51 protein-coding genes and 1 pseudogene (1 of these 52 running past the window's edge) are annotated in these 57068 nt (G+C 66.3%); 24 read left to right on the top strand and 28 right to left on the bottom strand.

The annotated features are described in order from the left end of the window. The 8 genes from Q0982_RS08855 to Q0982_RS08820 all read right to left on the bottom strand — a co-directional run. A protein-coding gene (locus tag Q0982_RS08855; RefSeq protein WP_299394320.1) for an MFS transporter crosses the window boundary here: on the bottom strand, positions 1–752 show its 5' portion. Its footprint begins 619 nt before the window's first position; 752 of the gene's 1371 nt are visible here — the first part of the coding sequence; the start codon lies at positions 750–752; its stop codon lies off the left edge, out of view. Between the two features lie 88 nt (positions 753–840). Next, positions 841–2178 (bottom strand): histidinol dehydrogenase, encoded by a 1338-nt coding sequence (hisD, locus tag Q0982_RS08850; RefSeq protein WP_299394319.1) that lies wholly within the window; start codon positions 2176–2178, stop codon positions 841–843. Between the two features lie 17 nt (positions 2179–2195). Continuing rightward, positions 2196–2996 carry an ABC transporter permease gene (locus tag Q0982_RS08845; RefSeq protein WP_299394316.1) on the bottom strand — a complete coding sequence of 267 codons (801 nt, stop codon included), beginning with the start codon at positions 2994–2996 and terminating at the stop codon, positions 2196–2198. Beyond that, on the bottom strand, positions 2993–3940 hold the full coding sequence (locus tag Q0982_RS08840) for an ABC transporter permease (RefSeq protein WP_299394315.1): 948 nt from the start codon (positions 3938–3940) through the stop codon (positions 2993–2995). Before Q0982_RS08840 ends, Q0982_RS08845 begins: the two co-directional genes overlap by 4 nt. 73 nt (positions 3941–4013) lie before the next feature. Then, positions 4014–5117 (bottom strand): PotD/PotF family extracellular solute-binding protein, encoded by a 1104-nt coding sequence (locus Q0982_RS08835; RefSeq protein WP_299394312.1) that lies wholly within the window; start codon positions 5115–5117, stop codon positions 4014–4016. Positions 5118–5161: 44 nt separating this feature from the next. Beyond that, the gene (locus tag Q0982_RS08830; protein ID WP_322096982.1) at positions 5162–6274 is read right to left on the bottom strand and encodes an ABC transporter ATP-binding protein; all 1113 of its coding nucleotides are present in this window, start codon (positions 6272–6274) and stop codon (positions 5162–5164) included. 215 nt (positions 6275–6489) lie between these two features. Next, positions 6490–7254: an SDR family NAD(P)-dependent oxidoreductase gene (locus Q0982_RS08825; protein WP_299394310.1), complete on the bottom strand. Its 765-nt coding sequence runs from the start codon at positions 7252–7254 to the stop codon at positions 6490–6492. Positions 7255–7339: 85 nt separating this feature from the next. Then, positions 7340–8362 (bottom strand): substrate-binding domain-containing protein, encoded by a 1023-nt coding sequence (locus tag Q0982_RS08820; protein ID WP_299394309.1) that lies wholly within the window; start codon positions 8360–8362, stop codon positions 7340–7342. A gap of 199 nt (positions 8363–8561) precedes the next feature. On the opposite strand from Q0982_RS08820, the gene Q0982_RS08815 reads away from it, so the two are divergent. The 9 genes from Q0982_RS08815 (at position 8562) to Q0982_RS08775 (ending at position 17889) form a co-directional block, all read left to right on the top strand. Then, positions 8562–9278 (top strand): SDR family NAD(P)-dependent oxidoreductase, encoded by a 717-nt coding sequence (locus tag Q0982_RS08815; RefSeq protein WP_299394306.1) that lies wholly within the window; start codon positions 8562–8564, stop codon positions 9276–9278. A 57-nt stretch (positions 9279–9335) separates the two neighbouring features. Further along, on the top strand, positions 9336–9959 hold the full coding sequence (locus tag Q0982_RS08810; RefSeq protein ID WP_299394305.1) for a TRAP transporter small permease: 624 nt from the start codon (positions 9336–9338) through the stop codon (positions 9957–9959). Positions 9960–9963: 4 nt separating this feature from the next. Then, positions 9964–11268, top strand: coding sequence for a TRAP transporter large permease (locus Q0982_RS08805; protein WP_299394303.1), 1305 nt, complete (start codon positions 9964–9966; stop codon positions 11266–11268). Between the two features lie 41 nt (positions 11269–11309). Further along, positions 11310–12359, top strand: a complete 1050-nt coding sequence (dctP, locus tag Q0982_RS08800; protein WP_299394301.1) for a TRAP transporter substrate-binding protein DctP — start codon at positions 11310–11312, stop codon at positions 12357–12359. 179 nt (positions 12360–12538) lie between these two features. After that, positions 12539–13459 (top strand): hydroxyacid dehydrogenase, encoded by a 921-nt coding sequence (locus Q0982_RS08795; protein WP_299394298.1) that lies wholly within the window; start codon positions 12539–12541, stop codon positions 13457–13459. Then, entirely contained in the window at positions 13456–14349 is an 894-nt protein-coding gene (locus tag Q0982_RS08790) for a PfkB family carbohydrate kinase (protein ID WP_299394295.1), read from the top strand. Before Q0982_RS08795 ends, Q0982_RS08790 begins: the two co-directional genes overlap by 4 nt. After that, positions 14346–15443, top strand: a complete 1098-nt coding sequence (locus tag Q0982_RS08785) for a tagatose 1,6-diphosphate aldolase (protein WP_299394293.1) — start codon at positions 14346–14348, stop codon at positions 15441–15443. Before Q0982_RS08790 ends, Q0982_RS08785 begins: the two co-directional genes overlap by 4 nt. Continuing rightward, positions 15443–16801, top strand: coding sequence for a hypothetical protein (locus Q0982_RS08780; protein ID WP_299394291.1), 1359 nt, complete (start codon positions 15443–15445; stop codon positions 16799–16801). Before Q0982_RS08785 ends, Q0982_RS08780 begins: the two co-directional genes overlap by 1 nt. Beyond that, entirely contained in the window at positions 16798–17889 is a 1092-nt protein-coding gene (locus tag Q0982_RS08775) for a Gfo/Idh/MocA family protein (protein WP_299394289.1), read from the top strand. Before Q0982_RS08780 ends, Q0982_RS08775 begins: the two co-directional genes overlap by 4 nt. A 30-nt stretch (positions 17890–17919) precedes the next feature. On the opposite strand, the gene Q0982_RS08770 is transcribed toward Q0982_RS08775, so the two are convergent. Both Q0982_RS08770 and Q0982_RS08765 read right to left on the bottom strand, forming a co-directional pair. Beyond that, a complete protein-coding gene (locus tag Q0982_RS08770) occupies positions 17920–18813 on the bottom strand; it encodes an AraC family transcriptional regulator (RefSeq protein ID WP_299394286.1) in 894 nt (297 codons plus the stop codon). A gap of 427 nt (positions 18814–19240) precedes the next feature. After that, on the bottom strand, positions 19241–20164 hold the full coding sequence (locus Q0982_RS08765; RefSeq protein ID WP_299394284.1) for a hydrogen peroxide-inducible genes activator: 924 nt from the start codon (positions 20162–20164) through the stop codon (positions 19241–19243). Between the two features lie 237 nt (positions 20165–20401). Between Q0982_RS08765 and Q0982_RS08760 the strand changes: the two genes are divergently transcribed. Both Q0982_RS08760 and Q0982_RS08755 read left to right on the top strand, forming a co-directional pair. After that, the gene (locus Q0982_RS08760) at positions 20402–21202 is read left to right on the top strand and encodes a hypothetical protein (RefSeq protein WP_299394281.1); all 801 of its coding nucleotides are present in this window, start codon (positions 20402–20404) and stop codon (positions 21200–21202) included. Between the two features lie 166 nt (positions 21203–21368). After that, entirely contained in the window at positions 21369–21635 is a 267-nt protein-coding gene (locus Q0982_RS08755; RefSeq protein ID WP_299394279.1) for a YdcH family protein, read from the top strand. 9 nt (positions 21636–21644) lie between these two features. Here the strand turns inward: Q0982_RS08755 and Q0982_RS08750 are convergent, their stop codons facing one another. Beyond that, positions 21645–23492 carry a sugar phosphorylase gene (locus Q0982_RS08750; RefSeq protein ID WP_299394276.1) on the bottom strand — a complete coding sequence of 616 codons (1848 nt, stop codon included), beginning with the start codon at positions 23490–23492 and terminating at the stop codon, positions 21645–21647. A gap of 228 nt (positions 23493–23720) precedes the next feature. Between Q0982_RS08750 and Q0982_RS08745 the strand changes: the two genes are divergently transcribed. From Q0982_RS08745 to Q0982_RS08720, 6 genes are all read left to right on the top strand, one after another. Beyond that, positions 23721–24806 carry a substrate-binding domain-containing protein gene (locus Q0982_RS08745; RefSeq protein ID WP_299394274.1) on the top strand — a complete coding sequence of 362 codons (1086 nt, stop codon included), beginning with the start codon at positions 23721–23723 and terminating at the stop codon, positions 24804–24806. 61 nt (positions 24807–24867) lie between these two features. Further along, positions 24868–26211, top strand: coding sequence for an ABC transporter substrate-binding protein (locus Q0982_RS08740; protein ID WP_299394268.1), 1344 nt, complete (start codon positions 24868–24870; stop codon positions 26209–26211). Between the two features lie 80 nt (positions 26212–26291). Then, complete coding sequence (locus tag Q0982_RS08735; RefSeq protein WP_299394266.1) at positions 26292–27611, top strand: carbohydrate ABC transporter permease; 1320 nt, start codon at positions 26292–26294, stop codon at positions 27609–27611. Between the two features lies 1 nt (position 27612). Next, a complete protein-coding gene (locus Q0982_RS08730; protein WP_299394264.1) occupies positions 27613–28863 on the top strand; it encodes a carbohydrate ABC transporter permease in 1251 nt (416 codons plus the stop codon). A gap of 5 nt (positions 28864–28868) precedes the next feature. Continuing rightward, positions 28869–30155, top strand: a complete 1287-nt coding sequence (locus Q0982_RS08725) for a hypothetical protein (protein WP_299394262.1) — start codon at positions 28869–28871, stop codon at positions 30153–30155. After that, the gene (locus Q0982_RS08720; RefSeq protein ID WP_299394259.1) at positions 30155–31213 is read left to right on the top strand and encodes an ABC transporter ATP-binding protein; all 1059 of its coding nucleotides are present in this window, start codon (positions 30155–30157) and stop codon (positions 31211–31213) included. Before Q0982_RS08725 ends, Q0982_RS08720 begins: the two co-directional genes overlap by 1 nt. Positions 31214–31225: 12 nt before the next feature. On the opposite strand, the gene Q0982_RS08715 is transcribed toward Q0982_RS08720, so the two are convergent. From Q0982_RS08715 to Q0982_RS08680, 8 genes are all read right to left on the bottom strand, one after another. Continuing rightward, positions 31226–31987 (bottom strand): ABC transporter permease, encoded by a 762-nt coding sequence (locus Q0982_RS08715; protein ID WP_299394258.1) that lies wholly within the window; start codon positions 31985–31987, stop codon positions 31226–31228. Next, on the bottom strand, positions 31984–32772 hold the full coding sequence (locus Q0982_RS08710) for an ABC transporter ATP-binding protein (RefSeq protein ID WP_299394255.1): 789 nt from the start codon (positions 32770–32772) through the stop codon (positions 31984–31986). Before Q0982_RS08710 ends, Q0982_RS08715 begins: the two co-directional genes overlap by 4 nt. Before the next feature lie 41 nt (positions 32773–32813). After that, positions 32814–33848 (bottom strand): ABC transporter substrate-binding protein, encoded by a 1035-nt coding sequence (locus Q0982_RS08705; protein ID WP_299394254.1) that lies wholly within the window; start codon positions 33846–33848, stop codon positions 32814–32816. A gap of 299 nt (positions 33849–34147) precedes the next feature. Beyond that, positions 34148–35137: a sugar-binding transcriptional regulator gene (locus Q0982_RS08700; protein WP_322096981.1), complete on the bottom strand. Its 990-nt coding sequence runs from the start codon at positions 35135–35137 to the stop codon at positions 34148–34150. An 80-nt stretch (positions 35138–35217) separates the two neighbouring features. Next, the gene (locus Q0982_RS08695) at positions 35218–36555 is read right to left on the bottom strand and encodes an acetoin dehydrogenase dihydrolipoyllysine-residue acetyltransferase subunit (RefSeq protein WP_299394251.1); all 1338 of its coding nucleotides are present in this window, start codon (positions 36553–36555) and stop codon (positions 35218–35220) included. A gap of 1 nt (position 36556) precedes the next feature. Next, a complete protein-coding gene (locus tag Q0982_RS08690) occupies positions 36557–37576 on the bottom strand; it encodes an alpha-ketoacid dehydrogenase subunit beta (RefSeq protein WP_322096980.1) in 1020 nt (339 codons plus the stop codon). Then, the gene (locus Q0982_RS08685) at positions 37573–38688 is read right to left on the bottom strand and encodes a thiamine pyrophosphate-dependent dehydrogenase E1 component subunit alpha (RefSeq protein WP_299394250.1); all 1116 of its coding nucleotides are present in this window, start codon (positions 38686–38688) and stop codon (positions 37573–37575) included. Before Q0982_RS08685 ends, Q0982_RS08690 begins: the two co-directional genes overlap by 4 nt. Beyond that, complete coding sequence (locus tag Q0982_RS08680; protein WP_299394248.1) at positions 38666–40009, bottom strand: NAD(P)H-dependent oxidoreductase; 1344 nt, start codon at positions 40007–40009, stop codon at positions 38666–38668. Before Q0982_RS08680 ends, Q0982_RS08685 begins: the two co-directional genes overlap by 23 nt. A gap of 360 nt (positions 40010–40369) precedes the next feature. Here Q0982_RS08680 and Q0982_RS08675 point away from each other — a divergent pair, with 360 nt between their 5' ends. The 7 genes from Q0982_RS08675 (at position 40370) to Q0982_RS08645 (ending at position 47177) form a co-directional block, all read left to right on the top strand. Next, the gene (locus tag Q0982_RS08675) at positions 40370–41935 is read left to right on the top strand and encodes a substrate-binding domain-containing protein (protein WP_299394246.1); all 1566 of its coding nucleotides are present in this window, start codon (positions 40370–40372) and stop codon (positions 41933–41935) included. Between the two features lie 31 nt (positions 41936–41966). Next, positions 41967–42896 carry a carbohydrate ABC transporter permease gene (locus Q0982_RS08670; RefSeq protein ID WP_299394243.1) on the top strand — a complete coding sequence of 310 codons (930 nt, stop codon included), beginning with the start codon at positions 41967–41969 and terminating at the stop codon, positions 42894–42896. After that, complete coding sequence (locus Q0982_RS08665) at positions 42896–43735, top strand: carbohydrate ABC transporter permease (RefSeq protein ID WP_299394242.1); 840 nt, start codon at positions 42896–42898, stop codon at positions 43733–43735. Before Q0982_RS08670 ends, Q0982_RS08665 begins: the two co-directional genes overlap by 1 nt. 3 nt (positions 43736–43738) lie before the next feature. Continuing rightward, positions 43739–44788: an ABC transporter ATP-binding protein gene (locus Q0982_RS08660; protein ID WP_299394239.1), complete on the top strand. Its 1050-nt coding sequence runs from the start codon at positions 43739–43741 to the stop codon at positions 44786–44788. Between the two features lie 13 nt (positions 44789–44801). After that, the gene (locus tag Q0982_RS08655; RefSeq protein ID WP_299394237.1) at positions 44802–45761 is read left to right on the top strand and encodes a carbohydrate kinase family protein; all 960 of its coding nucleotides are present in this window, start codon (positions 44802–44804) and stop codon (positions 45759–45761) included. A gap of 62 nt (positions 45762–45823) precedes the next feature. Continuing rightward, positions 45824–46561: a hypothetical protein gene (locus Q0982_RS08650; RefSeq protein ID WP_299394234.1), complete on the top strand. Its 738-nt coding sequence runs from the start codon at positions 45824–45826 to the stop codon at positions 46559–46561. A 7-nt stretch (positions 46562–46568) separates the two neighbouring features. Further along, complete coding sequence (locus Q0982_RS08645) at positions 46569–47177, top strand: hypothetical protein (protein ID WP_299394231.1); 609 nt, start codon at positions 46569–46571, stop codon at positions 47175–47177. Here Q0982_RS08645 and Q0982_RS08640 read toward each other — a convergent pair. The 9 genes and pseudogenes from Q0982_RS08640 to Q0982_RS08600 all read right to left on the bottom strand — a co-directional run. Continuing rightward, entirely contained in the window at positions 47174–48238 is a 1065-nt protein-coding gene (locus Q0982_RS08640; RefSeq protein WP_299394229.1) for a class II aldolase/adducin family protein, read from the bottom strand. The two genes, Q0982_RS08645 and Q0982_RS08640, sit on opposite strands and share 4 nt — an antisense overlap. Beyond that, on the bottom strand, positions 48235–49755 hold the full coding sequence (locus tag Q0982_RS08635) for a glycerol-3-phosphate dehydrogenase (RefSeq protein WP_299394227.1): 1521 nt from the start codon (positions 49753–49755) through the stop codon (positions 48235–48237). The genes Q0982_RS08640 and Q0982_RS08635 overlap by 4 nt, the downstream gene beginning before the upstream one ends. 7 nt (positions 49756–49762) lie before the next feature. Beyond that, positions 49763–50830 carry a 2-hydroxyacid dehydrogenase gene (locus Q0982_RS08630; RefSeq protein WP_299394225.1) on the bottom strand — a complete coding sequence of 356 codons (1068 nt, stop codon included), beginning with the start codon at positions 50828–50830 and terminating at the stop codon, positions 49763–49765. After that, positions 50827–52386 carry an FGGY-family carbohydrate kinase gene (locus Q0982_RS08625; RefSeq protein ID WP_299394223.1) on the bottom strand — a complete coding sequence of 520 codons (1560 nt, stop codon included), beginning with the start codon at positions 52384–52386 and terminating at the stop codon, positions 50827–50829. Before Q0982_RS08625 ends, Q0982_RS08630 begins: the two co-directional genes overlap by 4 nt. Further along, positions 52383–53510: an ABC transporter ATP-binding protein gene (locus Q0982_RS08620; protein WP_299394221.1), complete on the bottom strand. Its 1128-nt coding sequence runs from the start codon at positions 53508–53510 to the stop codon at positions 52383–52385. The genes Q0982_RS08625 and Q0982_RS08620 overlap by 4 nt, the downstream gene beginning before the upstream one ends. Beyond that, positions 53507–54619 carry an ABC transporter ATP-binding protein gene (locus Q0982_RS08615; protein ID WP_299394219.1) on the bottom strand — a complete coding sequence of 371 codons (1113 nt, stop codon included), beginning with the start codon at positions 54617–54619 and terminating at the stop codon, positions 53507–53509. Before Q0982_RS08615 ends, Q0982_RS08620 begins: the two co-directional genes overlap by 4 nt. Positions 54620–54623: 4 nt before the next feature. Then, positions 54624–55481 (bottom strand): carbohydrate ABC transporter permease, encoded by an 858-nt coding sequence (locus Q0982_RS08610; protein ID WP_299394218.1) that lies wholly within the window; start codon positions 55479–55481, stop codon positions 54624–54626. A gap of 3 nt (positions 55482–55484) precedes the next feature. Next, positions 55485–56408, bottom strand: a complete 924-nt coding sequence (locus tag Q0982_RS08605; RefSeq protein ID WP_299394216.1) for a carbohydrate ABC transporter permease — start codon at positions 56406–56408, stop codon at positions 55485–55487. A 119-nt stretch (positions 56409–56527) separates the two neighbouring features. Further along, a pseudogene (locus Q0982_RS08600) lies at positions 56528–57068 on the bottom strand (ABC transporter substrate-binding protein); the annotation flags it as partial.

Here is a 57068-nt window from a genome sequence, read left to right as displayed (position 1 = left end):
GTGCGGTCGCTGCCACCCAGGGTCTCGTGGGCGTAGACCACCGAGTTCACCAGCACCCAGGCGCCACTGCAGGCGACGGTAAGGCTGAGCGCGAAGAGCGCCCGCAGGCGCGGCGTGCGGCCATAGATGGCAAAGCCCTTGGTCAGCCGCTGCCGGAACGACTCCCGGGTCAGCGGGCGCGAGCGCTCGGGCAGCTGCGCCAACACCACGAGGGCGGCGGAGCCGGCGAGCCCCATCGCGGTGCCGAAGAACAGCAGGCCGGGTTCCATCACGGTCAGAAGCAGGCCGACCAGGAGCGGGCTCAGCAGCGTCTCGACATCATAGGCAAAGCGCGAGAGAGAAAGCGCCGCGGTATAGTCCTCTTCCTCCGGCAGAACCTCGGGGATCAGGCTCTGGAAGGCCGGCGTGAAAGCCGCAGAGCAGAGCTGGATCACGAAGACGACAAGGTAGATCTGCCAGACCTGGTCGATGAACGGCAGAGCCAAAACAAAAGCCACGCGCAGCAGGTCGAGCGCGACCAGCAGCGGCTTGATAGGCAGGCGCTGAACCAGTGCGCTGGCCAGGGGCGCAAAGCCCACATAGGCGATCATCTTCAGCGCCAGGATGGTCCCGACCACAATCCCGGCACTGGCGCCGGAAAGATCGTAGGCGAGGATCGCCAGGGCCAGGGTCATGAGGCCCGTGCCGATCAGGGAAAGGACCTGGGCGGAGAACAACCGCCGATAGGTCTTGTGGCGCAGAATTGCTAGCATTCTCTTCCGTTCTTCTCGGATGCCATTATGAGCATCTCCGCAAGCCGGAGTCGAATGCCAAGCGTGTCTCTTGCTTCAGGCGACATTATTACGTGGACCGACCCGCGGCGAAGGCCTGACTGCGCATCTCCGACAGCGCATTGCCGTGCGCATCGAAGCCTTCGTAGCGGGCGAACTTCAGTGCATAGGGTGCAAGCTGGTCGTAGCCCTTCTTTGTGACGTGGCCGACGGAGATCCGCTTTGTGAAGTCGAAGACGCTGAGCGGCGAGCAGGTGCGCGCGGCGGCGTTGGTCGGCAGTACGGCGTTGGGGCCGAGCACGAAGTTGCCGATGGAAACCGGCGTGTGTTCGCCCATCAGGATCTCGCCAGCGTTGCGAATCATGCCGAGGTATTGGTGCGGGTCCTTGGCCTGGATCTCCAGGTGCTCCGGCGCGTAGTCGTTCACGAAAGCAATCGCCTCGTCCATGGTCTCGGCCAGGACGATGCCGCCGCGCGGTCCGCAGAGCACGTCGGAGGAGAAACCGACCCGCTGCTCCCCCATTTCCTGCCAGAAGTCCGGAATGGCCGCCCGCGCCGCCTCCGCCACCGCCGCGGAGTCCGTCACCAGGTAGGCGGAACTGTCGGAGCCGTGTTCCGCCTCGATCAGCAGATCGAGCGCACAGACCCGGCCGTTGGCGGTGTCGTCGGCCAGGATGATGGCCTCGCTGGGGCCGGCGGGAACGCCGGGGTCGATGCGCCCGGCGAGCAGCCGCTTGGCGGCCACCACCCAGGGGCTGCCGGGGCCGACGATCTTCAGGCAGCGCGGCACGGTTTCGGTGCCGTAGGCCACCGCCGCCACCCCCTGGGCGCCGCCGCATTTGTAGACCCGCTCGATCCCCGCCAGGCGCGCGGTGACGAGGGTAGCGGCGTCGACCTTGCCGTCGGGGCCGGGCGGCGTGATGATCACCGCCTCCGGCACGCCGGCCACCACCGCCGGAATGGCGGTCATCATCACCACGCTGGGAAAGGCGCCCTTGCCGCGGGGCACGTAGCAGGCAACGCTGTCGATAGGCACGATGCGGTCGCCGGCGAAGACACCCGGGTGCATCTCCTTCATCCACATCTCTTCGGGCATCTGTGCCTCGTGAAAGCGGCGTACGTTATCGCAGGCGAAGGTGAGGACTTCGATCATGTCCGGGTCGAGCGCGTCGAAGGCCTCGTCGAAATCGCTTGAGCTGGCAGCGATGGCATCGGGGGCGACCGGGCTGTTGTCGAACTCCCGCGCGAAGCGGGCGAGGGCGGCATCGCCTTCGGCCTCGACCGCGGCGATGATCGGCCCGACCTTTTCGAGATAGGGATCGAGGTTACCTTCCGTGCGCTGCAGCAGCGCGGCGCGCGCCTCGGCGGTGAGGTCGGAGAGCTTGTGAAAGCTGATATCTTTGGACAAGGGGTCTTACTCCGGGTTCATTTCGAGCGCAGGAAAATCTCCAGCCCGACGAGGCGGTCCAGCAGCCAGACCGCCAGCACGGCGATCAGGATATAGACGACAGAGACCGCTGCGAGGTCGGGGGTGATGACGCTGCGGATGGAATTGTAGATCTGCACCGGCAGGGTGACGATCCGCGAGTCGACGAGGAAAAGGCTGACCAGGAACTCGTTGAAGGCGAGGATGAACATCAGCAGGGCACCGGTGATCACGCCGGGCATCACGGCCGGCAGCGTGACGGTGAAGAAGACCACCACCGGCGGCGCGCCGCAGTTTGCTGCCGCGTTCTCCAATTCGGAATCCAGAGCGTTGGCCGAGGCGCTGACCGCCCAGATCATGAAGGGCAGGTTGATGACGCAGAGCGCCACGCCCACCGGCCAGAGCGAGCCCAGGATGCGAAGCTCGCCGAAGAAGATCAGCATGCCAAGGCCGGAGACCACCAGCGGGATGGTGAACGGCAGCAGCAGATAGACCTGCAGGCTGCGGCGGAAGCGAATGCGGTAGCGCAGAATGCCGAGCGCCGCCAGGGTGCCGGCGGGGATCGACACCAGGGTGCAGACGACGGAGACGTAGACGGTGCGCAGGAGCGCGTCCTTGAAACTGTCGAGCTGCCAGAGCCGCTCGTACCAGCGCAGGGAAAAGCCTTCCGGCGGAAAGCGGATGATGTCGCCTGATGTGAAGGAAGCGCCGATGATGATCAGGGTCGGAAAGCTCAAGAGAACCAGACTGAAGACCGTCAGCCCCCAGAGCACCACCGCCTTGGAGCGCCCTCCGCTCATGACTTCCGTTCCGCGAAGCCCAGCGTGCCGGTGCCGGCGATCATCAGCATCAGGGCGACCAGCGCGCTGCCCACCAGGGTCAGCACGATGGAGAGTGCCGAGCCGAGGCCGATGTTGGAGATCTGGAAGTAGCTGTCGTAGATCGCGTTGGCGATGAAGTCGGAGGTGCCGCCGCCGAGGATTTCCGGCATCGCGAAATCCGTCAGTGTCAGGGTGAAAACAACGATGCCGGCGCCAATGATCCCGGGCTTGGCCATGGGAATGACCACATGGCGGAAGGTGCCGATCCAGGTGGCACCCAGGCTTTCGGAGGCCAGCTCGATGTCTTCGCCGATCGCGGCGACGGCGGGCGTGAGCAGCAGCACGGCGAAGGGCAGCATGTATTGCACCAGGCCCAGGATCACCGCCGGGTAGTTGTAGATCAGGTCCAAGGGCGGCAGGCCGATACCGGTGACGATGCTGTTCAGCAGCCCTTCCTTGCCGAGGATGATCAGCCAGCCGTAGGCGCGCACCACCTGGCCGATGAAGAACGGCAGGAAGAGCGCCACGAGGAGAAACTTGCGCGTCGCGGCCGAGGTGGTGCGGACCATCAGATAGGCGTAGGGGAACGCCAGAACGAGGGTGATCAGGGTGACGATGGCGGCAGCCAGCAGGCTGCGCCAGAGCACGCGGATGTAAACGGGCCGCTCGAAGAAGGTCTGGTAGTTGGTGAGGCTGTAAGCCTCCTTCAGGCGATAGGTCGCGAGGTCCAGTTCATGCAGGCTGAACTCGACCATGTAGCCGAGGCCGATCACCAGAATGAAGACCAGTGCGACCGCGGGGAGCAGGAAGAGATAGCCGTTCATGCCATGCAGGCCGCGCGGCCAGGCGGCGGCGACCAGGCGGTCGACACCGTCGATCAGGCGCCATGACAGCGGTTTGCCACCCGCGGCGGTCTCGGCCATTTCTCGCTCTGCTCTCCCCGGAGGTTTGCGCGACCGGCGCGGGACGGAATCCCGGCCGATCGCGCCATAGGCGTCAGCCCTGCATGATTTCACTGAACTTGGAGAACCAGATGGGCTGGTTCTCCACGAGGACCGGCGAGGGCACGCTGACAAGCTTCTCGAAATCGGCGGGGGCCGTCGGATAGGCCGGATCGCCGGCCAAATCGGCCGGCGGCTCCAGGCCCGGATAGACCGGCGGCAGGCCGAGCAGCGAACACCACTTCTCCTGCGCTTCGCGGGTGATCGCAAACTCGATGAAGCGCTTGGACCAGTACTCCTCGTTGGCCGGCAGGCCTTTCGGAATCCACAGCCCGTCGGTGTCGACCTTGCAGCCCTCCTTGGGCACGGTCCACTCGACGTTGATGCCTTTCTGCTTGGCGGCGCGGGCGTTCACCGAGATGGTGCAGGCGATGTCGATCTCACCGTTCTGGAACCAGGTGGTGAAGTCAGCATCCTCGCCCAGCAGCGGCTCGTTCTCTTTGAGATCGCGGTAGAACTGATAGCCGGGCTCCATGTTGTCGGGGATGTCCGACATGCTGCCGCCGCCGGCGATGACGGCGATGGGGTTGAAGCCGATACCGTCGTCGTAGAGAGCCACGCGCCCCTTGAACTTCGGGTCCAGCATGACGCGCCAGGACTCCGGCGGGCCGTCCGGAAAGGCCTCCGGCCGATAGGCGCAGACATAGACGTAGGAGTAGGTGTTGACCAGCGGCCAGCCGTCGATGCCGGTCGGCTTGGCGATGGACAGCAGGCCGTCCAGGCCCTTGAGATCGCCGAGATCGACGGTGACGCCGCGCAGCGCTGAGATGGTGGCGTTGGTCGTCGTGTCCCAATTGACGTGGATCGGCGGCACGCGACCCTGATCGACGGCAGCCCAGATCTTGGGCTTGATCTCGTTGTCCTCGGTGAAGTCGAGCCTGACCGGAATGCCGGTCGCCTCGGTGAAGGGGTCGGCAACGCCGGCCTGCAGGGACTCGCCCCAGGCGCCGCCCCAGGCGCGAACGATCAGTTCGCTGGGTTTTTTCGTGTGGCCGTCCGCGAATGCGAACTGCGGCAGTGCCAAGGCGCCGGTTGCAAGAGCCGAGCCCTTGAGAAAGCGCCGACGGTTCAGCCTGAATGGGTCACGGTTATCCGACATGAGAGCCTCCTTCTTCTCGTTCACTCCGATTTTTGATCAGACGATCAGGTTCGATCGCTGGGAAAGGCAAAGAAATCGCGGGCGTTCCAGCCGAGTTTCACTTGGCTCTGCGGCCGGTGCTCGGCATGGTGCAGAGGGTCGTGGTCGAAGGCGAAGAGGACCGCATCGGCCAGGGCCGGCACGGAGATCTCGTAGACCATGCGGTCGCCTTCGAAGATCCGCTGGCGCACCTCCCCGGTCACCACGTTCTCGAAGGCCGTCGCATCGCCGTTCGCAGGATCGTCCAGGATGCGCACCTGTTCGGCCCTGAGAGCGCAGTCGACGGCGGTTCCGTTGCCGAGTTCCCCTTGTGCGCGGGCCTTCAGCGCCGTATCGCCCACGCGCACCAGGATGCCGCCGTCGCCGCTGACCTCCACCGCCCCTTTGAACATGGCGGTGAGGCCGATGAAGTTGGCGACGAAGCGGTTGGAGGGCGCGCGGTAGACCGCCTCCGGGCTGTCGGACTGCTGAATGCGGCCCTCGCTCATCACCACGATCTGGTCCGACATCACAAGCGCTTCGCGCTGGTCGTGGGTGACGTTGATTGTGGTGACGCCGAGCTCCTGCTGGATGCGTCGGAACTCCAACTGCATCTCCTCGCGCAGCTTCTTGTCGAGCGCCGAAAGCGGCTCGTCGAGCAGCAGCAGGTCGGGGCTGAAGGACAGCGCCCGGGCGATGGCAACGCGTTGCTGTTGCCCGCCGCTGAGTTCCTGCGGCCGGCGCTTCTCGAAGCCGTCCAGCCGCACCAGCCGCAGGTACTCGGACACGCGGTCGGGAATCGTTACCGGATCGAAGCCGCGCATCTTCAGCGGATAGGCGACGTTCTGTGCTGCCGTCATATGGGGAAAGAGCGCGAGGCGCTGAAACACCATGCCGATGGAACGGCGGTAGGGCGGCACGTTGTCGACGGCGGCGCCGTTGATCAGAATCTCGCCCGCGTTCGGTCGGATGAATCCGGCGATCATGCGCAGCAATGTGGTCTTGCCGCAGCCGCTCGGCCCGAGGATGGTGAGGAACTCGCCTTTGGGCAGCGCCAGGGATGCGTCGTCGACGGCAAGGACGTCACCGAAGGCTTTCGAGACGTCACGGATCTCGACCATGCAGGCTTGTGCGGCCACTTCCCTGCCTTCCAGAAGCTCACTTTTTCGCGAGAGGCAAAACCGTTGCAGCCACCCCTTCGGCTGTCAAGTGTTGTATATACAACTTGCGGCCTCTTGCGCGCCGGTTGTTTCCAGGCGAACGAGCTGCGGCGGGAAATCACTGCGTAAAGTTGTGCGGCTGCTGTCGCCATCGCCTCAGGGAAGCGCCAGCCGTCATTCCGCAAGTGGTGCGGTCAGATCGAAGCCAAATAGCCGCCGTCGACGAAGACAAGCTGCCCGGTGACGTAGGCCGAGGCCGGCGCGGTCAGAAAAACGCAGGCGCCCACCAGGTCGTCCAACGCGCCGAAGCGTCCCATGGGGATCTTCGCCAGCATGGCGGCGCGCCAGACCTCGTCCTGATAGAAGACTTCCGTCAGTTCGGTGCGGAAGTAGCCGGGGCCGATGCCATTGACGCGGATACCCTTGGGCGACCACTCGCTGCTGAGGGCCCGGGTCATGCCGAGCAGCCCGGTCTTGGAAGCAGTGTAGGGCACGGCTGTCGGCACGCCGACGGCCGAGGTGAGCGAACAGGTGTTGACGATGGCGCCCGGAAGGCCGGCCGTCAGCAGGCGCTCCGCGAAGTGCCGCGCGACAAAGAAGGCGCCCTTCAGATTGGTGTCGAGGATGCGGTCCCAGAGCGCTTCGTCGACATCGACGGAGGCGCGCACCTCTTCCATGCCGGCGTTGTTGACCAGGACATCGGCCTGCAGGCCTGCCTCATCCATCTGCCGGAAGAGCCCGTCGATGCTTTCGGGGTCGGAGACATCCGCTATGAAGACATGCGCCTGCCGGCCGCTTGCGCGCACCGCGGCGGCTGTGTCCTGCAAGGCGTCTTTCGAGCGGGCAGCAAGGATCAGGTCGGCCCCGGCGTCTGCCAAGCCCGTGGCAAGGGCCCGGCCGATCCCCCGGCTGGCCCCGGTGACCAGCGCTGTGCGGCCCTCAAGGCTGAACAAAGACATCGCGCATCTGCTCCCTGGTTCCCCGTCCATGCACTTCAGGCCGCGATCATAGCGGCTGGCATGGTGCGGGGTAGCCTTTCTCTGTTCAGAGGCCGGCGGCGGCCAGCGATGCCGGTGCCGGGCCGGTGGACTCGCGGACGATCAGGGAGGTCTCGATCTCCACTGCCCGCGGTGTGTCCTCGCCGCCGAGACGCGCAAGGAGCATATCGGCGGCACGGCACCACATCTCCTGCGTCGGGACGCGGATGGTGGTGAGCGAGGGCTTGAGGTGGCGGGAGAGCACAAGGTCGTCGAAGCCGACCACGGAGACCTGCTCGGGGATACGAACGCCGCTATGCTGGGCTTCCAGGATCGCGCCGAAGCCCTGCACGTCGTTGCCGCAGATGATTGCCGTCGGCGGCTCCGGCAGCGCCATCAGATCGCGGAAGGCGGCGCGGCTTTCGGCAATGTCGTAACGGCGCTCCAGCACCCGGTCGTCCGGCAGTATCAGGCCTGCACTGGCCAGCTCCGCGCGCACGCCGCGGACGCGCCCGATGGCGCGGTCGTTGTCGGCAGTGATGCCGGCGATCATGGCGAAGTGCCGGTGGCCGAGCTGCAGCAGATAGCGCACCGCCTTGGTGGCAACGCCGGCATTGTCGAAGCCCACGCAGTGGTAGGGCCGTTCGGGCGAGTAGACCCCGGTGTTGACGAAGGACGTGCCGTGGCGCGCCAGCAGGTCGAGGCAGTCGCGGGTGTGGGTCTCGCCCATCATGATGATCCCGGCTGCCCGCTGCTCCAGAAAACTGCGCACCACCTGGTGCTCTTCCTCCGGATCGTAGTTGCTCGATCCGATCAGCAGATGGTAGCCGCGGTCGTTCAGGTGGGCCTGCAGGGCCTCCACGCCGGCGGCGAAGATCGAGTTGTCGATCGAGGGAATGATGGCCCCGATGATGCGGCTGGAGCGGCTCGACAGCGAACGGGCGGCGCCGTGGGGGATATAGCCCAGGGTGGCGATCGCCTCCTCCACAGCGCGGCGGGTTTCCGGCTTCACGTAGTCCGCCTTGTTCAGAACCCGCGAAACGGTAGCGGTGGAGACCTGTGCCGCCGCCGCCACCTCGGCAACGCTCACGCGTGCTCCGCGATTCTGTAATCGTTTACGCATATCGTTCCGAAATCCTGGGCGCCATCAGAAAACATACCGTGAAAGTGCAGTTTATCGGGAATTTCCTGCTTGCGGCAAGGGCGCTCTTATGTAAAGGCTTACAGAAAGGGCGCTGTGCATTCGTGTGCGAAGCGTCTTGCGACAGTCGGCAGGGGATTGTGCCTCGATGGCCGGATTGGATGGAACCATAGCGATTACAGGGGCTGCCGGGGGCATTGGCCAGGCGCTCTGCACGCTGCTGTCCGAAGCGGGCTGCCGTCTCCATCTGATCGACCGGGGGGGCAGTGCTCTGCAGGATCTGGCCGGCCGGCTCGGCGCGACTGCCGGGACTCAGACGACGGACGACGCTGCGGGCGCACGGGCTGCGCTCGCGGCCGCCGAAGGGCCGATCCACGGTTTTGTCCATCTCGCCGGTTCGATGGAAGACGATCCTGGCCTGGGCGACGACCCGGCGGTGTGGGACCGCACCATGACCAATAACCTGCGCAACGCCTACGACTTTGCCACCGCAGTCGGTGATCGGCTGCCGGAAGGAACCATGGGTCGCCTGGTCTTCACCTCCTCCCTGGCTTTTCGCCGCGGCGCGGTGGATGCGGTGGCCTACTCCGCCGCCAAGGCGGGGCTGGTGGGGATCACCCGAGCGCTGGCCCGCCGATTCAAGACGCGGGCCACGGTCAACGCCATTGCCCCCGGCATCATTCTCACCCGCATGCCGGAAAAGGTCATCGAGCGCCGCGGCGAGTTTCTCCTGAAGGAAATTCCGCTCGGCCGCTTCGGAGCACCACGGGAAGTTGCAACCGTGATACGGTTTCTGCTGAGCGAAGACGCCAGCTATATCACCGGGCAGTGCATCAACGTCGATGGCGGCCAAGTGATGAACTGAAGGGCTTTGGGCGCCGCGCCAGGAGAAGCGCGGGCCGGGAGGAAGTGAATGGTTGTCATGCTGTCTCGTGCGATCGGCCTGCTGCGCCTCATAAACCGTGGCTTCGAAGCGGTGCTGCGCCCGATCATCATCGTCACCGTGATCGCCATGCTGGCCACCGTCGTCTGGACGGTGGTGGCGCGTCTGTCCGGAATCAGCGCGCCCTGGACGGAAAAGGTGATGCTGATCCTGCTGCCGGCCCTGGCCTTTATCGTGGCGCCGATCGCCTATCGCCGCGCCTCCAACGTGGCGCTCGACATGCTGCACGACATGCTTCCGCACTTTCTCCAGCGGGTGCATTCGCTGCTGCTCCACGTGCTCATTCTGGGCCTCCTGTTGATCGCCCTCGATCTGACCCTGCGCAAGATCGGCCTGAAGTGGGACGGTCTGACGCTGGTGCTCGACGGCATCTTCGGCCTCGACCTCAACTCCATCAGGCCCTTCACGGCCAAGATGCGCATCCCCGTGCTGGGATTGGAGTGGCGCTACGTCTTCATGGTGATGCCGGCGGCCATCACCCTGATGATCATCGTCAATGTGGAGATGCTGCTGCGTTACACCCTGGGCCTCTTCGATCCCGACAATCGCCTCGTGCGCCCCGTGCGTTCCTTCGAGGATGTCGCGGCGAACGTGGAGGAGTAGGCCGATGCAGACAGCTTTTCTCTGGCTCTTCCTAGCCTCGCTTGCGCTTTCGATCCCGGTGATCTTCGGTCTGCTGGGGGCCTCCGGCATCGTCGTCGCCAACGATCTGGGCGCCGAGTTCGACCCGCGCGATCTCAACTCCCTGCTCAGCCAGGTCTTCTCCGGCATGTCGTCGGTGCCGCTGATGGCGCTGCCCATGTTCATCCTGGCCGGGGAGCTGATGAACGCCGGCGGCATCACCGAACGCCTCGTGCGCTTCAGCCAGTCGCTGATCGGCCATCTGCGCGGCGGCCTCGCGCAGGTGAACATCCTCAGCTCGATCCTCTTTGCCGGGCTCTCCGGCTCGGCGGTGGCCGACACCTCGGCGCTGGGCTCCATGCTGATCCCGGCAATGGAGAAGCAAGGCTACACCCGGCGCTTCGCGGCGGCGGTGACGGCGGCCTCCAGCGTCATTGGGCCGATCATCCCTCCGTCGGGCATCATGATCATCTACGCCTTCATCATGGGTGTGAGCCCCGCCGCCCTCTTCGCCGGAGGCATCGTTCCCGGGCTGATGATCGGCAGCGGGCTGATGTTCGTCACCTGGCGCCTGGCCAAGAAGTACGACTTCCCGGTTGCCAGCCGCCGCGCTTCGGCCCGCGAGGTGGCGGCCGCAGGGCGTGAGACCTTCTGGCCGCTGCTGACGCCGATCATCCTGCTGGGCGGCATCCTGACCGGCTTCTTCACGCCGACGGAAGCCGCGGGGGTCGCAGCCTTCTACGCGCTGATCGTTTCGGTCTTTGTGATCCGCGCCCTCAGGATCGGCGACCTGCCGGTGACCTTCTACCGCGCGGCAGTGGCCTCGGGCATCATCCTCATGCTGATCGGTGCCTCGAAATCGTTCTCCTGGGTCGCCGATCAGGTTGGCGCGGCGCAGATGCTGGCCGACTTCGTTCTGTCGCTGACCGACAACCCCTACCTGCTGCTGATCCTGCTCAACCTGATGCTCTTCGTCGTGGGCATGTTCCTCGACGCCGGCCCGGCGATCCTGATCCTGGGGCCGATCCTGTCAAAGGTCTTCGTCGGCATCATCGGCCTCGACCCCGTCCACTTCGCCATCATCATGTGCGTCAACGTCACCGTCGGCCTGGCGACGCCGCCCATGGGGCTTGTGCTTTTCGTCGCATCGTCGATTTCGCGCGAGCGCGTCGAAGCGATCACCAAAGCGATTCTGCCGTTCCTGGCCGTCGAGGCCGGCGTGATCTTCCTGATCACCTTTTTCGAGGACCTGGTGCTGTTCCTGCCCCGCGTGATGGGGCTTCATTCGTGAGACATCCAAAACCGAAGAATAATGAGAGCAAGGAGGAAAGAATGAGCTTCTGGAAAACCCTGGCGGCCGGTGCCGCCGCCGTCTCCCTGACGATGGGAGCGGGTGCCGCGCTGGCAGCCGACACCACGCTGAAGATTGCCTTCCTGGGGTCCGAGGACGACGAGGACTTCGACGGCTCGCTGGTGTTCAAGAACTACGTCGAGGCCACGTCGAACGGGGCCCTGGCGGTGGACATCTTCCCGAACGGGCGCTTCTGCTCCAATGCGGACGAGTGCTCCGAGGCGTTGCTGGACGGCCGGCTCGACATCTATATCACCACCAACGGCGGCCTTGCCGGATGGTATCCCCCGGCCCAGTTCCTCGACCTGCCCTATCTCTTCCCCAACGACCGCGTTGCCGAGTGCGTCTTCGACGGGCCGCTCACCGCGAAGATTCGCGAGGCGGTGCTGGAGGATGTCGGGGCGGCACGCCTGATGGCGATCTCCAACACCGGCGGCTGGCGCAACATCGCCACCACCAGCAAGCAGGTGAAGAGCCCCGAGGACGTAGAAGGTCTGAAGTTGCGCACCATCGGTGCCGACATTCAGATCGAGCTGGTGAAGGCCCTTGGCGGCTCGCCGACGCCGATCGCCTGGCCTGAGGTTTACACCTCGCTCGGCACCGGCGTTGTCGAGGGCACCAAGAACGGTATCACCGACATCGTCAACATGAAGTTCCAGGATCATCTGAAGTACATCTCGCTGGATGGCCACGCCTACATGGGCGCGCTCTGGTGGATGAACGAGGATGTCTTCCAGGGCCTGCCGGACGACCAGAAGCGGATCGTCTATGACGGCTTCCAGGAGCTGAAGATGACCGCCCGGGTGCTGCCCAAGCGCAAGGCCGTCGATGCTTTCCAGGCCTTCGTCGATGCCGGCGGCACGATCTACACGCCCACGGCAGAGCAGAAGGCTGCCTTCCAGGCTGCCGCCAAGCCGGTCTGGGATTGGTACGAGGAGAACTTCGGCCGCGAGTGGATCGACGCGGCCCAGGGGGCGGTGTCCGCCTGCGAGGCTTCGCTCGAGGCTGAGTTCGAAGCGGCTTCGCAATAGCCGCCTTGTAAGACCGTGTTCGGGGCCGGCCTTGTGCCGGTCCCGCAGCGACCGATCCGGGCGCCCCCAAGAACGAATGTTGAAGTGGTTCTTGGGGGCGCCCGGACTGCGCAGAGATCACTGCGCCCGGCCTACTTCGCCGGGACCGTTGAAACTTTTTGGAGTGCTGTAAGGAGCCTATGCCGCAGCCTGTTGTCGTTGTCTCCGAGTTCATGGCCGAGGCGGCCGTGGCCCGCCTGGCGCAGAGCCGCCAGACCTTTTACGACCCCACCCTGGTCGACCGCCCGGCGGACCTGCAGGCGCTGCTGGGTACCGCCGAGGCGCTGGTGGTGCGCAACCGTACCCAGGTGACCTCGGACTTGCTGGCTGCCGCGCCGGCTCTGCGGGTCGTCGGGCGCCTGGGCGTCGGCCTGGACAACATCGACCTGGCTGCCTGCGAGGCGCGCGGCGTTGCGGTGCGTCCCGCGCGCGGGGCGAACGCCGATGCGGTGGCCGAGTACGTCATCTCGGCCGCTTTGCAATTGCTGCGCGGCCGCGCTTTTTTCGCGACCGAGGACCTGCGCGCCGGCGGCTGGCCGCGCGCCGCCTGCCAGGGCCGGGAGATGGCCGGGCGCAGCCTGGGCCTTCTCGGCTTCGGCGATATCGCCCGGCGCACGGCGCGGCGCGCGCAGGCGCTCGGCATGACGGTGGTTGCGCACGATCCCCTGGTGGAGACGGCGGAGGGCGTAGACCTGGTTTCTCTGGACGCGCTGCTGGAGAGGGCTGACGTCCTCAGCCTCCATGTGCCGCTGACGGAGACGACCCAAGGGCTTTTCGACGCCGCCGCCTTGGGCCGCATGAAGCCCGATGCGGTCCTGATCAACACCGCCCGTGGCGGCATCGTCGACGAAGCAGCCCTGGCCGCGGCCCTGAAAGCCGGGCACCTGGGCGGTGCCGCGCTCGATGTTTTCGCCAAGGAGCCATTGGATGAGACCTCTGCGGCGGTGTTCCGCGACGTGCCCAACCTGATCCTGACGCCGCATATCGCCGGGGTCACCGAAGAGTCAAACGAGCGCGTCAGCGAGATGATCGCCGACAGCGTGCTGGAGGAACTGGCGTGACCCTGCGTGTCGTCTGCGCCGGCATTGCCGTGCTCGATCAGGTTTTCCAGGTCGAACGCCTGCCCGTCGATGCCACGAAGTATGCCGCGGTTTCGCGCCGCGAGGTGGCCGGGGGGATCGCCGCCAATGCCGCCATGGCGGTGGCCCGGCTCGGTGGCGCGGCGCGGCTGGTCAGCCGGGTGGGCGCGGATGCCGCCGGACAAAGTCTGCGCGCGGTGTTGGCCGCAGCAGAGGTGGACTGCTCCGGTCTGCAAACGCCGCCGGAGGGCGTCACTGCCACCTCGGCCGTCTTCGTCGACCCGCGCGGGGAACGCATGCTGATCAATCACAAGGACCCGGCATTGTTCCGAGGCGCGCCGGACAGCACTTCCTTTGCCGGGGCCGATGCGGTGATGTGCGACCTGCGCTGGCCTGAGGCGGCGCGCATGGGCCTGCAGGCGGCAGCCGTGGCCGGTGTGCCCGGCGTGCTCGACTACGACACCGCCCCGGAAGAGGCCCGCGATCTGATGGCCCGCGCAAGCCATGTCATCTTCAGTGCCGCCGGCCTCGAGAGCCTGCAGCCGGGGGACCGTCAGGCCGCGCTTGCGACCGTTGCGGAAGGCCATCCGGGTGTTGCCTTTGCCGTGACCGCGGGGGCCGAGGGCGCTTTTTGGATCGAGGCCGGGCGGAGCGGCCAGGTGCCGGCGGTGCCGGTTCAGGCCGTCGATACGCTGGGTGCCGGCGATGTCTACCACGGCGCTGCCGCGCTTGCGCTGGGGGAGGGCAAGGCCTTCCCCGAGGCGCTGCGCTTTGCCTCTGCGGCGGCGGCTTTGAAGGTCGCCCAGCCCAGCGGCCCCGGCGCGTTCCCGACGCGACAGGAAGTGACAAGCTTGTTGGAGACCAGATTATGAATGCCCCCCAATCTCAGGCCGCCCAACCCCGGGTCGCCCAGTCCACGATCTTGAGCCCCGGGAAGTTCTGGGGCCTGCGCCGCATGGCCGACGCTGGCGGCCGCTTCAAGATGCTGGCGGTCGATCAGCGCCCGCCCATCAAGAACCGGGTCGCCGAAGCGCGCGGCGAGGACCGCCCGCGCTACGGCGACGTAAGGGCGGTGAAGCGCGCCTTGATGGAGGCGCTGGCGCCGCACGCCTCAGCGGTGCTGGCCGATCCCACCTATGCGCTGAGCGATGCCATGACCGTTCTTGCGCCGCACCACGGGCTCGTCGTTACCCTGGAGGACTCGGTTTTCGGCGAGGGCGGGGACGGCCGCCTCTCCAAGGCCATCGACGACTGGTCGGTTTCCAAGATCAAGCGCGCGGGCGGTGACGCGGTCAAAGTGCTGACCTGGTATCACCCGGACCAGGATGCCGTGTCGCGCCAGGCGCAACTCGATTTCACCAAGCAGGTGGGCGAGGCCTGCGCACGTTACGACATCCCCTTTCTGCTGGAGATGCTGCTCTATCCGCTGGCGGGCGATACCGGGCAGACCAAGGACTATGTGGAACAAGCCGGCAAGCGGGCCGACCACGTGCTGAAGACGGTGGAAACCTTCGCGGCGCCGGACTATGGCGTGGATGTCTTCAAGTTGGAGAGCCCGGTTCCCGCCAAGGAGGTGCCGCCGCCGGGGGATGGAGCGACCACCGCGCTCTTCGAAGAAATGGGGCGGCTCGCCGGGCGGCCCTGGGTCATGCTCTCCGCCGGCGCCAGCCAGGATGCTTTCCGCAATGTCCTTCACTATGCCTTCGAGGCCGGCGCCAGCGGTTTTCTCGCCGGCCGCGCAATCTGGTGGGACGCCTTTCAACACTTCCCGGATATGGCGGCGATGGCGACGGCGTTGTCCGGTCCGGCGGCCGACTATATGAAGGAGCTGAACGCCCTGGCGGACGCAAAGGCGTGCCCCTGGACCCGCTGGTTCGACGATGGAGCCGAGGGCCCGCTGCGGCCGGCGGGCTGGGAGAGTGAGTGGATGCAAGGGGCTTACGACGACCTGGAAGGGAGACTCTGATGCGAATCGCGGTCTTTTGCCTGGCACGCCCGACCTTCGATGTGGACTTGGCATCGCAGACGGCCGAGACGGCCGTCGCCTCGCTGGCTGCGAGCGGCGCCGAGGTGCTGGGCGATGCGGGCCTGCTGATGGACGCCCCTGCTGTCGAAGCGCGCCTGGATGCGGTAAAGGAACAGCGGCCGGACGGTGTCCTGATCATTCAGGCTACCTTCTGCGATGCCGCCATGACGTCTGCGATCGGCGCCACGCTTGCGGCGCCGATCGCGATCTGGGCGTTTCCGGAACCGCGCGACGGCGGGCGCCTGCGGTTGAACTCCTTCTGCGGTCTCAGCTTGGCGTCCCACGCCCTGGGCAAGATCGACCGGCGCTGCGGCTGGCTGCATGCCCCGGCAACGGCCAGTCCGGACCTCGCCGCGCTCTTTGCGGAGAGCGGTGCCGGCCCCGTGCCGCGTGCGGCGCAGCCCGGGGCGGCGCCGGACCTGGCCTGCCGGGTCGGCCTGGTGGGTGAACACCCGGCGGGCTTCGACACCTGCGGCTTCGACGAGGCTGAACTGACATCCCGCTTCGGCGTCGATGTCGAGCGCATCGACCTTGAAACACTGTTCGCCGCGGCCAAGGCCGCGGACGGCGCACGGATCGGCGCGCTGAAGAGCCAGGCCGCCGAGCGCCTGGAAGGCGTCGAAACCCTCGATGGCGAACAGGTCGAGCGCTCGCTGCGCTGCTACAGCGCCCTGCGCGATATGGCCGAGGAGCGCCAGCTCGACGGCTTCGCCGTGCGCTGCTGGCCGGAAACCTTCACCGAGTACGGCTGCGCGGTCTGTGGCGCCATGGCGACCCTCAACGGCGAGCGCATACCGGCGTCCTGCGAGGCGGACATGCTGGGGACGGTGGGCTCCCGCCTGCTGCAGACCCTGGCTGACGGACCGGCCATGCTGACCGATATCGTTGACTTCGACTCCGACGACGACACCGCGGTGCTCTGGCACTGCGGTCTCGCACCGCTCGACTTCTGCGACCCCGGTTTCGCGCCGCGGGCCACGATCCACACCAACCGGCGCATGCCGCTGCTGCACGAGTTTCCCCTGAAGCCGGGCCGCGTCACCGTGGCGCGCATCAGTCAGGCGCAGTCCGAATTGAAGATGGTGGTCGGGCGCGGCGAGATCCTGCGCCGGCCGATGTCCTTCACCGGGACGTCGGGCGTCATCCGCTTCGACTGCGGCGCGGAGGCGGCGCGGCGCGCATTCATCGATGCCCAGTTGGAGCACCACGTCTCCATCACCTATGGCGACGTTAAGGCTGGGGTCGAAGCGGCCGCCGCCGCGGCCGACCTGCCGCTTCTGGATCTCGACGCCCAGTGACGGCTGCGGAGACCCTGCGCTACGGCGTCATCGGCGGCGGCATGATGGCGCGTGAGCATATCGCCAACCTGGCGCTGATCCCCGGCTCGGCGGTGACCGCCATTGCCGATCCGGACAGCGGCCAGCAGGCGCTCAATGCCGAGGCGGCCCCCGATGCCGCGCTGCTCGCCGATGCCGCGGCGCTGGTCGGGCGGGACGACGTCGATGCGGTCATTGTCGCCAGTCCAAACCACACTCACCTGGACGTCTTGGAGCAGGTCTTCGCCGGGCCGCCGCGCCCGGTGCTGGTTGAGAAACCGGTGGTCACCACCCCTTGTCTTGGGGAGCGCTTGACTGCGCTGGCGGCATCCTGGCGGGCGCCGCTCTGGGTTGCCATGGAGTACCGCTACATGCCACCCATCGCCGCCCTTCGAGAGGAACTGCGCAAGGGTGTGGCGGGGCCCCTGAAGATGCTGACCATCCGCGAGCACCGCTATCCTTTCCTGGAGAAGGTCGGCCACTGGAACCGCTTCAACGCCAACACCGGCGGCACCATGGTGGAGAAGTGCTGCCACTTCTTCGATCTCATGCGCCTGATCCTCGAGGACGAGCCAAGGCGTATCTATGCCACCGGGGGAGCCGACGTGAACCACCGGGAGGAGCGTTACGGTGGTCGCTGCCCGGATATCATCGACAATGCCTACGCGGTGGTCGACTTTGCCGGCGGCGCACGGGCGATGCTGGAGCTCTGCATGTTTGCCGAGGGCGCCTGGTTTCAGGAGGAGATCACCGCAACAGGTGCGAAGGGCCGCGTCGCCTGCTGTATTCCCGGCCCGGAACGGCGGGTCGGCGGTCATGCCCGCGAGGCGATGCTGGAAATCTCCCCCCGCGCACCGATCGAACCGCGGCGCCTGCCGGTACCGGTCGATCCTGCGGTGCTTGGGGCCGGCGAACACCACGGCTCCACCTACTACCAGCACCTGCGCTTCCGCGAGGCGGCGCTGGGGCGTGGCGCCGTGGAAGTGACCCTCGCCGACGGCCTGAAAGCCGTGGCCATGGGCGCGGCTGCCGAACGCTCCATTGCCGAGGGCGTTCCTGTCGACCTCTAGAGCATATCCGCTCTGGGTGAGGATGAGGTTCTAACCCCGTACTTCCTTGCGATAGCGCCCCGGGGTGACGCCGATCTTCTGACGGAAGACGTCGGTCATGTGGCTTTGGGAGGCGAAGCCGCAGGCATAGGCAATCTCGACGATCGGCATGTCGCCGGCGGCGAGCAGTTCCTGGGCTCGGCTGATCCGGCGGGCGAGAACGTATTGATGCGGGGTGCGCCCGGTCGCTGCCTTGAAGGCGCGGGTAAAGCGCAACTGGGGCAGGCACGCCAGACCAGAAAGGTCTGTGTTGGAGAGGTTCTTGCTCAGGTTCGCCTCTATGAAGCTGTCGATCTCCTGTAGCGTCCGCGAGGGCATCGGGCTGACGGAGCTGCTCTCCGCGATTGACTGCCGCTCAGCCAGGCTCGACAGGATGGCGATCATGCTGACGAGGACGCCTTCGACGAAGAGGTTGCCGTTCGGGTTGCCTGCCTCGCTCTCGCGCCACAGGCTCATGCAGAGTTGTTCCAGGAAGAAATCCCGGAAGGGCTGGGCGTGAAGGCGACCGAAGTCGCCGTTGAAGCCAGGACGCCGTTCATCCAGCACCTCGCGCACGGCCTCGATCGGCAGGATGAAGTCGATCAGCTCATGACTGCCTTCCGCGACGATGTGATTGGCAACCCCCGGGCCCTGCAGGTCGAAGTCGCCTTTGCGAAAGCGGTGGCGCACGCGGCCGGCGCCGAGATCGCGCACGGTATGGCCTTCGGAACGCAGGGCCTTGTAGAGAATGACGTCGGGCTGGGCGGGGTCGGAGAAGTCACCCGCCGGCTGCGCCGTGCGCAACATGCGGACCGGACGGCGCCCGACCGAGCGCTTCTCTATGACGAACTGCGCGTAGGGGCCCCGTGACAGAAAGTCAAAGTGGTCACTGTAGTCTCCGCTCACTCGCGCATCTTCTTCCGATGGCATCCAATTGCCTTCCGTTCGACCGCTGCTGCCGAGCTCTTCCACATCCTGCAGGCTCTTCAAGTGGCGATGCGCGCGTTAGACAGACGCTTCCCCGAATGCCTCCGCTGCCGTAAGGCGTGAATGAAAGGTACGGTCCGCAAGGGACCGCATAGCAGCAGAAGACCAGGCCGTTGTCGGCGTTCGCGAGCCTCCCGAAGAGCTCAAATTGTTTTGGCCTTGCAAATAGTGACAGAGTCACGCCAAGTCCAGCGTAAACGGGTGTAGTTTTACAATTATAGGAAGTGCCGATGGTTCGACAAAGGAGGCTGATGAATGCTCGGCCAATACTCTTTGCCTGCTGCGGTTGCTTGGCGCGGCGCTGGCGATATTGGTTCGTGCACTGACCAATGCGGCTTGCGGCCGGTCAACTGAGAACCGTCACTTCCGGTACGCCACTCTTGACGATACCCCGCATCACGCCGGCCAAGGCGGCGAACTCGTCGCTGCGTGCCGAATGGCGACGCCAGACGAGGCCGATGCTGCGACTCGGCGGTCGGCTGCGTAGCGGGCGGACGACCACTTCTTCGTCCTTGGGAATCTCGGAGCGCACATAGAGTGCCGGCAGGAAAGTGAGTCCCATTCCCATGCCGACCATCTGGCGCAGGGTGTCGAGGCTCGTACCTTCATAGTCCAGCGACAGTCGGGCGCCATAGAGTTCGCAAAGCTCACGCACCTGGGCATGAAGGTGGTAGCCACGCTCCAGGCCCAGAACGGTCTCCCCTTTCAGGTCCGCGCGCTCGGCGAAGTCTTTGGCGGCAAGCCCATGATCGCTCGATGCCGCGATCAGCAAAGGTTCGCGGAACAGCCGTGCTACCTTCAGGTCCGCGCCCTTCACGGGCAGCGCAAAGATCAGCAGGTCGAGGCGTCCCTCATCCAGGTCCTGCAGCAGCGCGGTGGGGGAGCCCTCGCGGATGTACAGCTTCAGCTCCGGATAGCTGAGGTGCAGCTCCGGCAGGATGTGGCGCAACAGGTAGGGGCCGAGTGTCGGCAAGACGCCCAGTCGCAGGGTGCCGCCCAGGACCCCTTTGTCCTGTTCGGCAAGCTCGACGAGGTCCTGGACATGGCGCAGCACGACGCGGGCGCGGGTCGCTATCTCCTTGCCGATGGGGGTGAGGACGACCTTGGCGCGGCTGCGCTCGACCAGTTGCACGCCGAGGCGCTGCTCTAGCTCGCGCAGCTGTCCGCTGAGGGTCGGCTGGCTGACGTGGCTCAACTCTGCAGCCCGCCGGAAATGGAGGGTATCGGCAATCGCCACAAGATAGCGCAGCTGCTTCAGCGAGGGTATCACGGGGCCGGCGTCCTTTTCGACAGGAAGGCTGATTGGAATGAACTATCAAAGATCGCGTTTATATCGTGCCTTACGATGGTCCTTTCAACCTCCGATCTGCGCCGATTTGTGGCCGGTCTTCGGGAAAGATCGGGAATTCCTATCAATGACGCCCCGAGGGTCGATTGGATCGTTTTCCTGCCCATCCCCAAATCTTCGGGTGACGGAAGCCAGTGTCCGGGACGGAGGAGACCGAGGATGGTGTGGCGCTTTCTGAAGCACTTCGGCATGAACAAGGCCACCGGTGTCTTGGAGGACTTTACGGCGGCTGTCGTGGCCTTCGACCCGGAGACTGCAAGCCGCGCCCAGATCGACATGATGCAGGCTGAATTGCACAAGCTGGGCCGCCGCCTCGCGGAAGCCGAAGCCGAAGTGCGCCGCGAGCATGAGGAAACCGCTGCGCTGCGCCGGACCTACGAAGAATACCTGAAGGCCGCCCAGATGCTTGAAGCCAAGCTGAGGGAAGAAGAGAGCGGCCAGACGAGGGCCGAGATCGAGGCCAGTCTCACCAAGGTGATCACGAAGCTCGAACACCTGAAGCCCGAGATCGAACGGGAAGAGCAGGAGGACCAGGAAGTGGAGGCCTGGCGCGCCGAACTGCGCCGCTCCTTCGAGGAGCTTGGCGAGAAGCTGCGGCAGTCGCAGAGCGAACTGACGGCGGCGAAGCGCCAGTTGGAAATGGCCCGCCTGCGCAAGGAGCGCGCCGAGGTGCAGGACCGGAGGGCGCAGGAGGCAGCGGGCGTCACCGGTTCGATCTCGGCCCTCAGTGTGGCTCTCGATGCCATGAACCAGCAGACCGCGAAGTTGCGGGCGGAATCGGAAACGCTGCAGCTGAAGACGGGGCTCTTTCAGACCGAGCAGTTGGAGAGCGATCCGCACTTCGCGGCCGCGCTCACAGCCGCGCGCGGCACAGCCGGAAAAGAGAAAAAGAGCCTCTCCGAGCGCTTGGCGGCGTTGAACGGTCGGTCGGCGCCTCACCACCTGAGCGCCGCCGAGTAGCGTTCCGGTTCCCCCGCCGGGCCTGTCGGGACCTGCAGCATCCACGGCACGTGCTGCGGGCTCGGCAGGCCCGGCCAAAGACAGGCGGGACAACCGGCGACGGTCCAAGCCGTTAATGTCCCGACCCGCAGATGCCCTGATCAGTAACCTATGGGAGACCTGCCCAATGCGCGTAGCTCAAGCCAGGAAAGCCAAGACCCGCCCCGGTTCCGGAATCGCCAGCCGCTACCGGGCGCTGCTGATGACGCACCGAAGCCTGGACGAGAAGCTTGAGGCCGAGATGAAGCGGCCCATGCCCGACACGGCGATCGTGCGGCGGATCAAGCGGCGCAAACTCAGCATCAAGGACGAGTTGGGATCCATGCAGCGGCTTTTCGAGGCGATGGGGACCAAGGTCGAGCCGCTGACGGCGAAAGCCGGCGCGCTGTCCTGACGGCCGGCTTCAGTCGGCCGCGATCCAGACCGCCTGGTAAGGGCAAAGTTCGAGGCGGACGATCTCTTCGCCTGGTTGCGCGACGGTCTGCGAGCCGATGAGGTCGAGCAGCCGGTCCGCCTGCGGAAAGCCCAGCGCTACGCGGTTGGCTTGGATCTGTTGCGGTGCGCCCGATACATTGACAACCACCCAGAGCCTGTCGCCCCCGCCGGCGCGCAGAATGCTGAAGACCGACGGAGCGACCGGCACGACGGTTTGCTCTGCGTTCGGGTGAAAGGCCGCGCGCGTCCGCCGCAGGTGAAGAAGCGCCAGGTGGCCGTCCAGGATAAGGCGCCGCAAGCTCCCTGGATCCGCAAGTTCCCCCGTCAAAGTGGCACGATCCAGCTTGGCCCGATTGATCGAACGGTTACGCCCGGTTCTGGCCACACCGTCCAGATCGTTGCGCGAACCCAGCAGGCTGTGAATGTAGATGGCTGGCACGCCGATGACGGAGAGGAGAACAGCCTCCGCCGCCAGGAACTTCGCGGCGCGTGTTGCGGCGTCATCATCGGGCGCGGAAACCGCGTCAACGAATGAGATGTTGAATTCGTAGGGGGCTGTGCCGCCGCCGGGCAGGGCTCTCATGGAGACCAGTCCGCCGGCGGCCTCGACCCTGTCCGCCATGCCTGCGATCTGATCCGGGCTCAAGAGACCTTCCGCCGGACGCACGCCGATGCCGTCGTGGGAGGCGAGGAAGTTGAAAAACGTCGTGCCGGGCGCCGGCGGTTCCAGTGCTGCAGCCCAATCCGAGAGCGGCTGCGCATCGCCGGTCTGAAAGGCGTAGAGCGTCAGCGGCGGCAGCGGAAACTGATAAACCATATGGGCTTCGTTGCTGCCGTCACCAAAGTAGCTGACGTTGTCAGCATGGGGCACGTTCGTTTCGGTGATCAGCAGACAGCCGGGCGCCGCGGCGTCGACCACCAGACGCATGATCTGGATGAGCGCATGAGTCTCCGGCAGGTGCATGCAGGTCGTGCCCAGTTTCTTCCAAAGAAACCCGATCGCATCCAGGCGGATGAAGCGCGCGCCCCTGTCCGCATAGAACAGCAGCAGGTCCAGGATCTCCAGAAGGACCCCCGGCGTTGCGTAATTCAGGTCGATCTGGTCGTCGCTGAAAGTGGTCCAGACGTGCGCGCTGCCCTCGGCGGTTTCGACTTCGGTCAGCAGCGGCCGGGCCCGGGGCCGGATGACCTGGCTGTAGTCGGCCCGCGGGTCGCAGCGGTGGAAGAAGCCCCCTCGTGCCGGATCGCCGGCGAGAAACCCCTCGAACCAGGCGCTCTGCCGGGAGACGTGGTTGATCACCGCATCGAGCATGATGTCGAAGTGTCGGGCCAGGCGGACGACATCGCCCCAGCCGCCGACCGACGGATCGACGGCACGATAGTCAATGACCGAAAAGCCGTCGTCTGAACTCGCAGGATAGAAAGGCAGCAGATGCACCGCCGAGACGGTGCCGCTGAGCTGCTCGGCGAGAAAGGCTTCGAGCGCCGCGAGCGGTGCGGTATCGCCGTCGCGGATGCTGTCGGCATAGGTGATGAGCACGACGTCGCGCTGATCGACCCAGCTTGTTCTCTGGACCCGGTGCGCCCCGGCCTTGCCGCGCCGCTGCGCGACCATGGCCGTGATCCGTTCCGCAAGCCACTCAGCGTTGTCCTGCGCATAGACGGCCAGCAGGAGGTCCTGCAGCGCCGAGTCGAAGCCCGTGCCCGCGCAGTCTGGGCCCGCGCAGTCTGGGCCCGCGCAGTCTGGACCCGCACAGTTCGGCAAGGTCTGCGGGCTGGCCCTGTCGGACGCTGATTGGCGCCGCGAATGGCTCATTCTTGTCCGTTTCTCTTTTGGCCGTTTCGTGCTGTTCCCTCATCGGCACGGGTCTTCCCACAAGCAGGGCCGACCGTGCCGCGGCAGCAGCTTTGCCGATCCAGTATGTACTGATCAATCCGGACATTTGATAGCGAATTCGGTTTCGGAAAGTTTCGTTGCAATCGGTTCCGATGTGGGACTACGGTTGTGCAAACAAGAAAAGCTCAGGGAGGAACCGCGGAGGCCATGGGCTCGCGCGGAAAAGTGACGATCGACGCGCTGGCGCGCGAACTCGATCTGGCCAAGAGCACCGTTTCACGAGCGCTGAACGGCTATCCCGACATTGCCGAAACCACGCGGGCGCGGGTGCAGGCCGCCGCTTTGGCCTCCGGCTATGCGGCGTCAAGCATGGCGCGCAACCTCAAGCGCGGGCGGGTCGACACGGTGGGTGTCGTGCTGCCCGGCGAACAGCTCGACATCTCCAGTCCTTTTCTTGTGCAGTTTCTGCGCGGCGCCACCCGTGTCTTGGAAACGCGCGGGATCGACCTGCTGGTCGCCAGCGCCCCTGCGCCTGAGAAGTGGCGCGAAACCTATGACCGCCTGATCGTGACCCGCAAGGTCGACGGCTTCATTCTGACCCGCACGCTCTCCGAAGACCCGCGCGTCGCCTATCTGCGCGAGAAGGCGGTGCCCTTTGTCGCTTTTGGGCGTACGGCGACCTCCGAGAACTTCGCCTGGCTGGATGTGGACTGCGGGGCGGCGGCGGCGGAGGCGGTCGCTCATCTGGTTGCCCTCGGGCACCGCCGGATTGCCCACATCACCGCCTCGCCGAACGTCAATTTTGCGCGCATCCGGCGCGAAGCGATTTGCGAAAGGCTGCTGTCCCTCGGCCTCTACGATCCCGCATTGGTGGTGGAGGTCGGGCTGACCGCCGACGGCGGACGCCGCGCCACCTATGAGCTGATGCGCGGTGAACAGCCGCCCACAGCGCTGATCTGCGATCTCGATCTCCTGGCGTTCGGCGCCATGGGGGCGCTGCGCGATCTGGGCCTGGATGTCGGCCGGGATGTCTCCGTCCTGGGCTATGGCGATGTGCCGATGGCCCCTGTGCATTCGCCGCCGCTCAGCACCTGGTCGCAGGACGCCGACAGCGCCGGGGCCTGGGTGGCTGAGATGCTGCTTGCGCTGATCAACGGGACGGCGCCGGAAATTCTGCAGAGGGTCAGGCCGGCCGGTTTCGTGCGCCGCGCTTCGGATGGCGCGCCGGCATTGGATACCGCGGCATTGCGGCAGCGGCTGGCCGAGGTGCCGGCCACCGCCTTCCCGTCATAGGCCAGTTGAGAACAGGCCAGTCGAGAAAGAAGAACACCACAACACGGAAGGGAGCCCAGTTATGTCGATTCTCAGACCTCTCGGCCTGATGACCGCGGCGGCGATGATCTTCGCCGCGCAGACAGCCGCGGCCGAGACGATCCGCTTCTGGACCACCGAAGAACAGCCTGAGCGCCTTGCCAAGCAGCAGGCGCTGGCGCAGGAGTTCGAAGCCAAGAGCGGCGTGGCCGTGGAGGTCATCCCCGTCTCGGAAACGGATCTTGGCAAGCGCGCGACCGCTGCCTTTGCCGCGAACGACCTGCCGGATGTCATCTATCACACCCTGCAGTACGTGCAGCCCTGGGCCGAGGCCGGCATCCTGGACATTGACGCCAACACCGAGGCTGTCGAGGAACTCGGTCTCGATACCTTCGCGCCCGGCGCTCTCGCCATGGCAGACGTGGACGGCGACACCGCCGCCGTTCCCGTCGACGGCTGGACCCAGATGGTTGTCTATCGCAAGGACCTCTTCGAGGCGGCAGGGCTCTCCGCGCCGGACAGCTATGCCGACATCGTCGCGGCAGTGGAGAAGCTGCACAATCCGCCGGAGATCTACGGCTTCGTCGCGGCGACCAAGATTGACGAGAACTTCATGAGCCAGGTGCTGGAGCACGTTCTGCTGGCCAATGGCGCGACCCCGATGTCGGCGGACGGCATCGCCGGCTTCGAAGAGCAGAGGCTGGTCGAGGCGCTGGAGTTCTACAAGACCATCGCCAAGGCCTCGCCGCCCGGAGAGCTGTTCTGGAAGCAGTCGCGCGAGCTTTACTTCGCCGGCAAGGCGGCCATGATCATCTGGTCGCCCTTCATCCTGGACGAGCTGGCCGGCCTGCGCGATTCGGCGCCGCCCACCATCAACGACGACCCGACCTCGACGGAGCTTGCCTCCAAGACCGGGGTGGTCACCACCTTCGCCGGCCCTTCCAACCCCGACGGTGCGGCCTGGGCGGATATCCGCTACTTCGGAGTCACCAGTTCTGCCGACACCGACAACGCCATTGAGTTCGTGAAGTTCTCCATGACCGAGGGCTATGGCCAGACCCTCTCCATCGCGCCCGAAGGCAAGTTTCCGGTGCGCCGGGGGGATGACGGCAATCCCGACAAGTATGTGGACCTCTGGTCGACGCTGCCGGTGGGTGTCGACCGCAAGGCGCCGCTGACCGAGCTCTACCCGCCCGAGGTGATCGACTCGATCGTGACCGGGCTCGACTCGGCCCAGCGCTGGGGCGTCGAGGAAGGCCAGCTTTCGGCGGCTTCCAAGGTGGTCAACAGCCAGGTCATCAACCAGATCACCCGGCGCTTCATCGACGATGAGATCTCGGCGGCCGAAGCAGCCAAGGCGATCAACGAGGAGCTTGGCAAGCTCTGACCGTTCCTCTGCGCGGGCCGGCTCTGCCGGTCCGCGCGGCCGGGTGATTGCAAGAAGGGGGATTGGGGGAGGACGGTGACATGACAGAGGTGGCGCAAAGCGGCGTCGCACGCCGCGAAGCGGAAGCGGTCGCCCCGCCGCAGGGTGTCGGCCCCCTGCAGAAGCGCGAGGCGCGGCTGGCCTGGACGATGCTGGCGCCGACCTTTCTGATCGTCGCCCTGATTGTCGCGCTCCCCCTTGTCGCCAACTTCTGGATTTCCGCCAAGCCGATCCAACTGGCCGATCTGCGCGCGCCCGAGGCCACCATCAACGAAAGGGTAAGCGGCGAAGCCGTCGCGGCGGGCGAGACCTTCCGCGTCACCTACACACTGCGCAATTCCTCGCCCAACCTTCCCGTACGCGGGGCCGCCTTCACCGACACCCTGCCCGAAGGCGTCGATCTCGCCGTCGACGACGAGCGTTGCGTCCTCTCCGGCCGCAACCTCACCTGCACCTTCGGCAATCTCGACCCGCGCGGCCGGGAGCGGCTGCGCTTCGAGGCGACGGCTCTGACGGACATCTCCAATGTTGAGGCCCTGCTCGAGGGCACGGCGGCCGTTGCCCAAGGCAGAGGCGAGAACGCGCTGACCAGCCTTTCTTTCACGGGGGAGAACTTCCGCAAGGTCTTCAATGCCACCGAGTTCTGGGACGTTCTCTGGACGTCGATCCTCTACACCGTCTTCGGCACCGGCGGCGCCCTGATCCTCGGACTCTTCGCCGCCCTGCTGCTGGATCAGGCCTTCCGCGGACGGGCTTTCCTGCGCGGCCTCTTTCTTTTTCCCTATGTCGCGCCCGTCATCGCTGTTGCCTACACCTGGGTGACGCTGCTGGACCCGAATTCGGGGGCGCTCAACGCCATCCTCATGCAGATCGGCGCGACGGAAGGACCGATCAATTTCCTGGGTCAGCGCGCTGCGGGCGAGATCAGCCTCTTCGGCCTGACTGTCGAATTCCCGCTGGCCCTGACGACGGTCATCATTTTCGAGGCCTGGCGCTACTTCCCGCTTTCCTTCCTCTTCATCCTGGCACGCATGCAGTCGATCAACACCGACATGTACGAAGCGGCGGAGATCGACGGCGCAACGCCTTTCCAGCAGTTCTGGCATCTGTCGCTGCCGCAGCTCGCGACGATCCTGGCAATCCTCTTCCTGCTGCGCTTTATCTGGACCTTCAACAAGTTCGACGACATCTTCCTTCTGACCGGCGGCGCGGCGGGCACGCGCACTCTGACGGTCAATGTCTACGAGCAGGCGATTGCGCTTTCGAACATCGGCGCCGGTGCGGCGGTCGCCGTGGTGGTGTTCTTCGTGCTGCTGGCCTTCGCCCTGGTGTTCTTCCGCTTCTCGCCGAAGGAGGATTGAGATGGCTGCGCTGACCCAGACCGGCGGATACGGCCTGCGTTCGGGCCTTGCGGTCGCGGCGCTCGCCGGCCTTTCCTTCGGCCTTGTCTTCATGATCGTCGTGGGCGTGACCCTGGCTCTGGTGACCGGCTTGCCGGCGCGCCCGCCGGTCGGTGCGGCAGCCCTGGCCGGCTTGGCCGCGGCCCTCTTCATAACCTTTACGCCGGTCGAAAGGCGCAGCAACCGCACGCGCAGCTACGCCGCTTCGATCATGTTTCTGGTTCTGGTGATTTTCTCCCTCGGCCAGGTCTTCGGTCTCCCGCTTAGCGAGGGCAGCATCTGGCAGCTCATCGGCCTTGCTGTCTTTGTCGGCGTCACCGTGCAGTCGATCTGGCTCTGTGTCGGCGACGCACCGGCCGGAACGGTGCGGCGCTACGATTTTGAGAAGCTGGTGATCCGCGTGCTCAAAGGCCAGGGCTACATCTTCTTCACTGTCTTCGTGGTGCTGCCCTTCTATGTGATGGTGATGACGAGCTTCAAGAGCCAGGCGGAGCTTCTGGCCAATCCGCTCGACTTCTCCATTGACCTGGGCAAGGCGAATCTCTTCGCCAGCTACATCGAACTTTTCACCAGGTTCAATTTCGGCACCTACATCCTCAACTCGGCCTTTGTCTCGGTCTGCACCGTGCTGGTGACCCTGCTGATCGCGGTGCCGGGGGCCTATGCCGTCGCGCGCCTGCGCTTTCGCGGCCGCGATGCCTTCGCCCGCTCGATCCTGCTGATCTACATGGTGCCGGCCATCGTTCTGGTGCTGCCGCTCTACGCCGTCTTCAGTCAGCTGGAATTGCGTAACACGATCCTCGGCCTGCTGATCGTCTATCCGGCCACCACGATCCCCGTCGCGCTCTACATGCTGCAGGGCTACTTCCGCGGCCTGCCGGCGGAAATGGAGGAGGCCGGTCTGATGGACGGTCTCACCCGCATCGGCGTGATCATCAAGATCACCCTGCCGCTCAGTCTGCCGGCCCTGGCCTCCGTGGGACTCTACGTCTTCATGATCGCCTGGAACGAGTTCCTCTTCGCCTTCATGTTCCTGGACGACCCGGCCATCTTCACCCTGCCGCGCGGTGTCGCCTCGCTGAACTCCTCGGAGCTGCCGCGCGAGCTGATGATGGGCGGTGCCGTCATTGCCACCGTGCCGATCATGGCGATCTTCCTCTGGCTCGAACGCTTCATGGTTCAGGGCCTCTCCGCCGGTGCTGTGAAGGGCTGAGTGCGATGAGCGACCTCGACAAGGCGGCCGAGGCGGTGCTGCGGGCCAACGACCGCGGGGGCTATACCGTTCCCACCGCAGGGCTCTATCCCTATCAGTGGAACTGGGATTCCGCCTTTGCTGCCCTGGGCTTCGCCGAGTTCGACATCGACCGCGCCTGGCGTGAGCTTGAGACCCTTGCCGAGGGCGCCTGGCCGAACGGCATGTGGCCGCACATCCTGTTCCGTGCCGACGATCCGGATTACTTCCCCGGGCCGTCGGTCTGGGGGGCCGGCACGAGCGTCGGCGCCCCGATCGCCTCTTCCGGGGTATCTCAGCCGCCGGTAGCGGCCACGGTGGCGCGCATCCTCTACGAGCGCGATCCGGCGGCGGGGCGGGCGCGTCTGCGCGCGCTCTTTCCCAAGCTGCTGGCCTGGCGCGATTGGTTCCACCGCGACCGCCGGGGCAGCGGCGGCGCCATCCTGGTCACCCATCCCTGGGAATCCGGGCGCGACAACTCGCCGGACTGGGACGGCGCCATGGCCCGGGTTCCCATCCGGGACCTCGGCTCCTTCCAGCGCCGCGACACCGGCCATGTCGACCCCTCCATGCGGCCCACCAAGGACGACTACGACCGTTATCTCTCGCTGGTTGCCTGGGGCCGCGAAGCGGGCTGGGACACCCACCGCATCGCCGCGGAGGGACCCTTCGCAGTCGCCGATCCGACCATGACCTTCATCCTGCTGCGCGCGGACCGCGATCTCCGCGTCCTGGCCGAGGGTCTCGGGGAGATCGAAGCCGCGGCCCGTCTGGGCGCCGACTGTGAGGCGGGCGCGGACGCTGCAAAGGCGCTGTGGTCCGAGGATCTGGGCGCCTATGCCGCCCGTGACGAGCGCAGCGGCATCTTTGCCGACGGTGTCTCCTCGGCCGCCCTGCTGGCCTGGTACGCGGGCCTGCGCGATCGGGCCCATGAGCAACGCCTGCTCGCCACTCTGCACGATCTTCTCGATGCCGCGCCGCTCTCCGTGCCCAGTTTCGACCCCCGTCACCCGAAGTTCGATGCGCGGCGCTACTGGCGCGGTCCGGTCTGGGCGGTGGTGAACTGGATGGTGGCGCGCGGCCTCCACGAGGCAGGCCATCTGTCGGAGGCGGAGCGGCTGCGCCGCGATACCCGCCGCCTGATCGAAGGGGCCGGCTTCTACGAGTACTTCGACCCCTGCGACGGCTCCGGTGCCGGCGGGCCGGACTTCACCTGGACCGCCGCGATCTGGCTCGCCTGGGCGAGCCCAACGAAAAAAGAGGGATGGAACTGATGGGCGCTATCAGACTGCAGGCCGTCGAGAAGTGGTTCGGCGATGCCCAGGTGATCAAGGGGGTGGACCTCGACATCGCCGACGGCGAGTTCGTCATCTTCGTCGGCCCTTCGGGCTGCGGCAAGTCGACCCTGTTGAGGCTGGTTTCCGGCCTGGAAGAAATCAGCCGCGGCAGCCTCTACATTGACGACCGCGATGTGACCGCAGAGCCGCCGTCGGGCCGCGGCCTTGCCATGGTGTTCCAGTCCTACGCGCTCTATCCCCACATGACGGTGGGCGAGAACATGGGTTTCGGTCTCAAGACCGCCGGAGCGCCGAAGACGGAAATCGAGAGCAAGGTGGCCGAGGCCTCGCGGGTTTTGAAGCTGGATGCGCTGCTGGACCGGCGGCCCAAGGACCTTTCCGGCGGTCAGCGCCAGCGCGTCGCCATCGGGCGCTCGATCGTGCGCGAGCCCACGGCGTTTCTGTTCGACGAGCCGCTCTCAAACCTCGATGCGGCGCTGCGCGTGGAGATGCGCTTCGAGATCGCCAAGCTGCACCAGTCGCTGGGCGCCACCATGATCTACGTGACCCATGACCAGGTGGAGGCCATGACCCTGGCCGACAAGATCGTGGTCTTGCAGGCCGGGCGGATCGAACAGGTGGGCAGCCCGCGGACGCTCTACGAACGGCCGGACAACCTCTTCGTCGCCCAGTTCATCGGCAGTCCGAAGATGAACGTGGTACCCGGCGGCGTGACCGACAGCCGCTTCGCCCTGCAGGGGCAGGGCAGCGGTCCGGCCCCCGCCTCCGCGGGCGGCGCCAACCGGGTCGGCATCCGCCCGGAGCATATCGCGCTGACCAATCCCGGCGAGGGGCACTGTAACGGCAAGGTGGAGGTCGCCGAGTATCTCGGCGCCGACGTGATGCTGTTCGTCGACTGCGATCCCCTGGGGGTCATGACCGTGCGCCATGTCGGCGATACCGCCGTGAAGCCCGGTGAGCAGGTGGGCCTGCGCTTCGACGAGCAGCGCGTCCATTTCTTCGACGGCGAGGGCCTGGCGGTGGGCCGCGCCTGACGGCGTAAAGCCTCAGGCCGTTTCCGCGCCGCGGAAGGCCCAGCCGACGAAGCGGCGCTCGACCAGGGCGAAGATCGCGTACATGCCCACGCCCATGACTGCGATCACCAGCAGCCCGGCAAAGACCAGGGGCACGCGGAAGCTGGAAGAGGCGGTCAGCATCAGGTGACCCATCCCAGCGTTGCCGGCCACGGTCTCCGAAATCACCGTGCCGACGAAGGCCAGGGTGACGGCCACCTTCAGCGAGGCGAAGAAGTAGGGCATCGAGCGAGGGACCCCCACCTTCAGCAGGATGTCGATCTTGCGCGCGCCGAGGGAGCGCAGCACGTCGCGCAGTTCCGGCTCCAGGGTCGCCAAGCCGGTGGCGACATTCACCACGATGGGAAAGAAAGAGATGGTGAAGGCGGTGAGAATGGCCGGAATCGTGCCGATGCCGAACCACACCACGAGAACCGGCACGATGGCCACCTTGGGAATACTGTTGAAGCCCACCAGCATGGGATAGAGCGCCGCATAGGTCAGGGCCGAGGCACCGGTGACGAGCCCCAGCGCCAGGCCGAAGACCACCGCCATGCCGAAACCCACAAGCGTCACCCAGAAAGTGTAGAAGGCGTTCTGCCAGATCGCCGGCCAGTACTGGATCAGGGCCGCCATCGCCTTGCTGGGCGCTGGCAGCACGAACTCGGGAATCGCGAAGAGGTGGACCGCGCCCTCCCAGACGACGAAGAGGCCGATTGTGGCGAGCCAGGGGGCGAGCTTGGTGGGGGAGATCATGCCGCCCGCACCTCGCCGATGTGGTCGCGCAGGCCATGCACGAGGTCGACGAAATCCTGGTCGAAGGTGGACTCCAGGGTGCGTGGCCGCGGCAGGGTTATGGGGCGTTCGTAGACGATGCGCCCCGGGCGCTTGCTGACCACGTAGACGCGGTCCGCGAGATAGACGGACTCGCGGAGGTCGTGGGTAACCAGAATTACGGTGAACTTGCGTTGCATCCAAAGATCCTGCAGCACGCCCCAGAGTTCCTCGCGGGTAAAGGCGTCCAGGGCCGCGAAGGGCTCGTCCAGCAGCAGCAGGTCGGGCGCGTGAATCAGCGCCCGGCAGAGCGAGGCGCGCTGCTGCATGCCGCCCGACAGCTCGTGCGGGGCATGGTTTTCGTAGCCCTCCAGGCCGACGATCCGCAGCAGTTCGTGAGCCGTCTCAATGTGCTCGGCCTTCTTGCGCCGGAAGCTGCCGCGGTGACTGCGGCTCACCTCCAGCGGCAGCAGGACGTTTTCCAGCGTGGTGCGCCACGGTAGGAGCGTGGCGTTCTGAAAGGCCATGCCGACCATGGTGAGCGGGCCCGAGACGGTCTCCCCGGCGACCCGGGCAATCCCCGAATCGACCGGCATGAGGCCGGAGACGATCTTCAGGATCGAGGATTTGCCGCAGCCGGACGGCCCCACCATGGCGACGAACTCGCCGCGGCGGATTTCCAGCGAGGCATCCGCGACCGCCGGCGGCCCGTTGCCGGCGCCGCCGTAGGTCATGGTCACTTGATCGAGCTCAACGAAGGCTGTCACGACTGCAAACGCAATCCTTTAGTACCGAAACAGGATTGCGGTCAGGGGGCCAGCATCCGCTCCCCGGCCGGCGGCAGGAACTCGGAGGTCCAGACGGCGGCCGGCTCCGGCGTCGAGGACAGGTCGTAGGCGATGGCAAGCTGGGCGATGGAATTGCGCAGCCGTGCCTCGTCGACGTCGCCGATGCCGTTGGCCTTCACGTGGTCGGTCAGCACGTTGACGTCGAGGGCCAACTGCAGGCGCTCCAGCTCAAGCCCCTTGTCGATCAGCGGGTCGCTCTTGGCGACGACCTCGATGGCGCCTTCGGGGTCGGCGATGATGTCCTTCCAGCCGCGGATGGTGGCGCGGATGAAGCCGGCCACGGCTTCGGGGTTGTTCTCGATGAAGTCGCCCGAGGCGATCACCGCGTTGCCGTAGAAATCCATACCGAAGTCCGCATAGAGGAAGTACGTGATCTCCTCTTCCGCGACGCCCTTGGACTTCAGGTCCAGCATGGACGAGAAGTAGTGGCCGGAGATGAAGTCCACCTGGCCCTGGACCAGCATGGTCTCGCGCAGCGCCGGGTCCATGTTCACCCGTTCGACCGCGGCCTCGTCGATGCCGGTCTCATGGGCGAAGGCGGGGAAGAGCTTGTAGGAAGCATCGAAAACCGGCGCCCCCAGCTTGCGGCCCACCAGGTCCTCGGCCTTTTCGATGTTGTTCTTCTTCAAGGTGAAGAGCGAGAAGGGCGGTGCGTCGTAGGCCATCATCACGGCCTTTACCGACTGGCCGGGGTTCTGGACGTTGAAGTCCACCAGCGCGTTGATGTCAGCAAAGCCCATCTGGTAGGCGCCGCCCGCAACGCGGGTGACAGCTCCCGCCGAGCCGTTGCCGCTGTCGATGGAGACGTCCAGGCCCTCTTCGGCGTAGTAGCCCTTGTCGTTGGCCACCAGGAAGGCGGCCGTGGGGCCCTGGAACTTCCAGTCGAGGGTAAACTTGATATCCACCTCGGCCTGGGCCGGGGCGGCGGCCAGGGTGAGCGTCAGCGCACAGGCGCCGGCCAGCACCGCGGGGTGTAGAGCCTTGGATTTGAACATGCCTTTTAATCTCCCTGTTCTTCTTGGGCGAACCCACAATCGCCAAAAGCAGCAATTCCCATGCCAGCCCCCGGTCGGCGGTTCTCCGCCTGTTCTCATCCCGCGCCGGCTTTCCGCGCCGGGGCAGCAGACCAGAAATTAGGCAGTCTGCGTGCCGCGTGATCACGAGCGCCTGAGACGCGGACGCCGGGCGTTGATCGGCGAGGAGTGGGCCAGCGCGCGGCCAGCGCCTCAAGCCTAGAGCATGTTCCGGGTCTTGGAAACTCCCCGGCGCTCGCCCCTGTCGCGGGGCCGCCGGTTCAGGCGAGCAGGCTGCCGGCCGTGACTTCGTCGGTGATGAAGACCGTCGGCTCCAGCAGGCGGATGGCTCCTTGCAGGACGGGGATCTTCTCTGGCCCGCCGGAGATCAGGACGCGTTGCGGTGTCCGCCTCAGTCGGTCGATCCCAACGGCGATGGCCCGTTCGTTTACCGGATGGTCGACCAGTGCCCCGGTCTCGTCGATGAAGTTGTAGAGGATGTCGCCCACGGCCCCGGCCTCGATCAGCGAGCGGCGCTCCGCCTCCGAGAGGTGGCCGACCCGGTAGGAGGTGGTCAGGGTCGAGATGCCGCCGACGCTCAGCAAGGCGATGTCCAGGCTGTCGGCCATCTCAAAGACCTGGGCGATGCCGCAGCGCTCCAGCAGGGCGTACTTGGTCTCCGGGCTGTCGACCAGCGCCGGGGCCGGAACCAGATAGCCCTCGCCCTGGAACAGCTCGTTGAACTGCCAGGCGAACTCCGCCGGGTTGAAGCGGCGGGCCTGGGAAATGCCGCCGAGCAACGAGACGACGCGGAAATTCTCCAGCGTGCGGCCGGTGATGAAGGGCAGCGCCGAATAGAGCGTCCGCCCCCAGCCGACGCCCACGGTCATGCCGGAGCGCATGGCCTGGGAGATAAAACTGCCGGCGGCAGCGGCGATCACCTGGCCGGGATCGCTCTCGGCATCCGACAGCGGGGCGACGATGGCCTGCTCGATGCCGAAGCGGGTTTCGAGCTCGCGCTCGATCTCGGTGACCTCGACCAGCGGGGCCTTGATGGTGATCTGCACCTCCCGCCGGCGGCGCGCATCGGCCAGCAGGCGCACGATGGTGACCCGGCCGACGCCCAGGATCTCGGCAATCTCGCTTTGGGTGCGGCCTTCGATGAAGTACATCCAGGTGGCCCGCACCCGCATGCGGTGGCTGGCGTCCGGCAGATTCAGCTGCTGGGCGGCGGAGCGTTTGCGTCCCTGGGGCTTTTCCTGGCGGGCCAAGTGGCACCCTCCTGAAAGTCGATGACCGGAGTTCTACCTTTCGTCTGCGAGCGCTTCAAGCCGCGGGCCGCCACGCCATGTCATCCGGCTGGCGTGACAACAGGCTGACCGGCTGCCGCCTGCAGCCGGCTTGCGATCACCGCCGCCACCTCTTCCGGCGCTTCCAGGTGCGGCATGTGGCCGGTGTCGTGGAGCAGGTGGAGCGCCACCCGGCCGGGCGCCTGCAGGGCCTGCTTCCAGGGGAATACCCGGTCCTTGCGGCCCCAGACGACCTGCGCCGGAATCGCAAGGCGGTCAAGCGCGGGCGTGAGGTCGAAGCTCTGGACGGAGTCGGGGAAGAGAGTCTCGGCCAGGTCCTGCTGGTAGGCGCGCAGGGCGGGATCCTTGCGGGCCTGCATGGCGGCCATGACGAAGCTCTCGGTGACGATCTGCGGCTCGGCGGTCAGCTGCTTCAGCCAGGGGGCGAGGCTTTCCTTGCGGCCGGCGCGGGCGAGGCCGGACAGAAGCGCACCGTTCATCTCCGGGCCCAGCCCGGCCGGGGCGAGCATGGTGAGGGAGGCGACCCGCCGCGGGCGGACGTCCGCCAGCGCCAGCGCCAGCGCGGCGCCCAGGGAGTGGCCGACCAGGTGCGCACCGTCGAGGCCTTCGGCGTCGAAGGCCTCCACCACCATGCGGGCGAGGCTGCGGAAGGAGTCGACCGGACGGCGCGGCGATCGGCCGTGGCCCGGCAGATCGATCTTCACCACAGGCCGCTCTGTTGGCAGGCAGGCTTCCAGCTTCTGCCAGCCGGCGGAGTCGGCGGCGAAGCCATGGATCATGACCAGCGGGGCCCCGGTGCTGCCGCCTGCGCGGTGGACCACGAGCGGGCCGCCCTCCGGCTGCCAGCCGGACGCCGCGGAGGGCAGCTGTTCTCCCGACTCCCGCAGAGCCCGTTCCACGTCGCCGCGCGCGATCCGCCCCGCAGGGCCGGACCCGGCGATCGCCGCAAGGTCCAGAGCGTTCTCCCGCGCCAAGTGCCGCGCTGCCGGGGTGGCCCGCGGCTTCGCGGGATGATCCGGAACGGCGGGCGGCGCAGGCGTGATGGGCCGTGGTGCTGTCGTCTCTCCGGCCGCCGCTTTGCCAGGTGTTTCCGGCGCCGGGCCTTGAGCGCTGCCTTCCGGCGGCGCTCCGACCTCCTCGCCCGGCGCGTAGATCCAGGCGATGGCCTTGCCGATGGCGACCTCGCTGCCGGCCTCGGCCAGAACGTGATGGAGGCGCCCGCTGGCGGGGCTTTCGACCTCCATGGCCGCCTTGTCGGTCTCGATGTCGAACAGCGGCTCGCCGCTCTGCACCTCGGCGCCCTCCGCGACATGCCAGACGGCGATCGTCCCGCTGGTCATGTCCATGTCCACCTTGGGCATGATGACCTCGACGGGCATGTCAGCGGGTCCCGCGCACCACGCCACGAACCGCGGAGAGGATGTCGGCCACCTGCGGCACCGCCGCTTTTTCCAGTTCGGGGTTGTAGGGGATCGGCGCCTCGGCGCCGCCCAGGCGGACGATGGGGGCGTCCAGGTAGTCGAAGGCCTCGCTCTCGACGATGCTGGCGCTTACCTCCGCCCCGATGCCCAGGGTGCGCACCCCTTCGTAGGCCACAACCAGCCGCGACGTCTTGGCGACGCTGGCGACGACCGTCTCACGGTCCATGGGGCGGACGGTTCGCAGGTCGATCACCTCCGCGTCGATCCCTTCCTGCGCCAGAACTTCGGCGGCTTCGAGAGCGCGGTGCACCATGATCGCGGTGGCGACGATGGTGACGTTGCTGCCGGTCCGGCAGACCTCGGCCTTGCCGATGGGCACGGTGTAGCGGCCCTCCGGCACCGGCCCCTTCGTCTTGTAGAGCAGCTTGTGCTCGAAGAGCATCACCGGGTCGGGGTCGTCGAGGGCCGCCAGCAGCAGGCCCTTGGCGTCATAGGGGGTGGCGGCCTGCACCACCTTCAGCCCCGGCACGTGGCCGAACCAGGCTTCCAGGCTCTGGCTGTGCTGTGCTGCTGCGCCGGTGCCAGAGCCGGCCGGGAAGCGCATCACCAGGGGCACGGAAACGGCGCCGCCGAGCATGAAGCGCAACTTGGCCGCCTGATTGACGATCTGTTCCATCGCCAGGGTGGCGAAGTCGGAGAACTGGAATTCGTAGATCGGCCGCAGGCCGGTGAGGGCGGCCCCCACCGCCATGCCGGCGCCGCCCAGTTCCGAGATCGGGGTGTCGATGACCCGTTCCTCGCCGAAGCGATGCACCAGATCGCCGGAAACCTGAAAGGCCCCGCCATAGACGCCGATGTCCTCGCCCATCAGCACGACGCGCTCGTCCTCGGCCAGAGCGATGGCCAGGGCATCGCGGATTGCCTCTGCGTAGCTCAGCTCGCGCAGCGGGCTGTCCAGCACGGCGGCCGGGGCTGTCATCCAACGCTCTCTGTTTGGGTCGTATAGACGTCGCGGGTGAGGGCGGCCGTGTCCGGATCGGGGCTTTCCTTGGCGAAGGCGATGGCGGCGGCGATCTGCTCGGCGACCTCGGTCTCCATCCGGGCGAAACCTTCTTCGCTGAGGATGCCGTGCTCGCTCAGCAGGCCGGCGAAGCGGCGGATCGGGTCGCGGGCGATCCAGGCGTCGATCTCGTCCTTGCTGCGGTAGCGGTTGCGGTCGGACTTGGAGTGCCCGCGCCAGCGGTAGGTCACCGATTCGATCAGACTGGGTCCTTCGCCGGCGCGCGCCCGTTCGATGGCGCCATGGCAGGCTTCGGCAACGGCGGAGAGATCGTTGCCGTCCACGGTCACGCCCGGCATGGAATAGGCAGCGGCGCGGTCGGAAACCTGGCGCACCGCGGTCGAGCGCTCGACCGAGGTGGACATGCCGTAGTGATTGTTCTCGCAAATGAAGATCACCGGCAGCTTCCAGATCGCCGCCATGTTGAGGGACTCGTGAAAGGAGCCTTCGTTCACCGCGCCGTCGCCGAAGAAGCTGGTCACCACCGTTCCCGTCTTCAGCCGCTTGGCCGAGAGGGCGGCGCCGACGGCGATGGGAATACCGCCGCCGACGATGCCGTTGGCGCCGAGGTTGCCCTTGTCGACATCGGCGATGTGCATGGAGCCGCCGCGCCCGCGGCAATAGCCGCTTTCCTTGCCGAAGAACTCGGCGAACATGCGCCCGACGTCTGCTCCTTTGGCGATGCAGTGCCCGTGGCCGCGGTGGGTCGAGGTGATCTTGTCCTGATCGGTCAGCTCCAGGCAGGCACCGACGGCGCTCGCCTCCTGGCCGATGGAAAGATGCATCGTGCCGTGGATCAGACCGCGCATGTAGCTGTCTTCGGCGCCTTCCTCGAAGCGGCGGATGAGCAGCATCTTGCGCAGGGCCTCGCGCAGCACCTCCGGACTATAGTGGCGGACCGCAAAGGGTTCGTTTCCGGCGGACGTCTTTCCGGCGCGCCGGCTTGCCGGGCGGGCGCTGCCGCCGCTGCCCTTTCGCCCTGGGGCCGGCGCCTGCGCCCCGCAGCGTTCAGTTTCCGAAGAGATGCTCATCCTGTTTGGCCCTCAGTGCGGCGATTTTGGAGCCCTCGGGCGTGGCGGCGTTGTCATAGGTGATGAGCGTGCCCTTGGGGATGGGTTGCGTGACCCTGCTGTCGGTCAGCAGGCCGCAGGGAATGGCCCGCTCGGCGCGGGCTTCGTCGGCCCGCATGATCCAGGCGCGGTAGCAATACTCGCCGATGGCATCCAGGGTCTCGCCCGGTGCCAGATCCCGTTTGGCGACCGCGCAGACCTCCGCCACCGGCCGGTCCAGCGGGACCATGTCCGCCTTGCCGTAGAGCACGGCGCGCGCGCAGGTCAGCGGAACTTCCAGCGACGTCAGGTGATAGGGACGGATGAAGGTGAAGTAGGGGCCGTCCCCCAGCTTCAGGTCGGTCATGCGCTCCGACACCCGCGGGTGGGACATCTCGGCGACCACAAAGACGCCGGGGGCGACGCCGGCGCCGACGGAATAGTCGACCCGGCCGACGTCCGAAAGAACCCCGCCGTCCTTCTGCGGCACCAGGACCTTGGAGAGGTCCTCTTTGGTCGCCCGCGGCCCGTGCAGTCCGGGCTTGTCGGGAACCAGGCCGGTAGCATTGGCGATGGCCGCCATCTCGACCATGGTCTTCGAGCCGTCGATGAACTCGACCAGCATCCGCGGGCTCATGTTGCGGCGCTCGGCCTCTTCGACGTACTCGTCCGGCGTCGCATCGATGTTCAGCGGATTGTTCTTGCCCTTGCCGGCGCAGACGATGGGGTGGCCCATGGCCGCCACGAACTCGATCAGTTCCATGCAGGACGAGGGCTCGTCGCCGGCCCCCAGGGTGTAGACCACGCCCAGCCGGTCGGCCTGCGCCTTCAGGTAGGCGCCGATGGTGACGTCGGCCTCGACGTTCATCATCACCAGATGCTTGCCGCGCTCCATCGCCGCCAGTCCGATCTCGGCACCCACGGCCGGCACGCCCGTCGCGTCGATGACCACGTCGATCAGCCCGCTTTCGAGAAGCTTGTCGGCGTCGTCCGTCACGGCAATGGCGCCGTCTTCCATGGTGGCGTTGAGATCGTCCTGGGAAGAGACCTCTTTGGCCCGACCGTCGCCGTCGAAGGCGCTGTTGGACGCGCCACTGGAAGCGATGGCGACCGCCTTCAGCGCCGCGGGCACGTCCAGCTCGGCGATGGCACCGATGCGGATGCCCGGCATGTGGGCGACCCGGGTCACGATGTCGGTGCCCATCTCTCCCGAGCCGACAAGCCCGATACGCACGGGCCGACCCGCGTCGGCGCGCGCTGCCAAGTCCTTGGCCAGGCCGGTCAAAGCGACATTGGTGGGCAAGGGCGGTTCTCCTTCAAATCACATGCAATCTCAGTTTAATGAACATGTGTTCTATGGTCAATACGCATGTTCTAGCGTACGCTGCCGAGTGCGGCCACAAAGCCCTTGACATCTGGCGAACTGGCTTGAACATTTGGTTGATAAAGAATAACATTGTTCAAAAGCGGGTGGGGGAGGAAAAGAACGCCGTGGTCTCTGCACCTTCCCGAAAAGCACCCTGACCTGTCTCTCGCGCTGCGCTGGCGCGCGATTACCCGGCCGGGCGGATCGCCTGCCGGGCCCGGCCAAGGCCCAAGATCGTCAGATCGGTTCTTTGGGCGCTGGGCGGGGACAAGAACGAACACAAGGGAGGAAACAGCGATGCGCAGTACCACTCACGGGTTCACCCGCCGGACATTCCTGAAATCCAGCGCCGCGGCCGGTCTTGCGACCGGCGTCGGCACTTCGCTTGCCGCCCCGGCCTTTGCCCAGTCCGGGCTGCCGGATCCGGCCAGCGTGCTGGCCGACATCTCGGTACCGAAGTACGTGCGGGAGGATTACCGCAAGCTCTACAACATGTCCGACGAACCGCTGTGGGATCCCAACAAGGACTGGATCCGCACGGTGGACTGGGAAGACGTGCGCGCCGAGCAGGCCGGCAAGACCGTGCGTTTCGCCATCGGCGCTGCCGACCAGGAGTCCGCCGCCGAAGGCCTGGTGCCCTTCGAGAAGCTTTCGGGCATCAAGGTCGAGCTGGTTCCCATTCCCGACGATAGTTTCTACGACAAGGCCATCGCCGAGTTCATTTCCGGCAACGCCAGCTTTGACGCGCTGCAGTTCTTCTCGCCCTGGCTCGGCGACTTCGCCGCCCCGGGCTTCCTGGCGCGCCTGGACGACTACGCCGAGAAGTGGAAGCTGCCGCTGGACGACTTCTACGACACCTACCTGCTGAACTACGGCCACTTTGGCGACAAGGGTATCTACGGGATTCCCTTCGACTGCGACATTCAGATGGTGCATCTGCGCAAGGGCTTCGTCGAGCAGGTCACAGGCGGGCCGATCGACAAGTGGAAGACCGTCGAGACCTACGATGACCTGATCCGCCTTTCCGGCGAACTCGACAAGATCCAGCCCGGTGTCGCCGGTGTCGGCCTGATGGCCGCCCGTGGCTTCTGGTCGACCTACACCTGGGAGCACGTTGCGGCCCAGTGCGGCATGGATCTCTTCGACAGCGACTGGAACCCGATCTTCAACAACGACGCCGGCATCAAGGGGCTGGAGATCATCCTGGACCTGCAGAAGAACGCCGCGCAGGGCGTCGCCGGCTGGGGCTGGCCGGAGAACCGGGCTGCCTGGCTGGGCGGCCAGCTTGCCACCAACATCTCCTGGCAGGACAGCGGCACCCAGGCCATGCGCCCGGATCAGAGCCAGATCGTCGACGACTTCGTCACCATCTACGAACCGCGCGTCGATATGGCCGGCGCGCGCTTCGCGCCGCCGAACATCGCCGGCTCCACCTCCTGCGTCGCCTCGACCTCGCAGAATCCGGAGGGCGCCTTCCTCATGCTCGCCTTCCTGACCACCGCCTCGATCATGGCGATGAACGAGGCCAACGCCAACGGCGTGGCCCCGGGCTACAAGTCGGTGCTGACCAACCCGCGGCTGGAAGCGGTTTCCCAGCCGGCCAAGGTCTGGGCGGACAGCCTCGAATACGCCTGGTGCGCGCCGCGCATCCCCGGCATGTTCGAGATGGAGCAGGTGCTCGGCAACGAGATCAACAAGGCCGTCGTCGGGCAAAGCTCCGCCAAGGAGGCGCTGGATGCCGGCGCCGAGGCCTGGCGGTCGATCATGAAGAGGAACGGCTTCTTCACCAGCCGCGAACCCTTCCCCTATTCCGCGGTGGAGGCGGGTACCTGGGTGGGGCGCGGCAAGCCTTCGCCGATTTGATTTTCCCGGCTGAAGTGCGATCCTTGCACTGATGACGCAAACCACGCTCAAGGCTGAAGGGGCGGCGCTCGCCGCCGCCCCCCGGCGCGCGCGCCGCAGCCCCTTTCAGCGCAAGATCTTTCCCTACCTGCTGGTCGCCCCGGCGGTGATCTACCTCCTGGGGATCACCCTCTATCCCGGGGTCTTCGCAATCTACCAGTCGTTCTTCGTGGTTACCTTCACCGGCTGGGTGCCCAACGGGGTCGGCAACTACGTCGACCTGTTCCAGGACGACGAGTTCTGGGCGGCCCTGTGGAACACCCTGGTGATCGGCGGCATCTCGCTGACGCTGCAGTGCGCCATCGCCCTGATGCTGGCGTTCTTTGCCTACCGCGACCCGCTGATTCGTGGCTGGCGCATCATCTTCCTGATGCCGATGCTCTTTATGCCTTCGGCGGTGGCCTTCATCTGGAAGCTCGCCTTCATGGACGGTCGGGTGATCTCCGATCTCCTGATGCGGGTTGGACTGATTTCCGAGAACATCGACTTCCTGGGCGTCGTCTGGAACGCCCGCCTGACCCTGATCGTCGCCGACGTCTGGCAGTGGACGCCCTTCCTCTTCATCATCTTCGTCGCCGGCCTGCAGGCCCAGGACAAGGAGATCGAGGAGGCGGCCCGCCTGGACGGTGCCAGCTGGCCGGCGATCTTCTGGAACATCTCGCTGCCGCTGATGCGGCCGGTGATTGCCGTTGCCGTCATCCTGCGCGGCATCGACATCACCACCATGTTCACCAATGTCTTCATCATGACCCAGGGGACGCCCGGCGGCACGACGGAGACGATCAGTTACTTCATCTATCGCACAGGCTTTCGCCTCTTCAACTTCGGCTATGCCTCGGCGGCCTCGGCCATCATGCTGATTCTCACCATCATCATCGCCCAGGTGCTGCTGAAGCGGTTCTTCCGCTCCGGGAGGGCGTGATGGCGGCGCGGCGGAAGTCCGGCGAGAACCTTTTCCTGCGCTACTGCGTGCTGGCGGCCTGGGCGCTGTTCTGCCTGGTGCCGATCCTCTGGTTCCTCTCCATCGGCTTCCGGCCGAGGACCGAGATCATCACGCCGCAGCCGATCTACTGGCCGACCTTCTCCCTCGATGCCTGGCATATGATCTGGGACGACTGGCCCATGGGCAGCTATCTGCGCAACTCGCTGCTGGCCATCGTCGGATCGGTGATCATCGACCTCGTGCTGGCCATTCCGGCGGCCTATTCCCTGGCGCGCTACGACTACAAGGGGCGGGAGGACATCGGCTTCTACATTCTCTCGACCCGCATGATGGCGCCCGCCATCGTCGCCATTCCGATCTTCTTCCTGTTCAAGAATGTCGGCCTGCTGGACACGGTCTGGGGTCTGATGCTGGTCTATGCGGCGATCAATCTCAGCGTCGTCACCTGGATCATCCGTTCCTACATGCAGGACATCCCCCACGAACTGGAGGATGCGGCGCGCACCGACGGTGCCTCGGACCTGCGTATCCTCTGGGAGATCATCATCCCGATCTGCCTGCCGGGGATCATCACTGCGGCGGTCATCGCCGCGATCTTCGCCGTCAACGAGTTCCTCTTCACGCTGCTGATCGCCTCCACCAAGAACGCCTACACCATGTCGGTGGCGCTGGCGAATTTCACCGGCGGATCGGACGGCAAGATCTACAACGCCATCGCCCTGGTCTCCTTCCTGGCCTTCATACCGATCTTCCTGCTGGTGATTCTGATCCAGAAACACCTGTCGCGGGGGCTGACCCTGGGCGCATTGAAGGGATAGGCCGTGGCTGAGATCGAACTGCGCAACATCTCCAAAAAATGGGGCCACTTCGTCGGGGTCAAGGACGTCAACCTGACCATCTCCGACGAGGAGTTCGTCGTCTTCCTGGGGCCTTCGGGCTGCGGCAAGACGACCACCATGCGCATGATCGCCGGTCTGGAGGACCCCAGCGGCGGCGAGGTGGTGATCGACGGCGAGGTGGTGAACGAAGTCGATGCCCGCGACCGCGACGTGGCGATGGTGTTCCAGAGCTATGCGCTCTACCCCAACATGACCATCTACGAGAACATCCGCTTCCCCCTGCGCATGCGCAGGGTGCCGAAGGAGCAGCATGCGGCGCTGGTGCAGCGGGCGGCGGAGATGGTGGAACTGGGCGACTATCTCGAGCGGAAGCCAGGGGCGCTGTCCGGCGGCCAGCGCCAGCGCGCCGCGCTGGCCCGCGCTGTCGTGCGCCAGCCCCATGTCTTCCTGATGGACGAGCCGCTGTCGAATCTGGACGCCAAGCTGCGCACCGCCATGCGCGTCCAGCTGAAGCATCTGCAGCGACAGCTGAAGATCACCACGGTCTATGTGACCCACGATCAGGTCGAGGCCATGACCTTGGCGGACCGCATCGTTATCATGGACGGCGGCGAGATCCAGCAGATCGGCACGCCGCACGAGATCTATGGCGACCCTGCCAACACTTTCGTTGCCGGCTTCATCGGCTCCCCGCCGATGAACCTGATTGCCGGTCATCTGGAGGGCGGGGTTTTCAGCGCGGCGGGACTGCGCGTCGAGGGCCTTGCCCTGGAGGGCAGCCGCGAAGCCGTACTCGGTGTCCGCCCGGAGGACTGCCACGTCAACGGTGCTGCCGGCCACCTGACCGGCAGGATCTTCGGCATCGAACCCACGGGCGACCAGACATTCGTCAGCCTGCGCAGTGACGACACCCTCATCGAGATCAGGGCCGACCGCGATTTCCGGGCGCCGCTGGACAGTACGGCCCAGATCAGCTTTGATCTCGACCGCCTTTACTTCTTCGACGCCACGTCGGGCGAACGGCTTCGGTGACCTGAGTGACCCTATGACTTTCGACTACACTTCCCTCGGGTTCTACACCTTCGACTGCCTCGGCCGTCCGGTAACGGACATTCCCCCCGGCGGCGGAACCTACTTCATCGACGAGCTGACTCTGGCTGTCTCCGGCGCCGCCGGAAGCGCGGCCATCGTGGCGGCAAAGCACGGCCTGAACGTTCAGGCGGTTGGCGGCGTGGGCGACGACGACATGGGCAAGTGGGTTCTGGAGAAGCTGCAGAGCTTCGATGTCGATACCGTCAACATGGAGCTCTGCACCGGCGTTGCGACCTCCTCCTCCATTGTCACCACCCGACCGGACGGAGCGCGGCCGGCGCTGCACAAAAAAGGTGCGACCGGCGCTTTTTTCGTGACAGAGGACCAGCTCGACCGGGTCCTCGACACCCGCATCTTCCACATCGGCGGGGTCGGGCTGATGGACCGCATGGACGGTGCCCCCAGCTTTGCCATGATGCGCAAGGCCAAGGAGCGCGGCTGCATCACCACCCTGGACGTCTTCGCGAGCACGCAGGACGACATGCCGCTTGTGGAAGGACTGCTGCCCTACACGGACTATTTTCTTCCCTCGGAAGAGGAGGCGATGGCGCTCTCCGGCCTCAGCGACTACGACGACGTCGCCAAGTTCCTGCTGGACAAGGGCGCGGGCTGCGTTGTGCTGACCCTTGGGGCGGAAGGGGCGCTCTACCGGCACAGCGACGGCACCCGCTTTCATCTTCCGGCCTTCGATATCGACGTGGTCTGCACCTGCGGTTGCGGCGACTGCTTCAATGCGGGCTTTGCCACGGGCCTGCACCTGGGCCTGGACCCGGAGGCCTGCGTGCGTCTCGGCCAGGCCTCTTCGGCGCAGAATGCCATGGGGCTCGGCTCCCAGGCGGTGGTCGCCTCCCTGGAGTCGACTATGGCGTTCATGGAAAAGACACCGGTCAGGTCCATGCTGGTGAAAGTCTGATTGCGGCGCTGGTCTCCGGCGCGGGAATCACTACATAATGAAGGTGACAGCGGGTCCAGGCCATGCCCACGACGCAACGAAGCTTCACCCCTTCGGCAGCCCGTCTGCCGCTGAAGGATGCTCTGAGGATGCTGCGCTTCACTATGAAGCGCGGCCGCGGATTTCTTGATACCCCGCTTGACCCGATTCCCTCTCCGATCAGCGATGTGGCCCGCTCGGTGCTGCGCGACTTCGATCAGATCGCAGACCGTGTGAACGATATGGCCGCGGGCTTGTCGCGGCGCTTTCTCGACAGCGGCGGCGGCGAAAGCCTGAGCACGGCGACCCTGGAAGACATCGAACACATCGGCCATGCCGAAATCGCCTTCGCCCAGGCTGCCTATCACGGGCTGACCCGGGCGTTGCCTCATCTGGGTGCAAGCGAAGGTTTGGTGAGCGAGGTGCGCAGCGCCGAGGCCTACAAGGCGGCCATTCAATCCGGCGCGGCGGAGAAAGACCGCTTTGCCCTGGCGGCTGCGCTGATGCAGGAGATGGTCGATCGCGGCGTCATCCGCGACCTGCTGCCGGCAGCCAGGGAAGAGGAGGGCGAGCCTCTCACCGAGGAGGAGCTGGAGAAACTCGCCATCTTCGCCCTGATCCTCTGGTTCTTGGCCGAGCGGCAGGATGGGCCGGAGGACGCCGAGGCGCTGTTGTTGACCTGTTGCGACATGGCCGAGGCGCTGAAGACCGAGGTGACCGAGTGTCTGGGCGACGCCGAACGCCTGCGGGCGCTTCTTTCCGCCTACGCAGACAAGATCTGAGGCGACTATGGCGCTGCCGCTGCCCGATTCCCTGCCGCAGACCGACCGCCCGATCCGTCGGGCGATGCGCCGCATGCGCTGGTTCAAGCAGTCCTTCGCGCGGCAGGTCGAGGCAATCTCGGCGGCCAGCGGTGTCGTCTACGAAATCCACAACGACCGCCTGGCGCAGGTCTTCATTCATTGGCTCAGGGCTTTCGAGGCCCAGAAGCCGAAGGACCCGACGGCGCGGCGGGCTTTCACCAACTTCGCCTCCGGCCTGATGCTGCAGCAGCTGATCCGCGACGTGCCGCTGGAGGTAGCCAGCGTGCCGGTCGGCTCCGACGCTTCCAATCCCGCCTTCTACTGGCCTGAGGGCTATGCCTATGTCGCCTACTGCCTGAACGTGCGGGCGGCGGTGCTGGCACAGGATTTCGACGAGATGCTGACTCTGGCGCCCGATCTCTCCGACATCCGCACCTGGTGGTCCTTCAAGGAGAACGTGACGCAGGACCCCGCGTTGGCCATTGCCTTCCTGGACCTCTTCTCCAGTGAGAACCCCAACTGGTCGACGCCGACGCTGTTCTACGAGCAGACCGCCCAACTGGAAGGGCCGTCAGACACTGAGCAGATCGCTTAAGTGCCGGCTGCCGGACTGCGGTCCAGAGTCTGGCGGTACTTTTCCGCATCCCAGTTCAGGAGCTCGGCTTCGTCTTCCGCCGTCAGGCGGGTGAGCGCCGCTTCGGGGTCGAGGCGCTGGGCGACATCGCCGAGGCAGCGCGCCATGGCCTGCATGGCGGGCGAAGCGTCGGCCGGCATGGCAACGCCGCGACCCGGAAAGACGACGAGGTTCTGTCGCGGTTCAGCGGCGGCGCGGGCCAAGGCCGCTTCAGCGGGTTCCTCAACGTCGGCGACGAAGACTCCCGGGCCCAGAAAGATGACATGGTCGGGGTAGAAGCTGCCGCCGCGCAGCCGCCCCAACACTTCGGGATCGAAAGCAAGAGCGGTCGTCGGGCCATGGTCGAAGGTTCGCCATCCGTGGTCGCCCAGAGACTGCGGAAGGTCGGGTGTCCCCGGCTCCTGCCCGCAGACGGCCGGCGTCAGGCGGCCGACCACCTCGCGCACGAGCCTTTCGGCCTCCTCAGCCGTCTCGGCGCCGGCGGCAAGTCCATGGTTGCCGAGCACGAGAACCCGCGTCCCCGGATCGGCCGCCGCATCGATCGCCTGGGCGAGGGCGAGACCGGGCTTGGTGTAGGGGACGAAGGCCGCGCCAAGGTCGGCCAGGCGTTCGGCGACGACCTGCCCTGCATCCGCGCGCAGAGCCGTGGCAATGGTCGCCACGCAGTGGGTGTGCAGGACGACCGGCCAGTCGAAGATCGCATGAACGGAGGTTTCGATCGAGGGGCGGAGCCCGCGGGGGTTCTCGCCCTCCGGCACGAAAGCGGCGCCGTTGTCGGCCTTGGGGTCGCCCGTCCTCAAGGCCTCACGCAGCCGCGCGAGGTCGACCGGCACCATGATGTCCTGCGTCTCGGCATCGGCCAGCCAGGTGCCGGAAGCCTTCACCAGCATAGCCGCATCGTCCTTGAGGGAGGCGTTGCCGCCGGGTCCCTGGACCTGCAGGGGATCTCTGCCGAGGCGGGCGGAGACCCGGCAGAGGTCGGCGAAGACGGGCGAGTTGCGAAGGTTCTGGTAGGGGCTCATGCGACGGCATCCAGTCTCAGCCATTCTTGAAATGCGCTCTGCTCTGCCTCGGTGAGGAAGAGGCCGTGTTTGGTGCGGCGGGTCAGGATGTCCTCGGCGCTGCGCGCCCATTCCCTGTTGATCAGCCACTTGGCTTCGCGCTCATAGAACAGTGCGCCGAAGTGACGGCCGAGGTCGGCGAGGGATTTTGCCTCGCCCAGCATCTCTGCGGCCTCGCTGCCGTAGCAGCGTCCGTAGTGGCGGGCGAGGTCGGCGGGCAGCCACGGGCGGGCCGCCTGGAAATCCTGCAGCCAGGCATCGAAGTCGGCATTGTCGATGGCGCCGCCCGGCAGCGGCGCAGTGGCGGTCCAGGCCGGCCCCATTTGCGGGAACCACGCGGCAAGCTTGTCCAAGCTGTGCTCCGAGAGCTTGCGGTAGGTGGTGAGCTTGCCCCCGAAGGCAGAGAGGATGGGGGCCCGCCCGTTGCCGCCGTCGATCTCCAGTTCGTAGTCGCGGGTCACGGCGGAAGCGCCCTTGGCCGTATCGTCGTCGTAGAGCGGGCGCACCCCGGAGAACGAGGAGACGACATCCGACGGTTCCAACGCAGTCTTGAAGTAGCGGTTCAGGATCGCCAGAAGGTAGTCGGTCTCGCCGCGGTCGATGGCGACATCCTCCGGACGGCCGTCGAAGGGAATGTCGGTGGTGCCGACCAGCGCCAGATCGTCGAAGTAGGGATTGACGAAGATCAGTCGCTTGTCGTGGGCCTGCAGCACGTAGCCGTGGTCGCCCTGCCACCAGCGCTTGAGTATGATGTGGCTGCCCTTGACCAGCCGCACACTGCGCTTCGCGTTCACGCCGGCCACATTGCCCAGCACCTTCTCCACCCAGGGTCCCGCGGTGTTGACGATGGCCTTGGCCTCGAGGTCGCGCAGGGCGCCGGTTTCCGCATCCTTCAAGGTCACCTGCCAATTCGCCCCTTCGCGGCGGGCCGAGAGACACTCCGTCTGCGGCAGGATCTCGGCGCCGCGCCGCGCGGCGTCGACGGCGTTGAGCACCACCAGGCGGGCATCGTCGACCCAGACATCCCAGTAGGCGAAGGCCCTGATGAAGGCCTTGCGCAGCATTGCTCCTTCCGGTGCGCTGCGCAGGTCGAGCGCGCGGGTGGCTGGGATGCGTTTGCGCCCACCCAGGTGATCGTAGAGGAAGAGGCCGAGGCGGATCAGCCAGCGCGGGCGCTGCTCCGGGCTGTGCGGCAGGACGAGCTGCAGCGGCCATGTCAGGTGAGGGGCCACCTCCAGCACCACTTCCCGTTCGATCAGGGCTTCGCGCACCAGCCGAAACTCGTAGTACTCCAGATAGCGCAGGCCGCCGTGAATGTACTTGCCGGAGCGCGAGGAGGTGCCTTCGGCGAGGTCGCCCTTCTCGCAGAGCACGACGGAGAGACCGCGCCCGGCAGCATCGCGTGCCACGCCGACGCCGTTGACGCCACCACCGATGACGAGAAGGTCGATAGGGTCGTTGCGGAGGGCTGATTGCATCGCGACGTCAACAGGGGTTGAGAGGCGGTTCGCCGCGCAGCCAGCGGCGCACCTCTTCGGCGGCCTTGGCGGCTGCGATCCGCACCGTTTTCACCGAGGCACCGGCGATGTGCGGCGTCAGCGTGACGTTGGGCAGCTGCAGCAGGGGCCAGTCCGGCGGCGTCGGCTCGATGGCGAAGGTCTCCAGCATGGCCCCGCGCAGATGGCCGGACACGAGCACGTCGTAGAGCGCGTCATAGTCCATCAGCGGGCCGCGTGCGGTGTTGACGACGATGCTGCCGGGTTTCATGGCGGCGAAAGCGGCGGCATCCATCATGCCACGGGTTTCCTCCGTCACCCGTGGATGCAGGCTCACCACGTCGGACTCGGCCAGCAGCCGGTCAAAGTCGACCATGGTGACACCAGCGGCGGCGTCTTCCGGCGAAAGCTGCACATAGGGATCGTTCACCAGGATGCGGCAGCCGAATGCGCGCAGCAGGGGGACCACGCGGCTGCCGACGTTGCCGTACCCGATGATGCCGACGGTGAGTTCCGACAGTTCCTCGCCGGTGACGTCGGCGCGGTAGAGGTCGCCGCGATACTCGCCGCGCCGCAGCGCGTCGTGACCTGACGTGATGTTGCGCGTCTGTGCGAGAATTGCCCCAATGGTGAACTCGGCCACCGCCGACGCGTTGCGGCCGGGCGTGTTCACCACCGTAACGCCGTGCTCGGCCGCCGCGCCCATGTCGATGTTGACCGGCCCGCCGCGGGAGACGGCGACCAGTTTCAGGCCTGGCATGGCGGCCAACATGGCGGCGGAGAGCGGGGCCAGGTGGGTGACCAGCACCGGCGCCGGCCCGACGTGGGCGATCACATCCGCCGGGTCGCCCATGTATTCCTTCAGTCCATCCATGCCCGGCGTCTGATAGCCGTGCTCCATGGGCTCGTCGGGCCAGGGCAGGTCGAGGCTGCGACAGATGACGGACTCACCGCAGGCCGCATGCAGCGCTTCCTCGAACAGCGCCGAAAGCATAAAGCGGTCGCCGATGATGGCGATCTCCGTCTTGGCGCCGTTTTCCTTGGAGTTGCCGCTCATGAGACGGCACCCCGTGCGGCGACCATGGCGTGCCAGGCCGGAACCAGGGCGCGGCGGGTGTCGAGGTAGACGCCGAAGAGCGCATCGTAAACGGCGCCAAGGCCGGTGTCGGGCGCTTCGGGCGGCTGCAGCAGGGGGGTGACCCAGGCATCGGCGCAGGCCGCCATGTCGGGATAGAGCCCCTGCTGGACGGCGGCCATCATCACCGCGCCCGCGGCGCCCGCTTCCTCCTGGGCGACGCTGCGCACCGGTGTGCCCAGGGCGGCGGCGAGAATGGTTTTGAGGGCGGCGGAGCGGGCCGCACCCCCGGTCAGGCGGATCTCGCCCGGCGTCGGGCCCATGGCGGCATAGCAGTCCCGCGCCGCCAGGGCGAGGCCTTCGCAGACTGCGCGGACGATGTCGAACCATCCCGTGGTCTGATCGAGCCCGGTGAAGCTCGCCCTTGCACTGGGCTCGGCGAAGGGCCCGCGCTCGCCGGCGAGGGAGATGTAGGGATGGAAGAGGGCTGCGCCCGGCCGCGCCGCCATGACGCGGTCGTCCAGGCTGGCGAGCAGGTCGTGCAACTCGCGCTCGACACCCTCGCTTGCCAGCATCTCGCGGGCGAGCCCCAGCACCCAGTCGATGTTCAGGGTCGCGGCCATGTTGGTCTGCATCTGGGCATAGGCCGGGCCGGGGAAGGCCATTGTGTAGCCGCTGCGCTCCGCGTTCAGCACCACGGAGTCCACATCCGGCACGAAGCGCATGTGCATGCCGGTGGAGCCGAGCACGGTCAGGCCAGGACGGACGGCGGCGTCGTGCAGCCCGGCGCCCATGGCGCAGCACATGATGTCGACGTAGCCCAGCGAAACCGGCAGTCCGGCGGGCAGACCGGTTGCCGCGGCGGCGGCCACAGTCAGGCCATGGGCTTCGGCGGCACCATCGACGATCGGCGGCAGCAGGCGGCGCAGATCAGCGAGTCCCAGGGCCTCCAGGACCTCCTCGGCGTAAGCGCGGGTTCGGTAGTCGCCGAAGGTGAAGACCGCTTCGGTCGGATCCGAGGCACGCTGGCCGGTGAGGTTGAAGTAGAGCCAGTCCTTGCAGTGCATGGCTGTCTCTGCGCGCTCAAGCAGCTCCGGCTGGTGCCGCTTGATCCAGGTGAGATGCGTGCGCATCTGGCAGACGTTCACGCCGGAACCGGTGGTCCGGTAGATCACGTCGATTCCCTCGGACTCGGCAATTTCCCGCGCTTCCGCCGCCGCCCGGGCGTCCAGCCAGAGCCAGCCGTCGTGGATCGGTGTTCCCTCCGCATCGATCAGCCAGCAGCCGTCGCCCTGGCCGGTCACCGAAAGCGCACGCGCGCGCTCGCCAAGCCCCGTCACCTGTTCGCCCAGGTCCTTGAGCACGTCGACCGTGTCCTGCCAGGTGCGGCGCATGTCCTGTTCGACGCCGCCATTGGGCAGGGTGAGGTAGTGGTTGCGCCGGCTCGTCATGGCGACCTGGCTGCCGCTGAGATCGAAGGCCACGGCCTTGATGACCGAGGTGCCGGCATCGACGCCGATCAGCAGATCCCGCGTCACGCCAGGGCCCCTCCGTGGCTGATCGCCGCGCCGGTCTGGCTGTCGAAGACGTGCAGATCCGCCGAGCCCAGGACGACGCCGATGGTTTCGCCCTTCGCATAGGGAGCATGATGGTGTTCGACCGTCACGATGGAGCCGCCGGCAAAACGCGCAGCGATGTGGGTCTGATCGCCGAGCCACTGGTTCGCGGTCACTTCCGCGGGCGCCCCTTCGGCCGCGAGGCGGACTGCATGAGGCCGCACGCCGAGAGTAACGCGCAGCTTCTGCGCCAGCGTCCGGCGCAGCGCTTCGGAGAACTCCTCTTCCGCATAGTCCAGGACGACGCCGCCGGAAAGGCCGAAGCGCAGGCGTCCGCTGTCGGCCCGCACTTCGGCTTCGAAGACGTTCATCGGCGGCTCGCCGATAAAGGTTCCGGTGAAAAGATTGGCCGGCCGGTCCTTGAGGTGGGCCGGGCTGTCGAACTGCTGTAGGACGCCGTCTTCCATGACGGCAATCCGGTCGGCCAGGGCGTTGGCCTCGGTCTGGTCGTGGGTCACCAGGATCGCAGTCAGGCCGCGCTCCTTGATGTAGAACTTGATGCGTCCGCGCAGCAGGGCGCGAAGCTGCGGCTCCAACTGGCCCATGGGTTCGTCCAGCAGATAGAGCCCGGCATCGCGGATAAGGGCGCGCCCCAGGCTGGCCCGTTGCTGCTGCCCGCCGGAAATCGAGCTGGGGTAGCGGTCGAGAACGTCCTCGATCTCCAGCATATGCGCCATCTCGCCAACGCGCTCTGCCACTGCGGTCTTGCTCAGCGAAGACGACTTCAGCGCGAAGGCGATGTTTTCCCGCACCGTCAGCGGCGGATAGAGGGAGTAGCCTTCGAAGGCCATGGCGACGTTGCGTTTGGCCGGCGCCAGGCGGTGAATCTCACGGCCGTCCAGGCGGATGCTGCCCCTGGTCGCCTCTTCGAAGCCGGCGATCATGCGCAGGGTGGAGGTCTTGCCGCAGCCGGAGGAGCCCAGCAGGGCGACGATCTCGCCGGGCGCAACCGTCATGTCCAGGCTGCGCACGGCATGGACCTGCCGCGCGCCGCCGGCGTTGTAGATCTTGTCGACCGCCTCCAGTTGCAGCTTGGCTTCGCTCATGCCGCGGCCTCGCTGGTGCTGCCGCCGTCGCGGTCGGGGACGATGCGGGCCTGGGTGGCGCGGTCGAAGAGCAGCGCGTCCGTGGCGTCCGCCGCGATCTGCGCGGCGCCGCTGGCGGGGGCCGGCGTGCCGGCAGGACGGGAGATCAGGATTTCGCGGCCGCGCGCGGTGACGACAAGGGTCACGGTCTTCTCGTTGAAGGGCGTTTCCGCCTCGATCATCACCGGGATGCCGTCCTCGTTTGCGGAGAAGCGCAGCGCCTCCGGCCTCAGGCCCAAAACACAATCGCGCCCGACCGCGGCCTCCAGGCCGCCGTGCAGGGGTACACGCTGGTTGGACAGGCGGGCGAAGACGCCGGCACCGTCCTTTTCCGGCACCACGTCCAGCAGGTTGATGGTCGGGTCGCCGAAGAGACGGGCGATCTCGATGGAGGCGGGGCGGCGGTAGATCTCTTCAGGCGTGCCGACCTGGGCGATCTTGCCGTCCGAGAGCACGGCGATACGGTCGCCCAGTGCCATGGCTTCCTTGTAGTCCTGGGTGACGTAGATCACCGTGGCGCCCTGGTCCGCCAGCAGCCGCGGCAGCTCCAGGCGCATTTCGAAGCGCAGCTTGGCATCGACGTTGCGCAGAGGGTCGTCGAGCAACAGCAGCCCGGGGGAGGCGGCCAGCGCCCGGGCCAGTGCCGTGCGCTGCTTCTGCCCGTTGGAAAGCGCGCGCGGCGCGTGGCTCAGCACGTGGTCGATCTTCAGGAGTTTCGCCACCCGCTCCACACCCTCGCGCACTGCATCGCGCGAGCGGCGCTGGGCCGTCAGCGGGCTGGCGATGTTGTCGAAGGCAGTCATATGCGGGAAGAGCGCGAAGTTCTGGAAGGCCATGCCGATGCCGCGGTGCTCCGGCGCAACGTCCTGCATGTCTTCGCCGCCGATCAGAATGCGGCCGTCTTCGGGATCGACGGCCCCGGCGATGCAGCGCAGCAAAACCGTCTTGCCGGCGCCGGAGGGACCGAAGAGCGTGAGGGTCTCCCCATCCTCGACGGTCAGAGAGACTCCGTCGAGCACCGCCTCGCCCTTGAAGCGCTTGGTCAGATCTTCGATGCGCAGTTCCGGCATGGCGCTATCCCTTCACCGCGCCGAGGGAGAGACCCTCGACCAGGTAGCGCTGGGCATAGAGCGCCAGCGCCAGGGTCGGTGCGATCGACAATACGATGGCCGCGGCAATCTGGCCGTACTGGATGCCGGAGGCGGTCACGAAGGCAAGGGCGCCGACGGTCACCGGCTGTTTGTCGGCGGAGGCCAGCACCAGGGCGAAGATGAAATTGTTCCAGGCGAAGATGAAGGCGAGCAGCCCGGCGGCGGCGATGCCCGGCCCGGCCAGCGGCAGGGCGATACGCCGGAAAGTCGAGAGCCAGGAGTGGCCGGCGATGCGGTAGGCGTGTTCCAGGTCCGGGCTGATGTCCTCGAAGTAGCCGCGCACGATCCAGAGGATGAGCGGCAGGCAGATCAGCTGATAGACCCAGATCAGTCCGAGATAGGTGTTGGCCAAACCGATCTGCTGGAAATAGAGCGACAGCGGCAGCAGAACGAGGAGCGGCGGCGCGAAGCGGAAGGAGAGCAAGGTGAAGGCGACCTCTTCCGACCCGCGAAACTTGTGACGCGCGAAGGCGTAGGCCGCCGGTACGCCCAGCAACAGGGCCACGGCGACCGAGCCGACGGACAGCAGGATCGAGTTCCAGAGGTTGTCCATGAAGGCGATGCCCATGGAGGCGACGTTGGAGTCCAGCCGGCCGGCGATAATGGCGACGTAGTTGCCGAAGGTCGGCTCGAAGACCATGGAGGGCGGGCTGCGCAGGATGGTCTCGTTGGTCTGCAGGCTCATGAGAACGATCCAGAAGATCGGGAACATGAAGAACAGCACCACGACCGTCAGCGCGATCCCCCGCAACCATCTTTCGATCGGCGACATGTGATCCATGGCTCAGACCTCCCCTCTGGCGCGCTCGCGCAGGCGCAGCCAGTTCTTGATGAAAATGTTGGAGAGGAAATAGGTGATCACCCAGAGGATCATCAAAAGCGCCGCCGAGCGGCCGACATTGGTCGACTGGAAGAAGTTCAGATAGGCCTCCACCTGGAAGACCATCAGGGTGTCCCCGGGCCCGCCTTGGGTCATGGCGTAGATGATGTCGAACTGCTGGATCGAATCCAGGAGCCGGAACAGCGAGGCCGTGAGGATGTAGGGCATCAGCATCGGCAGGGTGATGCGCCAGAACTGCTGGAAGCGCGGCACGCCATCGAGCGCCGCCGCCTCGAATGGCTGGGTCGGCAGCGAGCGCAGGCCCGCCAGCAGCAGGATCATGATGAAGGGCGTATAAACCCAGATGTCCACCAGCACCACGGTGAAGAGCGCCGTGTCGGGCGAGGAGCCCCAGCGGAAATCGGGAAAGCCGAGCTGGGCGGCGAAGTAGCTGAGGATGCCGAAGTTCGGGTTGGTCATCAACTTCCACATCAGCGCGGCCAGCGCCGGCGCCGTCATCAGCGGCATCAACAGCATGATGGAAATGAAGTTGTTGAGGCGCGTGCGCTTCTTCAGCAAGAGCGCGATGCCGAGGCCGAGCAGCAGCTCCAGCCCGACGGTCAGGAAGGCGTAGGTGAGCGAGACCTGAAGTGTGTTCCAGAAGTCGGGATCGGTCAGGAAGTTCAGGTAGTTCTCGCCCCAGTTCATGCCCCGGTTCCAGGGCTGGGACAGGCGGAAGCGCTGCAGCGAGTAATAGACCGCCGTGAAGAAGGGGATGAGGATGGCAATGCAGACGAGAAGGGCCGGCAGGCTCAGGAGATAGGGCAACAGGCGGCGCGACACCGCAAACCGGCGCCGGGGTATCGAGATGTCGCTCGCCGCTGCCATAGGGTTTCCTCTCCCGGGCTTTCCTCAACCCGCCCCCGATCCTGCAGGCCCATCGGTCCGGGGACAAGACGTCCGAAAGGCAGCGGCCCGCCGGGAAGCGGGCCGCCGACAACAGGGGGTCAGCCGAGACCGGCGTCCTTGAGCTGACGGTTGACGCTCTCGGCCAACTGGTCGAGGCCCTCGTCCACGGGCAGCTCCTTGGCCACCATCTTCTGCAGGCTGGAGGCCCACTCGGTGGTCAGGTCGAAGAACAGCGGCTGTGCCGTGAACTTGATGCTGGCGCCGGGCGCGGAGACATCGTGCATGGCGACGTAGCCCGGATAGCTCTTGTCCAGCCTTTCGCGGAAGCCGCTGTCGGCCCAGACCGACTCGCGTACGGGATTGACGAAGTCCATCTGCGTCGCGCCGAAGAGCCCGTGCTCCGGTCCCGAGGCCCACTGCATGAAGTACCAGGCCGCGTCCTTGTTGCTGGAGAAGTTCGACATGGAGAGCGACCAGATCCAGATGTTGGGCGTCGGCGCCGAGGCGGCGGGGTTGGCGGCGAAAGGCGCATAGGCCAGCTTGCCGGCCATGGCGTTGTCGCCGCCGTTCATGAAGTAGCCGAGGATGTCGGCATCGAAGATCATCGCCGACTTGCCGGCGCCCAGGTCGGTGCCGACC

The organism is Pelagibius sp., assembly GCF_028281305.1.
Classification (GTDB): domain Bacteria; phylum Pseudomonadota; class Alphaproteobacteria; order Kiloniellales; family Kiloniellaceae; genus Pelagibius.
The sequence above is the reverse complement of the archived record's forward strand: the minus strand, read 5'-3'. Positions and strand labels throughout refer to the sequence as shown.

What these genes read in the sequence shown, in the direction of transcription:
- Q0982_RS08845 (WP_299394316.1), bottom strand. Translation starts at nt 2,996, where the DNA reads ATGAGCGGAGGGCGCTCCAAGGCGGTGGTGCTCTGGGGGCTGACGGTC.
- Q0982_RS08840 (WP_299394315.1), bottom strand. Translation starts at nt 3,940, where the DNA reads ATGGCCGAGACCGCCGCGGGTGGCAAACCGCTGTCATGGCGCCTGATC.
- Q0982_RS08835 (WP_299394312.1), bottom strand. Translation starts at nt 5,117, where the DNA reads ATGTCGGATAACCGTGACCCATTCAGGCTGAACCGTCGGCGCTTTCTC.
- Q0982_RS08825 (WP_299394310.1), bottom strand. Translation starts at nt 7,254, where the DNA reads ATGTCTTTGTTCAGCCTTGAGGGCCGCACAGCGCTGGTCACCGGGGCC.
- Q0982_RS08815 (WP_299394306.1), top strand. Translation starts at nt 8,562, where the DNA reads ATGGCCGGATTGGATGGAACCATAGCGATTACAGGGGCTGCCGGGGGC.
- Q0982_RS08810 (WP_299394305.1), top strand. Translation starts at nt 9,336, where the DNA reads ATGCTGTCTCGTGCGATCGGCCTGCTGCGCCTCATAAACCGTGGCTTC.
- Q0982_RS08805 (WP_299394303.1), top strand. Translation starts at nt 9,964, where the DNA reads ATGCAGACAGCTTTTCTCTGGCTCTTCCTAGCCTCGCTTGCGCTTTCG.
- dctP (WP_299394301.1), top strand. Translation starts at nt 11,310, where the DNA reads ATGAGCTTCTGGAAAACCCTGGCGGCCGGTGCCGCCGCCGTCTCCCTG.
- Q0982_RS08795 (WP_299394298.1), top strand. Translation starts at nt 12,539, where the DNA reads ATGCCGCAGCCTGTTGTCGTTGTCTCCGAGTTCATGGCCGAGGCGGCC.
- Q0982_RS08785 (WP_299394293.1), top strand. Translation starts at nt 14,346, where the DNA reads ATGAATGCCCCCCAATCTCAGGCCGCCCAACCCCGGGTCGCCCAGTCC.
- Q0982_RS08780 (WP_299394291.1), top strand. Translation starts at nt 15,443, where the DNA reads ATGCGAATCGCGGTCTTTTGCCTGGCACGCCCGACCTTCGATGTGGAC.
- Q0982_RS08760 (WP_299394281.1), top strand. Translation starts at nt 20,402, where the DNA reads ATGGTGTGGCGCTTTCTGAAGCACTTCGGCATGAACAAGGCCACCGGT.
- Q0982_RS08755 (WP_299394279.1), top strand. Translation starts at nt 21,369, where the DNA reads ATGCGCGTAGCTCAAGCCAGGAAAGCCAAGACCCGCCCCGGTTCCGGA.
- Q0982_RS08750 (WP_299394276.1), bottom strand. Translation starts at nt 23,492, where the DNA reads ATGAGCCATTCGCGGCGCCAATCAGCGTCCGACAGGGCCAGCCCGCAG.
- Q0982_RS08745 (WP_299394274.1), top strand. Translation starts at nt 23,721, where the DNA reads ATGGGCTCGCGCGGAAAAGTGACGATCGACGCGCTGGCGCGCGAACTC.
- Q0982_RS08740 (WP_299394268.1), top strand. Translation starts at nt 24,868, where the DNA reads ATGTCGATTCTCAGACCTCTCGGCCTGATGACCGCGGCGGCGATGATC.
- Q0982_RS08735 (WP_299394266.1), top strand. Translation starts at nt 26,292, where the DNA reads ATGACAGAGGTGGCGCAAAGCGGCGTCGCACGCCGCGAAGCGGAAGCG.
- Q0982_RS08730 (WP_299394264.1), top strand. Translation starts at nt 27,613, where the DNA reads ATGGCTGCGCTGACCCAGACCGGCGGATACGGCCTGCGTTCGGGCCTT.
- Q0982_RS08725 (WP_299394262.1), top strand. Translation starts at nt 28,869, where the DNA reads ATGAGCGACCTCGACAAGGCGGCCGAGGCGGTGCTGCGGGCCAACGAC.
- Q0982_RS08720 (WP_299394259.1), top strand. Translation starts at nt 30,155, where the DNA reads ATGGGCGCTATCAGACTGCAGGCCGTCGAGAAGTGGTTCGGCGATGCC.
- Q0982_RS08715 (WP_299394258.1), bottom strand. Translation starts at nt 31,987, where the DNA reads ATGATCTCCCCCACCAAGCTCGCCCCCTGGCTCGCCACAATCGGCCTC.
- Q0982_RS08705 (WP_299394254.1), bottom strand. Translation starts at nt 33,848, where the DNA reads ATGTTCAAATCCAAGGCTCTACACCCCGCGGTGCTGGCCGGCGCCTGT.
- Q0982_RS08695 (WP_299394251.1), bottom strand. Translation starts at nt 36,555, where the DNA reads ATGCCCGTCGAGGTCATCATGCCCAAGGTGGACATGGACATGACCAGC.
- Q0982_RS08690 (WP_322096980.1), bottom strand. Translation starts at nt 37,576, where the DNA reads ATGACAGCCCCGGCCGCCGTGCTGGACAGCCCGCTGCGCGAGCTGAGC.
- Q0982_RS08685 (WP_299394250.1), bottom strand. Translation starts at nt 38,688, where the DNA reads ATGAGCATCTCTTCGGAAACTGAACGCTGCGGGGCGCAGGCGCCGGCC.
- Q0982_RS08675 (WP_299394246.1), top strand. Translation starts at nt 40,370, where the DNA reads ATGCGCAGTACCACTCACGGGTTCACCCGCCGGACATTCCTGAAATCC.
- Q0982_RS08670 (WP_299394243.1), top strand. Translation starts at nt 41,967, where the DNA reads ATGACGCAAACCACGCTCAAGGCTGAAGGGGCGGCGCTCGCCGCCGCC.
- Q0982_RS08665 (WP_299394242.1), top strand. Translation starts at nt 42,896, where the DNA reads ATGGCGGCGCGGCGGAAGTCCGGCGAGAACCTTTTCCTGCGCTACTGC.
- Q0982_RS08655 (WP_299394237.1), top strand. Translation starts at nt 44,802, where the DNA reads ATGACTTTCGACTACACTTCCCTCGGGTTCTACACCTTCGACTGCCTC.
- Q0982_RS08650 (WP_299394234.1), top strand. Translation starts at nt 45,824, where the DNA reads ATGCCCACGACGCAACGAAGCTTCACCCCTTCGGCAGCCCGTCTGCCG.
- Q0982_RS08645 (WP_299394231.1), top strand. Translation starts at nt 46,569, where the DNA reads ATGGCGCTGCCGCTGCCCGATTCCCTGCCGCAGACCGACCGCCCGATC.
- Q0982_RS08640 (WP_299394229.1), bottom strand. Translation starts at nt 48,238, where the DNA reads ATGAGCCCCTACCAGAACCTTCGCAACTCGCCCGTCTTCGCCGACCTC.
- Q0982_RS08635 (WP_299394227.1), bottom strand. Translation starts at nt 49,755, where the DNA reads ATGCAATCAGCCCTCCGCAACGACCCTATCGACCTTCTCGTCATCGGT.
- Q0982_RS08630 (WP_299394225.1), bottom strand. Translation starts at nt 50,830, where the DNA reads ATGAGCGGCAACTCCAAGGAAAACGGCGCCAAGACGGAGATCGCCATC.
- Q0982_RS08620 (WP_299394221.1), bottom strand. Translation starts at nt 53,510, where the DNA reads ATGAGCGAAGCCAAGCTGCAACTGGAGGCGGTCGACAAGATCTACAAC.
- Q0982_RS08615 (WP_299394219.1), bottom strand. Translation starts at nt 54,619, where the DNA reads ATGCCGGAACTGCGCATCGAAGATCTGACCAAGCGCTTCAAGGGCGAG.
- Q0982_RS08610 (WP_299394218.1), bottom strand. Translation starts at nt 55,481, where the DNA reads ATGGATCACATGTCGCCGATCGAAAGATGGTTGCGGGGGATCGCGCTG.
- Q0982_RS08605 (WP_299394216.1), bottom strand. Translation starts at nt 56,408, where the DNA reads ATGGCAGCGGCGAGCGACATCTCGATACCCCGGCGCCGGTTTGCGGTG.